The sequence below is a fragment of the Saccharopolyspora sp. NPDC050642 genome, assembly GCF_040654735.1.
Taxonomy (GTDB): Bacteria; Actinomycetota; Actinomycetes; order Mycobacteriales; family Pseudonocardiaceae; genus Saccharopolyspora; species Saccharopolyspora elongata.
This window is the reverse complement of sequence record NZ_JBFAIN010000036.1, coordinates 1-57,496: the sequence shown is the minus strand read 5'-3', so window position 1 is coordinate 57,496 and position 57,496 is coordinate 1. Positions and strand designations below refer to the sequence as shown.

Annotated in this window: 50 protein-coding genes and 1 other RNA gene (1 of these 51 cut by a window edge); 17 read left to right on the top strand and 34 right to left on the bottom strand. The window is 71.6% G+C overall.

From position 1 onward, the window contains the following. The 3 genes from AB0H93_RS35550 to AB0H93_RS35540 all read left to right on the top strand — a co-directional run. On the top strand, positions 1-1,195 hold the 3' portion of the coding sequence (locus AB0H93_RS35550) for an FtsK/SpoIIIE domain-containing protein (protein ID WP_358579192.1). The gene continues 131 nt to the left of window position 1, outside the view; 1,195 of the gene's 1,326 nt are visible here — the last part of the coding sequence; its start codon lies beyond the left edge, outside the window; its stop codon occupies positions 1,193-1,195. Positions 1,196-1,480: 285 nt separating this feature from the next. Beyond that, positions 1,481-1,963: a hypothetical protein gene (locus AB0H93_RS35545; protein WP_358579190.1), complete on the top strand. Its 483-nt coding sequence runs from the start codon at positions 1,481-1,483 to the stop codon at positions 1,961-1,963. Positions 1,964-2,030: 67 nt separating this feature from the next. After that, positions 2,031-3,791, top strand: coding sequence for a replication initiator (locus AB0H93_RS35540; protein ID WP_358579187.1), 1,761 nt, complete (start codon positions 2,031-2,033; stop codon positions 3,789-3,791). A 187-nt stretch (positions 3,792-3,978) separates the two neighbouring features. Here AB0H93_RS35540 and AB0H93_RS35535 read toward each other — a convergent pair whose 3' ends face one another. From AB0H93_RS35535 to AB0H93_RS35520, 4 genes are all read right to left on the bottom strand, one after another. Then, positions 3,979-5,484, bottom strand: a complete 1,506-nt coding sequence (locus AB0H93_RS35535; RefSeq protein ID WP_358579184.1) for a recombinase family protein — start codon at positions 5,482-5,484, stop codon at positions 3,979-3,981. A gap of 137 nt (positions 5,485-5,621) precedes the next feature. After that, positions 5,622-5,828 carry a hypothetical protein gene (locus AB0H93_RS35530; RefSeq protein WP_358579181.1) on the bottom strand — a complete coding sequence of 69 codons (207 nt, stop codon included), beginning with the start codon at positions 5,826-5,828 and terminating at the stop codon, positions 5,622-5,624. A 134-nt stretch (positions 5,829-5,962) separates the two neighbouring features. Beyond that, positions 5,963-6,412: a VOC family protein gene (locus tag AB0H93_RS35525; RefSeq protein WP_358579178.1), complete on the bottom strand. Its 450-nt coding sequence runs from the start codon at positions 6,410-6,412 to the stop codon at positions 5,963-5,965. Positions 6,413-6,696: 284 nt separating this feature from the next. Beyond that, positions 6,697-6,966, bottom strand: a complete 270-nt coding sequence (locus AB0H93_RS35520) for a DUF1905 domain-containing protein (RefSeq protein ID WP_358579176.1) — start codon at positions 6,964-6,966, stop codon at positions 6,697-6,699. 124 nt (positions 6,967-7,090) lie between these two features. On the opposite strand from AB0H93_RS35520, the gene AB0H93_RS35515 reads away from it, so the two are divergent. Together AB0H93_RS35515 and panB are read left to right on the top strand one after the other, a co-directional pair. Then, entirely contained in the window at positions 7,091-7,891 is an 801-nt protein-coding gene (locus tag AB0H93_RS35515; RefSeq protein ID WP_358579174.1) for a transporter substrate-binding domain-containing protein, read from the top strand. A 122-nt stretch (positions 7,892-8,013) separates the two neighbouring features. After that, positions 8,014-8,868 (top strand): 3-methyl-2-oxobutanoate hydroxymethyltransferase, encoded by an 855-nt coding sequence (panB, locus tag AB0H93_RS35510; protein WP_358579171.1) that lies wholly within the window; start codon positions 8,014-8,016, stop codon positions 8,866-8,868. A 39-nt stretch (positions 8,869-8,907) separates the two neighbouring features. Here the strand turns inward: panB and AB0H93_RS35505 are convergent, their stop codons facing one another. Continuing rightward, entirely contained in the window at positions 8,908-9,861 is a 954-nt protein-coding gene (locus AB0H93_RS35505; protein WP_358579168.1) for a YafY family protein, read from the bottom strand. Between the two features lie 64 nt (positions 9,862-9,925). On the opposite strand from AB0H93_RS35505, the gene AB0H93_RS35500 reads away from it, so the two are divergent. Next, the gene (locus AB0H93_RS35500; RefSeq protein ID WP_358579166.1) at positions 9,926-10,810 is read left to right on the top strand and encodes an NAD(P)H-binding protein; all 885 of its coding nucleotides are present in this window, start codon (positions 9,926-9,928) and stop codon (positions 10,808-10,810) included. Between the two features lie 49 nt (positions 10,811-10,859). Here the strand turns inward: AB0H93_RS35500 and AB0H93_RS35495 are convergent, their stop codons facing one another. Next, on the bottom strand, positions 10,860-11,837 hold the full coding sequence (locus tag AB0H93_RS35495) for a glutathione S-transferase family protein (protein ID WP_358579164.1): 978 nt from the start codon (positions 11,835-11,837) through the stop codon (positions 10,860-10,862). A gap of 173 nt (positions 11,838-12,010) precedes the next feature. On the opposite strand from AB0H93_RS35495, the gene AB0H93_RS35490 reads away from it, so the two are divergent. Then, complete coding sequence (locus AB0H93_RS35490) at positions 12,011-12,757, top strand: SDR family oxidoreductase (protein WP_358579162.1); 747 nt, start codon at positions 12,011-12,013, stop codon at positions 12,755-12,757. Positions 12,758-12,853: 96 nt separating this feature from the next. Here AB0H93_RS35490 and AB0H93_RS35485 read toward each other — a convergent pair whose 3' ends face one another. From AB0H93_RS35485 to AB0H93_RS35430, 12 genes are all read right to left on the bottom strand, one after another. After that, on the bottom strand, positions 12,854-13,240 hold the full coding sequence (locus AB0H93_RS35485; RefSeq protein ID WP_132488204.1) for a DUF4326 domain-containing protein: 387 nt from the start codon (positions 13,238-13,240) through the stop codon (positions 12,854-12,856). A 166-nt stretch (positions 13,241-13,406) separates the two neighbouring features. Continuing rightward, positions 13,407-14,072 carry an NADPH-dependent F420 reductase gene (npdG, locus tag AB0H93_RS35480; RefSeq protein WP_358579160.1) on the bottom strand — a complete coding sequence of 222 codons (666 nt, stop codon included), beginning with the start codon at positions 14,070-14,072 and terminating at the stop codon, positions 13,407-13,409. Positions 14,073-14,150: 78 nt separating this feature from the next. After that, on the bottom strand, positions 14,151-15,614 hold the full coding sequence (locus tag AB0H93_RS35475) for an RNB domain-containing ribonuclease (protein WP_358579158.1): 1,464 nt from the start codon (positions 15,612-15,614) through the stop codon (positions 14,151-14,153). 4 nt (positions 15,615-15,618) lie between these two features. Beyond that, on the bottom strand, positions 15,619-15,777 hold the full coding sequence (locus AB0H93_RS35470) for a hypothetical protein (RefSeq protein ID WP_358579156.1): 159 nt from the start codon (positions 15,775-15,777) through the stop codon (positions 15,619-15,621). A 97-nt stretch (positions 15,778-15,874) separates the two neighbouring features. Continuing rightward, positions 15,875-16,333, bottom strand: coding sequence for a hypothetical protein (locus AB0H93_RS35465; RefSeq protein ID WP_358579153.1), 459 nt, complete (start codon positions 16,331-16,333; stop codon positions 15,875-15,877). A 43-nt stretch (positions 16,334-16,376) separates the two neighbouring features. Beyond that, positions 16,377-17,471, bottom strand: coding sequence for a C40 family peptidase (locus AB0H93_RS35460; protein ID WP_358579151.1), 1,095 nt, complete (start codon positions 17,469-17,471; stop codon positions 16,377-16,379). A gap of 1 nt (position 17,472) precedes the next feature. Beyond that, entirely contained in the window at positions 17,473-18,051 is a 579-nt protein-coding gene (locus tag AB0H93_RS35455; RefSeq protein ID WP_358579148.1) for a hypothetical protein, read from the bottom strand. Between the two features lie 103 nt (positions 18,052-18,154). Next, positions 18,155-20,086, bottom strand: coding sequence for a hypothetical protein (locus tag AB0H93_RS35450; protein WP_358579145.1), 1,932 nt, complete (start codon positions 20,084-20,086; stop codon positions 18,155-18,157). Continuing rightward, positions 20,083-22,968, bottom strand: coding sequence for an ATP-binding protein (locus AB0H93_RS35445; protein WP_358579142.1), 2,886 nt, complete (start codon positions 22,966-22,968; stop codon positions 20,083-20,085). Before AB0H93_RS35445 ends, AB0H93_RS35450 begins: the two co-directional genes overlap by 4 nt. After that, a complete protein-coding gene (locus tag AB0H93_RS35440) occupies positions 22,943-23,449 on the bottom strand; it encodes a hypothetical protein (protein ID WP_358579139.1) in 507 nt (168 codons plus the stop codon). Before AB0H93_RS35440 ends, AB0H93_RS35445 begins: the two co-directional genes overlap by 26 nt. A 6-nt stretch (positions 23,450-23,455) precedes the next feature. Then, positions 23,456-23,749: a hypothetical protein gene (locus AB0H93_RS35435; RefSeq protein WP_132488124.1), complete on the bottom strand. Its 294-nt coding sequence runs from the start codon at positions 23,747-23,749 to the stop codon at positions 23,456-23,458. Between the two features lie 548 nt (positions 23,750-24,297). Continuing rightward, positions 24,298-26,514 (bottom strand): hypothetical protein, encoded by a 2,217-nt coding sequence (locus tag AB0H93_RS35430; protein WP_358579136.1) that lies wholly within the window; start codon positions 26,512-26,514, stop codon positions 24,298-24,300. A 342-nt stretch (positions 26,515-26,856) separates the two neighbouring features. Between AB0H93_RS35430 and rnpB the strand changes: the two genes are divergently transcribed. Continuing rightward, positions 26,857-27,251: RNase P RNA component class A (rnpB, locus tag AB0H93_RS35425), an RNA gene on the top strand. An 80-nt stretch (positions 27,252-27,331) separates the two neighbouring features. Here rnpB and AB0H93_RS35420 read toward each other — a convergent pair. From AB0H93_RS35420 to cobC, 10 genes are all read right to left on the bottom strand, one after another. Beyond that, complete coding sequence (locus AB0H93_RS35420; protein WP_358579246.1) at positions 27,332-28,327, bottom strand: BadF/BadG/BcrA/BcrD ATPase family protein; 996 nt, start codon at positions 28,325-28,327, stop codon at positions 27,332-27,334. Continuing rightward, positions 28,324-29,577 carry a 6-phospho-beta-glucosidase gene (locus AB0H93_RS35415; RefSeq protein ID WP_358579134.1) on the bottom strand — a complete coding sequence of 418 codons (1,254 nt, stop codon included), beginning with the start codon at positions 29,575-29,577 and terminating at the stop codon, positions 28,324-28,326. Before AB0H93_RS35415 ends, AB0H93_RS35420 begins: the two co-directional genes overlap by 4 nt. Positions 29,578-29,583: 6 nt before the next feature. Next, the gene (locus AB0H93_RS35410) at positions 29,584-30,408 is read right to left on the bottom strand and encodes a carbohydrate ABC transporter permease (protein ID WP_093272933.1); all 825 of its coding nucleotides are present in this window, start codon (positions 30,406-30,408) and stop codon (positions 29,584-29,586) included. Further along, entirely contained in the window at positions 30,408-31,295 is an 888-nt protein-coding gene (locus AB0H93_RS35405; protein ID WP_245761528.1) for a sugar ABC transporter permease, read from the bottom strand. Before AB0H93_RS35405 ends, AB0H93_RS35410 begins: the two co-directional genes overlap by 1 nt. 94 nt (positions 31,296-31,389) lie before the next feature. After that, a complete protein-coding gene (locus tag AB0H93_RS35400; RefSeq protein ID WP_358579132.1) occupies positions 31,390-32,763 on the bottom strand; it encodes an ABC transporter substrate-binding protein in 1,374 nt (457 codons plus the stop codon). Next, positions 32,760-33,995 carry an ROK family transcriptional regulator gene (locus AB0H93_RS35395; protein WP_358579130.1) on the bottom strand — a complete coding sequence of 412 codons (1,236 nt, stop codon included), beginning with the start codon at positions 33,993-33,995 and terminating at the stop codon, positions 32,760-32,762. Before AB0H93_RS35395 ends, AB0H93_RS35400 begins: the two co-directional genes overlap by 4 nt. 359 nt (positions 33,996-34,354) lie before the next feature. Continuing rightward, positions 34,355-35,488, bottom strand: coding sequence for a bifunctional RNase H/acid phosphatase (locus AB0H93_RS35390; RefSeq protein ID WP_358579127.1), 1,134 nt, complete (start codon positions 35,486-35,488; stop codon positions 34,355-34,357). Next, entirely contained in the window at positions 35,485-36,216 is a 732-nt protein-coding gene (locus AB0H93_RS35385; protein ID WP_358579125.1) for a C4-type zinc ribbon domain-containing protein, read from the bottom strand. Before AB0H93_RS35385 ends, AB0H93_RS35390 begins: the two co-directional genes overlap by 4 nt. After that, positions 36,213-37,067, bottom strand: a complete 855-nt coding sequence (locus AB0H93_RS35380) for a Nif3-like dinuclear metal center hexameric protein (protein ID WP_358579123.1) — start codon at positions 37,065-37,067, stop codon at positions 36,213-36,215. Before AB0H93_RS35380 ends, AB0H93_RS35385 begins: the two co-directional genes overlap by 4 nt. Positions 37,068-37,074: 7 nt before the next feature. Beyond that, positions 37,075-38,124, bottom strand: a complete 1,050-nt coding sequence (gene cobC, locus AB0H93_RS35375) for an Rv2231c family pyridoxal phosphate-dependent protein CobC (RefSeq protein ID WP_358579121.1) — start codon at positions 38,122-38,124, stop codon at positions 37,075-37,077. A gap of 219 nt (positions 38,125-38,343) precedes the next feature. Between cobC and AB0H93_RS35370 the strand changes: the two genes are divergently transcribed. The 3 genes from AB0H93_RS35370 (at position 38,344) to AB0H93_RS35360 (ending at position 40,831) form a co-directional block, all read left to right on the top strand. Further along, positions 38,344-38,802, top strand: coding sequence for a low molecular weight protein-tyrosine-phosphatase (locus AB0H93_RS35370; RefSeq protein ID WP_358579118.1), 459 nt, complete (start codon positions 38,344-38,346; stop codon positions 38,800-38,802). A 5-nt stretch (positions 38,803-38,807) separates the two neighbouring features. Then, positions 38,808-39,677 carry a fructosamine kinase family protein gene (locus tag AB0H93_RS35365; protein WP_358579115.1) on the top strand — a complete coding sequence of 290 codons (870 nt, stop codon included), beginning with the start codon at positions 38,808-38,810 and terminating at the stop codon, positions 39,675-39,677. Between the two features lie 221 nt (positions 39,678-39,898). Further along, a complete protein-coding gene (locus tag AB0H93_RS35360; RefSeq protein WP_358579113.1) occupies positions 39,899-40,831 on the top strand; it encodes an SURF1 family cytochrome oxidase biogenesis protein in 933 nt (310 codons plus the stop codon). 27 nt (positions 40,832-40,858) lie between these two features. Here the strand turns inward: AB0H93_RS35360 and AB0H93_RS35355 are convergent, their stop codons facing one another. Then, the gene (locus AB0H93_RS35355) at positions 40,859-41,815 is read right to left on the bottom strand and encodes a cobalamin biosynthesis protein (RefSeq protein ID WP_358579110.1); all 957 of its coding nucleotides are present in this window, start codon (positions 41,813-41,815) and stop codon (positions 40,859-40,861) included. Between the two features lie 277 nt (positions 41,816-42,092). Here AB0H93_RS35355 and AB0H93_RS35350 point away from each other — a divergent pair, with 277 nt between their 5' ends. The 4 genes from AB0H93_RS35350 (at position 42,093) to AB0H93_RS35335 (ending at position 50,606) form a co-directional block, all read left to right on the top strand. Then, positions 42,093-43,745, top strand: coding sequence for a TIGR02677 family protein (locus AB0H93_RS35350; RefSeq protein ID WP_358579107.1), 1,653 nt, complete (start codon positions 42,093-42,095; stop codon positions 43,743-43,745). Next, complete coding sequence (locus AB0H93_RS35345; protein ID WP_358579105.1) at positions 43,742-44,959, top strand: TIGR02678 family protein; 1,218 nt, start codon at positions 43,742-43,744, stop codon at positions 44,957-44,959. The genes AB0H93_RS35350 and AB0H93_RS35345 overlap by 4 nt, the downstream gene beginning before the upstream one ends. 20 nt (positions 44,960-44,979) lie before the next feature. Beyond that, a complete protein-coding gene (locus AB0H93_RS35340) occupies positions 44,980-49,059 on the top strand; it encodes a TIGR02680 family protein (protein ID WP_358579103.1) in 4,080 nt (1,359 codons plus the stop codon). Positions 49,060-49,337: 278 nt separating this feature from the next. After that, positions 49,338-50,606, top strand: a complete 1,269-nt coding sequence (locus AB0H93_RS35335) for a TIGR02679 family protein (protein ID WP_358579100.1) — start codon at positions 49,338-49,340, stop codon at positions 50,604-50,606. A 102-nt stretch (positions 50,607-50,708) separates the two neighbouring features. Here the strand turns inward: AB0H93_RS35335 and AB0H93_RS35330 are convergent, their stop codons facing one another. Next, positions 50,709-51,194, bottom strand: a complete 486-nt coding sequence (locus tag AB0H93_RS35330) for a GNAT family N-acetyltransferase (RefSeq protein WP_358579098.1) — start codon at positions 51,192-51,194, stop codon at positions 50,709-50,711. 96 nt (positions 51,195-51,290) lie between these two features. Between AB0H93_RS35330 and AB0H93_RS35325 the strand changes: the two genes are divergently transcribed. Then, positions 51,291-51,851: a VOC family protein gene (locus tag AB0H93_RS35325; RefSeq protein WP_358579095.1), complete on the top strand. Its 561-nt coding sequence runs from the start codon at positions 51,291-51,293 to the stop codon at positions 51,849-51,851. Between the two features lie 30 nt (positions 51,852-51,881). On the opposite strand, the gene AB0H93_RS35320 is transcribed toward AB0H93_RS35325, so the two are convergent. Next, positions 51,882-52,955, bottom strand: coding sequence for a saccharopine dehydrogenase NADP-binding domain-containing protein (locus AB0H93_RS35320; protein WP_358579093.1), 1,074 nt, complete (start codon positions 52,953-52,955; stop codon positions 51,882-51,884). A gap of 91 nt (positions 52,956-53,046) precedes the next feature. Further along, complete coding sequence (locus tag AB0H93_RS35315) at positions 53,047-53,793, bottom strand: IclR family transcriptional regulator (protein ID WP_358579090.1); 747 nt, start codon at positions 53,791-53,793, stop codon at positions 53,047-53,049. A 329-nt stretch (positions 53,794-54,122) separates the two neighbouring features. On the opposite strand from AB0H93_RS35315, the gene AB0H93_RS35310 reads away from it, so the two are divergent. Next, positions 54,123-54,509, top strand: a complete 387-nt coding sequence (locus tag AB0H93_RS35310) for a hypothetical protein (RefSeq protein ID WP_358579087.1) — start codon at positions 54,123-54,125, stop codon at positions 54,507-54,509. 362 nt (positions 54,510-54,871) lie between these two features. Here AB0H93_RS35310 and AB0H93_RS35305 read toward each other — a convergent pair whose 3' ends face one another. Together AB0H93_RS35305 and AB0H93_RS35300 are read right to left on the bottom strand one after the other, a co-directional pair. Beyond that, positions 54,872-55,339, bottom strand: coding sequence for a hypothetical protein (locus AB0H93_RS35305; RefSeq protein WP_358579085.1), 468 nt, complete (start codon positions 55,337-55,339; stop codon positions 54,872-54,874). Between the two features lie 336 nt (positions 55,340-55,675). After that, positions 55,676-57,175, bottom strand: a complete 1,500-nt coding sequence (locus AB0H93_RS35300) for an alpha/beta hydrolase (protein ID WP_358579082.1) — start codon at positions 57,173-57,175, stop codon at positions 55,676-55,678. Positions 57,176-57,496: the final 321 nt, after the last annotated feature.

The following is a 57,496-nucleotide window of genomic DNA, read 5'->3' as shown; positions in this document are numbered from 1 at the left end:
GGCCGGCGGTGTGGTGGCGGCTGGTGTGGTGTGGCGGCTGGTGCACGCAGCGAGTTTCGAGCGCCGTTGTTGGCGGCATCTGCGTGCCGGTGCGCTGCGGATGTGGGTGTATGAACTGCGGTGGCCTCGGTGGGCGCGGGCCTCGCACCTGGTGTTCCACGATGAGGACTTCGCGGAACCGGTCGTGCCTCGGCTGCGGTCGGTGACCTCGGGCCGGTGGTGGGATGAAGTGCACGTGCGGATGCTGCCGGGCCAACGCCAGCGGGACTACGAGCTGGCGGCCGAAAGCCTGGCGAACGCCCGCAAGGTGCAACGCTGCTCGATCCGGGAAGTCTCCCCCGGCGTCGTCAGCGTGAACTTTCTGCGCCGGGATCCGCTGGAGCGGCCCGTTGCGCTACCGGAGATCACGTCGTTGCCTGGGGAAACGATGCCGTTGGATGACGTCCACATTGGGGAAGGTGAGTCCGGGCAGCCGTGGCGGGTGCCGCTGCTGGGCTCGCACGTGTTCGGGGCCGGGATGACCGGGGCCGGGAAAGGGTCGCTGCTGTGGGGTGTGGTTCGGCAAGTTGCTCCCGCGATCGCCTGCGGCCGGGTGCGGCTGTCGATGATCGACCCGAAAGGCGGCATGGAAGCCGAACCGGGGAAACCGCTGTATGCGCACTACGCGCGGGAAGAACCCGAAGAGATCATCGAAGTCCTGACCGGGTTCGTGGATCGCATGTCACAGCGCAAGCGGGACCTTCGGGGCCTCACCCGCAAAGTCGCGCCCTCGATCGAGCATCCGCTAGAGCTGCTGATTGTCGATGAACTGGCGGCAGTGACGAAGTACCTGGCGGATCGGAAGCTCCGGGCCGAGGCGGAACGGCTGCTCGGGTTGGCGCTGACGCAGGGACGAGCGCTGGGGCATGCCGTGATGTGTTTCGCGCAGGAACCGACGAAGGACATCAACCCCTTGCGTGGCTTGTTCCCGTACCGGGTCGCGCTGCGGCTGGATAGTCCGAGCCAGGCGGACATGGTGCTCGGTGACGGCGCTTGGCAACTGGGCGCGTGGGCGGATCGCATCAAGCGCTCCACCCCGGGGCTGGGCTACGTGGTGGCCGAAGGGGTACGGGAACCGCTGCGGGTCCGTGCCGGATACACCGACGATCACGAAATCCGCCGGATCGCGCGCGAGTACGCCGCACCCGGCAACTGACGGAACCTGGCTGGGGTTTCGTCTCTCAAGCGGGGAACGTGCGGGCTGCCGTCATCCTGTCCATCAGGTGTTCGTGGGTTGGTACCTCACCAGGCAGACCCGCACGTTCCCCACCCATGCCGGCCGCCTCGCTGGCCTGGAAAAAGTAGCGGCGAAAGCCGTCCGCTGATCACTACTTCTCCCCTTGATTCCGCCTTACCGTGGTGATCAAGGGGATTTTTCTTTGTACCGGGTCCGCTGGGGTGGATTCGGGAATTCGTGTTGCGCAGAAGGGGGATAGTGTTGGTGCTGAAGAACCGCGACGTTCTGGGGTTGCTGCCTGCTCTGTGGTTGGTTCATTTCGCGTCGAGCGGCCAGGCGGTGATTTACGGTGGCCGGGCGGATCACCATGCGGATGTCACGCTGTTTGTTGAGGGTTTCCTGTGGGCTGGTAGGGATTTCCGTGCGGGGCTGGCGTGGTTGTTGGGTGAGCGGCTGGCGGCGTGGACTGTTGGGGAGTTGCACGTCACGGATGAATTGCGGGCGGCGTCAGAGCAATTGCCCTGGTCTCGTGTGTCGTCGCTTCCGGCCGTGCTTCCGCAGGTGTGGCGCGCTGTCGACATCGACGGGCCGTGCGTGATCGGGGGCACCGAATTACACGATCCCCGGGCGCGCATCGACATCGTGCGAGCTGAGCATGACAACGGTGAGTTCCGCGACAACATGGCACTTCTGGTGGCCGAACTGCTCGACCTGATGGCGAATTCCCCCGCTCCGGAACGTGAATAGTCCGCAGGCGCGGAAACCGGTCTTCTACAACGACGGATTACGGCCTGGGGGCATCGTGAGTGGTGGTGTGGCACGAGACAACGGTGGCGCTGTCGTGGATGACAACGGCGGCGAGTCGGCGGGAACCGCGCTGCGGCGATTGCGGGGGCCGCGTGGGTTGGATGTCGCGGTGGCGGTCGCGGAAGCCGAGGGTGTGTGTGGGCATCCGGTGGTGTTACGGCGGACGAACCTGGACACCGGGGAGTCACGGTTGGTCGGGATCGCGTGCGGGAGTCGCCGAGGCTCGGTATGTGGCCCATGCGCGATGCGGAACAAGCGGCTACGGGAAACACAACTGGCCGAAGGCTGGCACCTGAACGAAGAGCCCGATATCGGCCCCCGTGAGCCGGATGAGGGTGCGCAGTCGGTGATGGCGTTTCGCGCGGATCTGTTGGGGATGGGGCTGGAAGCGAAAGCGTCCGGCAACCTGGAGGAGTTGGAAGAGATCCGGGCGGATCTGGCCGATGTGGATCGGCAATTGCGCGAGGATCACGACGTGCGGGGCAAGCTGCCCGGTCTGGACGATGAGGATCAGGACGAGACGAAGCCTCGGCGGGTGCGATCCACGCGGCGGCGGCAGGACGCGCCGGATCTACCGCGCAAGCCGGTGCAGAACCGCACGATCGGCCGGGAGTACGCGGGGAAATACCGGCCGTCGATGATGGTCACGACCACGCTGGATTCCTATGGGGCGGTGCACTCGGCGTACGTGCGTGATGGGCGGGTGCAGCGCTGCGCCTGCGGCAAGACACACAAGCAGGATGCGGCGTTTCTGGGTACGCCGGTGGACCCGAAGGCCTACGACTACCGGCGGCACGCGCGGGATGCGGTGCATTTCGCCGCGCAGATGGACCGGTTCTTTCAGAACCTCCGGCGCGCGGTCGGGTGGAAGGTGCAGTATTTCGCCGCGATTGAGTCGCAGCGTCGGCTGGCTCCGCATGCGCACATCGCGCTTCGGGGCAGTATTCCGCGGGACGTGATCAAGCAGGTGGCGGCGGCGACGTATCACCAAGTGTGGTGGCCTGAGCATGGTGATCCGGTCTACGGCGGACGGCGGGTGCCGGTGTGGGTGCCGGAACGCTCGGCGTGGTGTGATCCCGACACCCGTGAACCGTTGCGCAGCTTCGAGGATGCGTTACCGGGTGAGGATGATGACCCGGCGCATGTGGTTCGTTTCGGCAATCAGGTGGACATCCGGGGTGTGCTGGGTGGCACGGAGGAAGCCAACCGGCACATCAAGTATCTGACCAAGTACGTCACCAAGTCGGTCGGGGAAACCTACGCCGACGCCAGCGAGGCGCACCGGCAGCACGCAGACTGGCTGCTAGCCGAACTTGCGGTGACGCCTTGTTCGCCACGCTGTCCGGTGTGGCTGCTGCACGGCATCCAGCCCCAGGGCGCGCATTCCCGGATGAATCCGGGGCAGTGCAAAGGCAACGCCCACAAGCGGGAAACCCTGGGTGTCGCGGGGCGTCGGGTGCTGGTATCGCGGGCCTGGACCGGCAAGCGCTTGTCCGATCACCAAACGGACCGGCAGGAGCACGTACGCGGAGTACTCAATGCGGCGGGGCTGCCGGTCGTCGCCACCGACGCAGAGCAGAAGGCACGCGTTGCTTGGGAGCCGGTCTCGCCGACTGATCCGGACGCGCCCTCCCGCGCCCTGCTGATCCTGCAAGCCGTCGCCGAACGACGACGGTGGAAGGCCCAATACCAGCAGGCACAAACGCTGCTGGCGGGACCACGCGCCGCGCCGGGTGGGCGGGCGGGGGATGGTGGAGGTCCCGCGTGACCGGCCACCCCGATGCCGGCCGACCCCCGGAAGGGGATCACGATGAGGCGTGTCGGCGGGCACGTTGGCGGGCTGTGGTGCGGTCCATGCCTCCGATGACGGGTGAGGATCTGGCGGCGGTGGCGGGAATCCTGCGCCGGATCGGTGATCGCCGAACCGGGCAGGATCACACCCCTGAATGAAAGGCTCAGGCGGCCGGTTGGGTTGCGTTCTTGGGGTGCACCCGGGCGGGATCAAAGGTGCGGCGCCCGTTCTTGGGGGCTGGGTCGATCACCATCCGTTCGCCACTCAACGCACGGGTGAGCATGCCCCGCTGGTCGGCAACCGTGCCGTTGTCCCATTTCACCGCGATGGTCTCGGCGGCCTCGGCCTCGGTCGGCCCACTTGGCGTAGCCGGGCTTCGCAGGGTGTCACGCTCAGCGGTCAGACGGGCGAGGTCCTTCACCAAAGGTTCGTTCGCGCGGTCGAAGTTGTCCAGGGTGAGTTCCCGCCGCCCCAGCCGTTCCGACAAGCCACGCTGCAACGCCTCGCACTCGGTAATCTCGGCAAGCACCTCCTCCAGCCGTGCCGTCGTACGGGACCGGGTATCGGAGATCGCTTGCGCGTGGCGGGGATCGGAAAGCCGTTCGATCACGAACGCCCGCAACTCACGATCGACCGCGCGCACATCCGCCGCGACCTTCCCGCACCCACGCCGGGACGGGTTGCACCGGTATTGGCGGCGCTTGACCCCGTCCGGGTAGGTGCCCTGGTGCGGCTTCCCGGACACCGGTGTACCGCAGACACCGCACTCGACGATCCCGGACGCGACGTAGGTGTTTCCGGCAACCCGGCCCCGGCGGCGGCCCGCATACAGTGCTTGCAACCGCTCGAAGGTCTCTTCGGAGATGACCGGCTCATCCTGGGAGCGGCCGACGATCACCCCGTCGTGCTCGACGAAACCGGCGTTACGGGCACGCAGCAACACGCCCCGCACCGCCACCGGGGTCCACGTGTTGCCGGTGGCGGTCAGCAACCCGGCGGCGTTCCACTCCCGCGCGATATCCGATTGCGTGACCTCCCGCGACAACACCCGCTGGCTGGCGTCACGCAACGCGGCCCGCTCCCGTTCCACCACGTCGGCGGGAACCTCCTGGCGGTGGCCGCGCGGCTGGGTGCGGTCCTTACCCGGGAAACCGAACGCACGCCCGGCGACGTGCGCAACTCCCTTCTCCCGCAACACCGCAAACCTCCGCTTGGTACGCCGCTGCGTGTCGTCACTGGACTTAGCGGCCTGGGCAACCTGAATCCGCAGGATAAACCGGTCATCGGAGCTAGCCAGATCATGCTGCCCATGAGCAGAGGCGACCAGGAACCCTTCATCGCCCAGATCGATCAGCGTTTCCAGGTCACGCGGCTGGCGAAACAACCGATCTGTGTGCCACACCACGATGCCGTCCGACTCGCCGGTACGCACCCGCTCTAGCAGCGTTTCCCAATCCGGCCGCCGCACCCCCTTCTTCCATGCCGATAAGCCGTCGTCCAGCTCCTCACCCAATACCCCACCGAGACGCTCAATCACCGTGCGGTTGTCGGCGTGCTGCGTCTCGATCTTCTCCAGCTCCCCCGTCTCCGGCACCCGCGACAACCGCGCGTAGGAATCGAAAACCGGCCGCCGCTGCCCCTGACCTGCACCAACCCCGAGATCACCCATACACTCAATATAGGGACACAAATGATTGCCCGCCATAGCAACCAAAAGCACTCACGGGCACTCATCAGGCCGAACGTCTGTCCACATGGGACCGGCTTTCAACCCTTCTGGCCGGAAGGCAGCCGTCTCCAGCGCTGTCAACACGAGACCTGGAATGCGGTGGCATCGAGCTCGGTCACCGCGAGGAGCGGAAGCACGATGTGATTGACCCGCGTGCCGAGCTCGCTGATCGAATGAGCGACCCAGAGGCGCCGGAAATCGCGGTGGCGCAACAGGTTGCCACCGCGAGGCATGCCCCCAGCCGACACCATCCCACTATGCGCGATCTTGAGGGTGTTCGACAAGCACGCATCGGGCGGTTTCGAATGGGCCGGAAACCGTACCGGCACGTCGGCGCTCCTCAGCACTGTTCATGCTGGCCAGGGCACATCCGCCCGCGTTGTTTCAGGCGCCCGGCACAAAGGGCGCCTTCCTCTCGTCAGGGACGTTCGTCGATGACGGGCATCGGTGCACCGGCCGGGTTCCACGCCTGCAGGAACTGCGGCTGGCGAGATGCGTCGACGAGCTCGATGCGGGCCCCGATCGAGTCCATCCGGTGGTACGCGAAGGCCCTGCCGTACGGGCAACCGGAGAACTCCTCCGGCAAGCCCTGGTCGGCGAGCCGGCGCGCGCCGGTCTCCAGCGAACTCGTCCAGTAGCCGAGGTGGTCGAACCTGGCGCCCGCGGACGCGTCCCACGGGCTGCCCGGCGGGCCCTCGATCAGCTCGATGAACGGCGCCCCGCCCTTGGTGAAGACGATCCGGTAGTCCCAGTTCCCGAGCCGGGCGGCCTGCGGTTCGTTCCACTCGACGCCCGCGGACGACTCGAAGTCGCGCATCGCCTTCTCGGCGTCGGGCACGACGAAGCACACGTGGTAGAAGGCGGTCACCGGGGCAGTATCCCCTCGAGGAGCTCGGCCGGCGGGAGGGAGGCACCCCCAGTTGCCTCCCTCCCGCGCTCCCACGCGCTCCCGGTCTTTAGACGCCTGGAAGGCCGTTTGGTTGCATCGTTGTTTTTCCCGTTATTGCCGGAAGTGAGACCCTCGATGCGAGCACCGTCGCCGCCAACCCCGCCCAGGCCCAGGCCGACTTGATCTCCACCGGTTCCCTCTGCTCCATTGCGGTCACGTCCGTGGGACGCGCGAGCCGAGGAGTGGTTGTGGGCGAACCGGACTCAGTCCGCGATCCGCTCCAGCAGGCGGACGGTCACCTCGGCGCCGGCCTCCTTCCCTATCGCCTTGCGGACCTCGGCCTTCACCGGAAGCTTGTGCGTGCCATCGCCCAGCGCCATGAACGAGCTCCGGAACGGCTGGCCGTCGATCGTGCCCCGGACCTTCACGAGGCCGCGGGTGCCGAAGTACTCGGCCGACCGCGGCCAGACGACGTAGGTCCAGCCGCCCCGGTTCGGGCTCTTCTGCAGCGTCGCGGTGAACTGCTCGTCCATCGTGTGCTCCTCTCGCGAACCGCTCCTGGAGGTGCAGACCTCGCGGTGCCGCGGAACTCATCGCTCTGGCCTTCCCGGGTCCGAGCGGTTATGCATGTTCCGCGAAGATCGAAAGGCGGGCGTCATGCAGTGGAAGAAGTTCGGTTCCGGATTGGCCGCGGCGGCCGTCGTCGCCCTGAGCACGGCGTGCTCCGCGACGCCGGTCGAGCCGGCGAAGCCCGCGGCGAGCCGGCTGGACGACGTCGTCCAGCGCGGTGAGCTGCGGGTGTGCAGCACCGGGGACTACCGGCCGTTCACCTACCGGGACGCGGCGGGCGCCTGGAGCGGCATCGACATCGACATGGCGCACGACCTAGCGGGCAGGCTCGGCATCAAGGCGACGATCGTGCCCACCACCTGGAAGACGCTGGTCGCCGACTTCAACGCGCAGTGCGACATCGCCGTCGGCGGCGTGTCGATCACCTTGGACCGCGCGAAGCAGGCCTTCTTCAGCACCGCCTACGTGGTCGACGGCAAGACGCCGATCACCCGCTGCGAGAACGCCGCGCGGTTCCAGACGTTGCAGCAGATCGACCAGCCCGGCGTCCGCGCCGTCGTCAACCCCGGCGGCACCAACGAGCAGTTCGCCAAGCAGAACCTCAAGCAGGCCACCATCGTCGAGCACCCGGACAACAACACGATCTTCCAGCAGATCCTCGACGGCAAGGCCGACCTGATGATGACCGACGCCGCCGAGACCAAGTGGCAGGCCAGGCAGCACCCGGAGCTGTGCTCGGTGCACCCCGACCAGCCGTTCACCTTCAGCGAGAAGGCGTACCTGCTGCCGAAGGGCGACGTCGTGTTCCAGCAGTACGTGGACCAGTGGCTCAACCTCGCGCTGCGCGACGGCACCTACGCGCGCATCGCGGAGCCCTGGATCGGCTGAACTGTGATGTTGGCCCTCGGGATGTGTCGGCGGGGTTGAGCGCGTGCGACGCTTTCCCCCGCAACCATCCGCAACTACCCGGGGACCCGCGATGTGGGCCTCGAGGAAAAGGACGGTCAACGATGACTGCTGCCCAGAACCAGGGTGAGACGGCGGCGCCGTACGGATCCACGCCGGCCAAGCGGCGCGTGCGCATCCACCACCTCCAGCAGCTGAAGGAGCGCGGCGAACCCTGGCCGATGCTCACCTCCTACGACATGTACACCGCGCGGATCTTCGACCAGGCCGGCATCCCGGTGCTGCTGGTCGGCGACTCGGCCGCCAACAACGTCTACGGCTACGAGTCGTCGCTACCGGTGACCGTGGACGAGCTGCTGCCGCTGGTCCGCGCCGTGACCCGGTCGGCGGAGCGGGCCCTGGTGGTGGCAGACCTGCCGTTCGGCTCCTACCAGGCGTCGCCGGAGCAGGCGCTGGCCACCGCGACGCGGTTCATGAAGGAAGGCCGCGCGCACGCGGTCAAGCTCGAAGGCGGCCGCCGCTACGCCCCGCAGATCGAGGCGCTGGTATCGGCGGGCATCCCGGTGATGGCCCACATCGGCTTCACGCCGCAGAGCGAGCACGGCCTCGGCGGCTACCGGGTGCAGGGCCGCGGCGACAAGGCCGACGAGCTGCTCGCGGACGCGCTCGCGGTGCAGGAGGCCGGCGCGTTCTCCGTGGTGCTGGAGATGGTGTCGGCGGACGCGGCGAAGCGGGTGACCGGGCAGCTGCGCATCCCGACGGTCGGCATCGGGGCCGGGCCCGACTGCGACGCCCAGGTGTTGGTCTGGACGGACATGTCGGGCATGAACACCGGCCGCACGGCGAAGTTCGTGAAGCGCTACGCCGACGTGGGCGGGATCCTGGCCGACGCCGCCAGCCGCTTCGCGGACGACGTCCGCGGCCACGCCTTCCCCGCCGCGGAGCACTCCTTCCACTGAGGTGCGCCGGGGTGCGCGGCGGCGGCCGCGCACCCCGGATCAGCCGCCGGCGGCCCGGGCGATGCGATCGGCCAGCTCCCGCGAGTAGCCGATGAGCTCGGGCGGGGACTCGATCGTGTAGGGCACGCCGACCGTGGCGAGGGCGACCGACAACCACTCCCAGGACTCGACGCTGGTGACGTAGCGGCAGCTGGTGTCGTCGATGGCTTCGAGCGACCCGGCTTCGGCGATCAGCCGATCGGAGACCACCGAGACCGGCGCCGCGAAGCGCACCACGCCGCGCCGCCCGCGGGGGAACCGGGCGCTGTCCTGGACGAAGCTCACCGGATCGTCGGCGGGCAGCTCGCGGGGCGCGAAGGTGGTGCCCGGAACGCCGAGCTCGCCGATCCGGTCGATGCGGTAGGTGCGCCAGTCGGCGCGGTCGCGGTCCCAGCCCAGCAGGTACCAGCGGCGGTCGAACAGCACCTGGCGGTAGGGCTCGACGCGGCGTTCGGTGTGCTCCCCGCTGCGGCTCGTGTAGTCGAAGCGCACGTCCTGGTGCATGTGCGCTGCGGTCGCGAGCAGCTGCACGGTTCGCAGATCCAGCGCCTGGGTGGCGCGGGAGGTCGTCTCGGTTGCCGAGGTGAGCGCCTGGATCCGAGCGCGCAGCCGGGTCGGCACGACGCGTTCGAGCTTGCGCAGGGCACCTTCGGCAGCATCGCCGGCCCCGCCCATCTGGGTGAGCGCGGCGATCCGCAGGCCGACGACGGTGGCGACCGCCTCGTCGTCGGTGAGCAGCAGCGGCGGCATGGCCCGACCGGCGACGAGCTGGTAGTTGCCGCCCGGTCCGCGCGTCGAGGAGACCGGGTAGCCGAGCTCGCGCAGGCGGTCGAGGTCGCGCCGCAGGGTGCGCGGTGACGCGCCCAGCCTCGCGGCCAGTTCAGCCCCGGGCCAGCTCCGGCCGCTTTGCAGCAGCGAGAGCAACTCCAACAGCCGTGTGCTCGGATCCGTCATCGCACTCGAACCTAACCGGAATTGTGGCCAGGATTCGACCACAACCGACCGTAGCGTCCGGGGCATGGCACATGAACCCGAGAAGATCGTCGTCACCACACCCACCGGACACGTGGGATCCCGAGTCTTGCGACTGCTCTTGCAGGCGGGCGTGCGCCCGACGTTGCTGATGCGCGAACCCGCCAAGCTCGACGCGGCGACGCGTGACCGGGTCGACGTCGTGCAGGGTGACCAGGGGGATGCCGATTTCGTCCTCCGGGCGACGAAGGGCGCTGACCGCCTCTTCTGGGTGGACCCGCCCACGCCGGACGACGACCCGGCCGCCGGCTACGCCCGCATGGGCGCCAACGCGGCGCGCGCGGTGCGGGAGAACGGCATCGCCCGCACCGTGTTCCTCAGCAGCGTCGGCGCGGAGAAGCGCCACGGAGCCGGCGAGATCGATGGCCTGGCCCGCACCGAGGAACAGCTGGACGCCACCGGCGCCGACGTGCTGCACCTGCGCTGCGGGTACTTCTTCACCAACCTGCTCATGGAGCTCGAAGGCCTGCGCGAGGGCGTGCTCCGCACCCCGTGGCCCCTGGACTTCTCGATGTCCTGGGTCGATCCCCGCGACATCGGCGATGTCGTGGCCGCGCGACTGCTCTCGGACGGTTGGTCGGGACGCCGCGTGCAGGCCGTGCACGGCCCCGAAGACCTGACGTTCCAGCAGGTGGCCGAAATCCTGAGCAACGCAGTGGGGCGCGAGGTGCGCGCCGAGCGGATCTCCGATGACGAGTTCCGCGCCTCGCTGCGATCGGCCGGTTTGAGCAGCGGACAGGTCGAGGGCATCGTCGGCATGTCGACCGGGCTGCGCGAGAACTTCGTCCCCGAGGACAAGCGCAGCATCCTCACCACGACGCCCACCGCTCTCGGCGCCTGGGCCCACGCGCACCTCCGGCCCTTGCTCTGATCCGCGCGTGCAGGGGGCTGTGCGCACAGCCCCCTGCACTCCTGAGGCTCTAGGCTGGCGGAGTGCCGGTGCCGAAGGGCTTGCCGCCCAAGGCTTCCCGGCCGTGCGGCGTGTCCCAGCCGGACAGGTCCGGGCCCGCCGGGACGATGCCGGTCGGGTTGATCTGGTGGTGCGTCGCGTAGTAGTGGCGCTTGATGTGGTCGAAGTCGACCGTGTCGCCGAATCCCGGCGTCTGGAACAGATCCCGGGCGTACGCCCACAGGACCGGCATCTCGGCGAGCTTCTGGCGGTTGCACTTGAAATGCCCGTGGTAGACGGCGTCGAAGCGCACCAGCGTGGTGAACAGCCGGACGTCGGCCTCGGTGATCGCGTCGCCGACCAGGTAGCGGCGATCCGCCAGGCGCTCGGAAAGCCGGTCCAGGCGCGCGAAAAGCCGCTCGAAGGCCTGCTCGTAAGCCTGCTGCGAGGTGGCGAAGCCGCAGCGGTAGACGCCGTTGTTCACGTCGGCGTAGACCCCCGCGTTGACCTCGTCGATCTCCGCGCGCAGGTGCTCCGGGTACAGCTGCGGCGCGCCCTCGCGGTGGTGCGCGGCCCATTCCGTGGACAGGTCGAGCGTCAGCTGCGGGTAGTCGTTGGTGACCACCTCGCGCTCCGCGACGTCCAGGACCGCGGGGACCGTGTAGCGGCCGGCGAACTGGGGATCGGCGGCCAGGTACGCCTCGGAGAGGAAGGCGATCCCGGTCGCCGGGTCCTTCTCCCCCGGATCGAGGGTGAAGCGCCAGCCGCGCTCGTCGCGGATCGGGTCGACGATCCCCAGCGACAGCACGTCCTCCAGCCCGAGCAGGCGGCGCACGATCACCGACCGGTGCGCCCACGGGCACGCCAGGCTCACCACCAGCCGGTACCGGCCCGGCTCCACCGGCCACCGGGACGAGCCGTCCGCGGTGATCCGCTCGGTGAACCGGTTCGCCTGCCGCACCCACTCGCCCCGAGTCGAGGTCTCCGCCGCGAACTGCGCTTCGGCCATGCACCCACCCTAGGCCCGGCGAGGCCCCGGTTTCGGTTGAAACCGGGGTTTCCCAGCAAGTGGACGTGCCCGGCGGGTTCCGGCGCAGTTTCAATTGAAACCGCGGGTCGCCGAACCCGGTTCCGGATGGTGGAAGATTTCGGGTTCCGCCGGTGCGGATTAGGGTTCCGGGCATGGATCTCGATCTCTCCGGCCGCTGCTTCCTCGTCACCGGCGCCAGCAAGGGGCTCGGCTTCGCCACCGCCCGCGCGCTCGTCGACGAGGGCGCCGACGTCGTCGTGTCGTCCTCGTCCGAGGACAACACCGCTGCCGCAGTCGACGCGCTCGGCGACCGCGCTCGCGGGCTCGCCGCCGACCTCACCGACCCCGCCGCTCCGCGCCGCCTGATCGACTACGCGCGGGAGCAGTTCGGACGGCTGGACGGCCTGTTCGTCAGCCACGGCGGCCCGCCCGCCGGGCTGCCCAGCGGGCTCGACGACGACACGCTGCGCCGCGGCCTGGAGATCGCCACCATCGCCCCGATCCGGATCGCCCGCGAGGTCGCCGCCGAACTCGGCGACGGCGGTTCGATCGTGGTCCTGACCTCCACCTCCGGCGCGGAGCCGCTGACCGGGCTGGCCAGCTCGAACGTCGCCCGGCCCGCGACGCAGGGCTTCGTGAAGGACCTCGCCAACGAGGTCGGGCCGCGCGGGGTCCGGGTCAACGCGCTGCTGCCCGGCCGCTTCGAGACCGAACGAGCCCGCGAGCTGGCCGCGCAGAACCCGAAGGCCCAGGAGCAGGCCGAGCAGGCGGCGGCGCTGCGCCGGTCCGGCGACCCGGCGGAACTGGCCGCGGTCGCCGCATTCCTGTTGTCCCCCAAGGCTTCCTACGTCACCGGCGCGGCTTGGACGGTGGACGGCGGGCGACGCGCCGAGATGTGATCAGACGACGCTGTGCTCGTCGGCGGCGCTGCGGGCCTGCTCCACGCAGGCCCGCAAACTGCTATACCGATCCAAAACGCTCACGAAGGTGCGCGGTCAGCCCGCGCGCTTGGCGAGCACGTCGGCGTGGCACGGCTTGGGCGCGCACCAGCAGCCCAGCGCACGGCCGTTCAGCACGCCCTCGCGGAGCTCCGCGAGCAGGTTGGGCTGCTCGTCCAGCCACTGCTCGTAGTGCCGGACCATCGCCTCGCGATCGATCTTCGCCTCCTTGAGGAACGGGCTGGCGAACTCCGACTCCGGCCAGTGGTGCCGCGGTCCGGCGTGCCCCACGTAGGTCAGCAGGCCCTGCTCCTCCAGCCACGGCACCAGGTGCTTGTGCGGGCCGTCCTTGCGCACGTTGACCACGATGGTGTGCCCGTCGAGCAGGGCGTCCGCCCGCTCCCGCTCGTCGTCGTTCCAACTGCTCGCCTCGTCCGGCAGCACCACGAACCACCTCCGTCGCTCAGGGTGCCGTGCCCGGCGGCGGGGGACAATTTCGCGCCGCACGACGCCGATCACCCGGAGCCCGCGCAACTCCCCGGGGGGGAATCGCGCCGGCTCCGGGTGATCGAGGCCGATGGTGGTGACGCGCCGTGGGCGCGTCACCCGATCAGACGTCGGTGATGCGGAGGCCCGCGTGCGCCTTGTAGCGGCGGTTGATCGCGATCAGGTTCGCCGTGAGCGCCTCCACCTGGTGGGCGTTGCGCAGGCGCCCGCCGTAGATGCCGCGCACGCCCGGGATCACGTCGGCCAGCTCGCGGACCACGTCGGTGGCCTCGCGGTCGTCGCCGAGCACCAGGACGTCCAGGTCCACGTGGGTCACCGCGAGATCGGCCAAGGTCACCGCGGAGACGTGGTGGAACGCCGCCGTCACCCGGGACTCCGGCAGCAGCTGCTCGGCCTGCTGCGCCGCGCTGCCCTCCGGCACCGGCAGCGCGTACGGCCCCTGCTTGTCGAAGCCGAGCGGGTTGACGCAGTCGATCACGATCTTGCCGGCGAGCTCCGCCTGCAACGACTTCAGCGTCTCCGCGTGGCCCTCCCACGGCAGCGCGGCCAGCACGATGTCCGATGCCGCCGCACAACCCGCGTTGTCCTGGCCGGAGACGTCACCGCCCGCGATCTCGACGATCTCGGCCGCCGCCTGCTGGGCACGCTCGGCGTTGCGCGAGCCGATCACGACCTTCAGGCCCGCCTTCGCCCACCGGATCGCCAGCCCCCGGCCCTGCGCACCGGTGCCGCCCAGCACTCCGACCGTCATCTCCCGCACCTCAGCCACCCTCGGCCCCTTTCGTCGCCATCGACCGTGCGCAATCCACGATCGACCCGAGGAGAGCAATTCGCCACGGGGTGTGGGTCAAGCCACTTCGAACGCGACGTCGCGGCGCACCGGATCGGCCTCCACGAGCCGCACCCGGACCTGCTGGCCCTCGCCGAGGCCGGTGCCGCTGCACCGCGCGATGACCGGCGGATCGGCCACGAACACCTCGCCGGCCGTGCCGTTGGGCACCCGCAGCACCGTCGCGGCGAACTCCTCGCCGACCCGCGACGCCAGCGACCAGGCCTGCGCCTGCGCGATGCAGGCCCGCTCCACCTGCCCGGCCACCCGGTCGGAGCTGCCCATCGCCGAAGGCAGCCCGGCCAGCGCCTCGTGCACCCACTCCGGTACTTCCCGGTCCGATGCCACCGCCAGGCAGACCTCGGCGCTGTAGCGGTCGACCAGTCGCCGCAGCGGGGCCGTGACGTGCGCGTACGAGGCTCCGATGCCCGCGTGGTTGGCCTTGGCCGGCGCCCCGTCGCCGAAGGCGGTGTAGCCGGCGCCGCGAAGCAGGCGGGTCGCCGCCACGTGCACGGCCAGCGCCTCCGGGCGGATCGGGTCGAGCCCGGCGAGCGCGGCCGCGGGCGGCGTGTCCACCGGCCAGTGCACGCCGAGCCGGGTCGCCGACCGGCGCAGCCCGGCCACCGTTTCCGGCTCCGGATCGGGCACCGTGCGCAGCACGCCTATCCCGGCCGACAGCATCATCTCCGCCGCGCACATGCCGGTGAGCAGCGAGATCTCGGCGTTCCACGCCTCGACCACGAGCCGCGGCCGCAACACCAGCCGCCACCCGCCGCCCCCGTCGGATTCCACCTGCTGCTCGGGCAGGCCGAGTTCGATCGCGCCGCGCAGCACCGCCTGCTCCCGGCGCAGCCGCCCGACCTCCGGCAGCAGCTCGATGGACGGATGCGGGACGCCGAGCCGCAGCGAGCGCTGCACCCCGTCGTAGTCCAGCTGCGCGACCGACCGCACCAGCGCCCGCCGGACGTCCACGCGCACCGGCAGACCGTCGGAATCCAGGTCGATCGTCCACAGCACCGCCGCTCGCACCTGATCCGGCAGCAGGCTCGCGGCGTCTTCGGACAGCCGCGTCGGGTGCAGCGGGATGTTGCCGTCCGGCAGGTAGAGCGTCTGCCCGCGCCGCCGCGCCTCCACGTCCAGCGCGCCGCCGGGCACCACGAACGCGGCCACGTCGGCGATCGCGTAGTGGATCCGGTAGCCGCCGTGCCGCCGCCGGACCAGCACCGCCTGGTCGAGGTCCTTCGCGCCGGGCGGATCGACGGTCACCAGCGGGAGGTCGGTGGCGTCCACCCGCGCGCCGGTCGGCACCTGCTGCGCGACGGTCTGCTCCACCTCGGCCAGCGCGGCGGTCGGGTAGTCGACGGGCAACCCCAGTTCGGCGCGGATCGCCGAGAAGTCCGAGCCCAGATCCGGCCTACTTCGGCCGGTCGGTAAGGCGGCGGCAACTCCGGTGCCACCCGGTGAGGTCCCCGCCGCCGCCACGAGCTCAGTCCTCGCTGTTCCAGCGCTGGTCGGCCTCGTCGGCCTCCTTGGTCCGCTCTTCGGCTATCTCGAGCGCGCGAGCCGCGGTCTCCCGGTCCGGGTACGGCCCCAGGCGCTCCGCAGCCCGGCAACCCGCCTTCGGCTCGACCTGCCGATGCGTCAAACAGAAGTACCAACTTCCGCGCCCCATGCATCGAGCCTCGCACGACGGCGCGCACCTGTCACGCGCCAGGCGGCGACACGACCGGTATGTCCCAACCTCACCAGGCCGGCGGGGGCGGCGCCGCCGGAGTCGGCTGCGAGCCGCCGGGAGTCTGCCGCGGGATCGGGTCCAGGCAAGACACCAGCACCTGGTGCGTCTCCGGGTTGTTGATGCGGCGCCCGTCCCGCATCCGGTACTCCAGCTCGCCGTTGTCGTCGACCTCGACGGTGCACCCGACCTCGGCGAGCTGGTCGTCGTCGAGGTCCACCAGCCGCTCGTAGCGGGACGGGACCACCCGGTACACCGGCCACTGCAGGTGCCCGAACGCCTGGTGGAACTCCGCCAGCAGGTTGCTCATCTGGTGCTGCCACGGCAGCGGCATCGCCTCGGCCAGCGATCGCGGCAGCACCGCGTACCCGGCGTCCACGCCGGGCAGGGGCCGGGCCAGGTAGTCCCCGAGCGGAGTGCTCGACGCGGGCGGACCGGACGGCCGCGGAATCGGGTCTGGTGTGAACATGGTCAACCCTTTCCGAAGGTCAGCAGGCCGCCGCCATTCTTACCTACCGCGCACCCCCGGCGGCAGGAGCTTGCACGCCCGTCGACGGCGTGTCGGCAGGCGGTGCAGGCGCGTCGGCAGGCGGAACCGGCGCGGTCGACGGCGGCGCGGTCTGGGCCGCCGGCGGTGGATCGGTGGCCGGGCGCACCACCGTGGGCAGCAGCTGACCGCCGTCCCACAGCTTCGTCACCTCGACCGATTCGCCGGGCTGCGGCGCGTGCAGGACCTCGTTGTCGCCCAGGTAGAGCGCCACGTGGTGGATGCCCTTCGGGTCCCGGCCGTAGCCCCAGAACACCAGGTCACCGGGCTGCGCCTGGGCCAGCGGCACGTGCACGCCGCCCTGGAAGTACTGCGTCTGCGAGTACTTCGGGATCTCCACCCCGGCCGCCTTCCACGCCTGCTGCGTCAGGCCCGAGCAGTCGAAGGAGTTCGGCCCCGCCGCGCCCCACACGTACGGCTTGCCGAGCTGGGTCTGGGCGTACTTGATGGCCTGATCGGCGAGCACTCCCGCGCTGGGCAGGTCGTCGCAGGCGCTGATGCCCTCGACGTCGCCCTCCACGCTCACCAGGTGCGCCGCCATCGGCTCCCACTTGTGGTAGCGCAGCGGGAACGCCGAGCGCTCCACCCGCTGAGCGGCCTCGCCGGGCCGCATCTCCTCCCAGCCGGGCACCTCGAGCAGCACGTCGTAGAACTTGTTGATCTGGTAGTCCACGTCGGTGACCTGCTGCACCGTGCCCCAGCCCATGGACGGCCGCATCTGGAAGATGCCCAGCGAGTCCCGGTCGCCGTGGAACAGGTTCGCCAGGTTCGACTCGGTCTTGCCCGCCTGGATGGCGATCTGCCAGGCCCGCGGCGGCAGGCCGCGCTGCTTGCCGATCTCGATGATGCGCTGGGCGATGCCGACCGACTCGTCGGTGAGCGTCGAGGCGTCCCGCTCCCCGCGCCCCTGACCGTCGCCCCACGGCCCCAGGTCGGCGCTGCAATTCGACCAGCCGGCGCCGCGACCGCCGCTGCCGACCAGCAGTGCGGTCACCGCGCCGACGCCGATCAGACCTGCGAAACCCGCGAGCACGACGACCGCAACCACGAGCTTCCGCATGTCAGCCTTCCTTGTCGTACTGGGCGACTCGCCAACCGGCCGGGGTCTTGTTCACGGTCACCGCCAGCGCGCCGATGTCGGTCGGCAGCCGCACCACCATCGAGCCCGAGGTGGAGCTGACCGCACTGGCCGCGCCGGTGATCACGTTGCCCGCGTTGCTCGGGTCCACCGACGACATCTCGGTGAGGAACTCGTCGGTGGTGTACGGGCGGAGCTTGGCCAGCCACTGCTGGCGGTCGGCGCCGACGGGGTGGTCCACCCACGCCTTGCCCCACTGCTCCACGACGACCAGCCCGGCCGGGTCCGGGGCGACGGGCGTCGGGGCGGCCTGCGGCACCGAGATCGTCGGCGGCGCCTTCGTCCGGGTCGGCGGCGGCACCACCGCCGAGTGCTCGGCGGCCCTGGTGCGGGAGGCGGCCATGTTCGTGCTCGGCGCCGGCTCGGGCAGCAGGTAGCCGACGACCGTGGCCACCGCGGCGAGCGCGACCACCGCGCCCACCAGGTGCTTCGGGGAGCGCAGCGGCCAGCCCCACAACCTGCGGTATACCGCGGCCCGCCCGCGGTGCGTGCGGATCGGCATCAGCTCCCCCTCTTGCGCCAGGTGCCACCTTCGAAGCGGCGAAGCCGCTCGGCCCGCCTACGCAACTCGCACCGCCACGGAAGACGAGCCCGTCGACAATTCCTCAGCCATCTGCGACCTCCAGGCCTCGGGACGGCCGGTAGACCACGTAGACCGGACGTCCGGCCACGACCTCCATCTCCGCTCGGCGCGGTCCCGGCGGCTCCGCCGCTGGGCCGGGCACCGGGGAGCCCGCCGTGCGCGACGGGATCAGCACCGGATCTTCGTCGATCCCATCCCATTTGGCATCCGCCACCGGGTTGGTATCGACGACTCGGCTCGTGCTCCGGGCCTCCGGCAGCGCCGCCGCACCACCCGGTCGGCGCACCGCGCCTCCGATGGGCAGAGCGGCGCTCGCGCCCGACGCGACTGCCGCCGGCGCGTCGCGGTCCAACCGCTGCGCGGTCGCGACCGACATGTGCTGCGCCTCCGGCCGGCTCCGCCAGCGGCCGCGCTGCGGCGTCCCGGATTCCTCGTCGGGATCCATGTCGCGGACCTGGTCCCAGAAGTTGCCGCCCTCTTCGTCCTGCTTGGGGCGCCCGCGGAATCGCGAGAACAAGCCCTGCGGGGCGCGCGGCACGGCGCGGCTGACGGTGCCCACCGACAGCTGGACCATCTGGCCGATCCGCCGCACGGGCTTGGCGACCAGCAGGAACACGATCGTCACCAGTGCGGCCAGCAGGATCTGGGTCAGCGCCGAGAAGTTGCGCAGCGGGTCGAAAACCCAGGTCAGGACGAGGGTGTGCAACCCGGCCAGCGCGGAGATCATCACCACGTTGAGCAATGCCGCGCCGGCGACGCGGCCGATGGTGCGCAACACCTGGTGGTAGATCAACGCCACCAGGCCGATCAGCGGCCCGGCCAGGATCAGCACCCGCAACAGCACTTGGGCGAGCAGGATCGTCGCCTTGGCCAGCAGCTGGAACGCCGCGTAGGAGAAGCCCTGCACCAGCGCCAGCACCCCGGCGCCGACCCGGCTGCCGTCAACGCCCTGGAAGTAGCCGTAGGAGCTGCCCATCTTCCCGGCGACGTCCTTGAACGCCTGCTTCTTCGGCTCCGGAGAGCCTTCATCGGCTCCGGCGTCGGCCTCCTGCCTGCTCCACGCCTGGGCCCGCAGCAGTTCCCGGCCGAGTTCCTTGGCCTGAGGCGAATCGGGCGAGCCGAATTCTCCGCGCAGCCAGTTGCGGTAGACGACCTGGTCGTGCAGCAGGGTGGGCAGCGCATGCCGCTCATCGACACCGACTTCCCGGAGGAACCCGGCCTGCACCGCCGACGTCCCCTTGATCACCACGTCGTCCAGCGCGTGCGTGTAGACCAGCGGGGTCAAGTAGGTCGCGGAGGCGAACCAGAGCCCGGCCAGCGCCCACATGCCGCGCTTGCCGATGGAGGCCAGGTCGCCCGACCAGATGTAGCGGAACAGCACTATCGCCAGCACCAGCGCGACCAGCCCGAACCACGGGGTGAACACGCTGTCGTAGAGCGCGACGGTGCCGGTGGCGATGACGTCGTCCAGCGGGGTCATCAGGTCGCGGTCGAGCAGCGCGTAGTGCAGGCCGTTGGTGGCGCCGACGAGGTTCTTGGCGATGTTGAACATCTCGTTGCCGAGCCACGTGTCGACCAGCGCGTTCGGGTTCGTCACGCCCTGCGGGCCGCAGCCGAGGTCGTAGGTGTGCCAGACCAGCCCTGCGTAGCCGACCTCGTTGTAGGCACTGCCCGGATACCCGGTGCCAAGTGAGCCCGGGTCCAGCGCGCCGACCATGCCCGAGCCGGGGCGCTCCGGGTTCGGCGCTTCCTTGCAGTCCAGGCCCTGACCCCAGGCCGGGGCCCCGATCAGCGCCTGGATGGCGATCAGCCCGGCGACGAGCGCGAACGCGCGGCGCTTCGAAACTCCCGCGGCGAGCCGCTCACGCCGCTTCCGGTGGCGGCGGAACAGCACCGCGACCACCAGCGCGAACAGCGCGGTCGCGAGCGCAGCGCCGCTGATCTGGCCGTTCACCGCGCGTCTTCCCCACCCCGCTCGCCCGGGCGGCCGGTCGAGCGCTCGCTGCCGTCCTCGGCGTAGCCGATGCCGACCGTTTCGAGCTCGAACTCGTCGAACGATTCGTAGTCGTCCGGGTATTCGTCGCCCGACCCCAGCGCGGGGACGCCGGAGTCGGAGTTCGCCCCGTCGGCGGCGGGCGCCAGGGACCGGTGCTCGGCGTAGTCCTCGGCGGCCGGCGTGGTGTCCAGCGCGTCGCGCAGGTGCTCCAGGTGGGGGCCGGAGAAGTCGATGCGGATCTTCTCCACGCCGCCGGCGCCGTCGCCGAAGATGAACTGGCGCGGCGAGCGGTCGCGCTCGGTGGCGTTGCGGGCCGGGCCAGGCCGGCGGCCGAGCGCCGCCACCACCTGCTCGTACCCGGCGCCGACCGGCACCTTGAGCAGCCGCAGCGCGTCGGCCTGCGCCTGCTCGTCGTCCAGCCGGCCGATGAACACCGAGTCCAGCAGCGACACGAAGCCCTGGATGCGCAGGAAGTCGGCCGGGATCTGGCTGGACAGCAGGACCCGGACGTTCCACTTCCGGGAGTCGCGGGCGAACCGGTTCATCAGCACGCGGCCGGTCGGCACCTCGGAGAGGAAGAACGCCTCGTCGATCCACACGCCCTTGCGCTCGTTCTTGGGCCGCTCGTAGATCGACCGCTGCGTCAGCCAGGCGGCCAGGTTGAGCATCTCGACGCCGAGCGCCTCCGCGTCGGTCCAGTGCTCCCGGCCGACGCCGTCCTTCGGCAGCGTCAGGCCGGCCATGGTCAGCACCGTGAGCCGGTCCTCGCGCCGCTCCGAGTACGGGTCGGCGTTGACCTCGGGGATCAGCAGCGACATCCGTTCCCGGATCTCGTCGAGGAAGTCGGCCACCACCACCGCGTGCTCGTGGTGCTCGCTCGCGTCGCGGCGCAGCGCCTCGAAGACCATGCCCGGGTGGGCGTCCGGCCGCCCGCCGACGGCGCGGACCGCGCGCAGCAGCACGATCCGGGTCTGCGGCAGCCTCGCCACCTCGTACGGCAGCAGGCCGGTCAGCACGTCGAGCACCAGGCGGCGCCGGGTGGCCGCGGCCAGCGCGCGTTCGCGGCGCCAGCTGCGTTCCGGATCCTCCTCGTCGACGAAGTGCTCCAGGTCCGGTTCGGCCACCACCCGGTACGGGTTGAGGATGCCGGGCTGGGCGTTGAGCAGGTTGATCGGCCGGGCGTAGGGCCGCAGCTCGGGCAGCGTGCACAGCTCCGCGAGCGGGCCGGACGGGTCCAGCAGCGTCCAGTGCGCGCCGGAGCGCAGCGTCTTGTAGACGATTCCGCCGCCCAGGAAGGACTTCCCGCCGCCGAGCCCGGCGACCATCGCGGTCAGGCCGGAGGCGTCGCGGATCTCCTGCGCCATCCACGGGTCCCAGGCCACCGGGCGCCGGGTCGCGGTGCAGGTCTCGCCGAGCAGGGCGCCGCGCCGGTCGCCGACCTCCGCGGTCGCCTGCGGCACCGCGGACGCCGCCCAGACCACCGAGCCGCGGCGCAGGTAGGCGCTGTTGGCCAGTGGCTCGCCCGGGATGAACTCGCGCGCCATCGCGTACTGCGCTTCGGGGTGCTCTATGCCGATCTTGGGCTTGTAGAGGTCGAGGATCTGCTGCGCCAGCCGCAGCGCGTCCCGCTCGGTGGGACCGGACACCGCCAGCCGCCACCAGGACTTGACGCGGGTGGCCAGCGCGGTGAAGCCGGAGGTCATCTCGTCGTCGACCTCGAGCACCCGGCCCGCCTGCCGGGCCAGCGAGGTCGGCGGCTCCAGGCCGTGCTCCTCGGTGTAGTGCCGGACCTGGGAGCGCACCTTGTTCATCTGCCGCTGCAGCTCGCCGCCGACGTCCTCGGGGCGGCGCACGTAGATCCGCGCGGACCACTCGACCGGCGCGGGCAGCCGGTCGGAGTGCTGCACCCACGGGTCGTCGATCTCCGGGATCTGCAGGCCGTGCGTCTGCCCGACGGTGAGCACCGCGAGGTGGCGGGTGACGCCCGCGTTCGAGCCGGTGCGGCCGCGCACGGTCACCGTCGGCGCGTACGGGTCCTGGTGCATGTCGGAGGCGTCGGTGAAGGACGCGAGGTCTTCGGGTTCCCACGGCGCGCCGGGCACCGCGGGCAGGTTGCGGGGCGCGGGCAGTCCCAGCGAGCACGAGCGGTGCATCAGCCAGGAGATCTCCTCGGCGGTCACCGGGCGCCCGTCCAGCCCGGCCGAGCCGATCACCTGGTCCAGGTGCTCGACCTCGCTGTCCAGCGCGACGAGTTCGGCGTCCACCGCCTCCGGGAACACCCGGCGCAGCAGCGGCGCGGCGCGCTCCACGGCACGGTCCACCACGTTGCGGGTCTGCACCTGGACTCCCAGGTAGACCTCTTTCTCCGCCATCGAGCGGCCCATCAGCTGCTGCTGCTCGCCGACCATGTAGTCGTCGAAGGACAGCGCGCCGGGCGTGTCCGGCAGCGGGTAGCGCGAGTTGTGCACGTGCGCCTCGGCCCACATCCGGATCGGGTACGGCCGGTTGGTCACGCGCAGGTGCATCCAGCGGCCCTGCAGCTCGGCGTACTGACCGGCGATCGCCGCGATCAGGTCCTGGCGCTGCGAGTCGGAGCGGAAGGACCAGCGCTGCGGCGAGAGCCGGTACCAGGCGAACACGTCCTGACCGGTGCGCAGCAGGTGGCCGTCGATGGACCGCGCGGCGATCGACGGCGTGTAGTTCGGGATCGACTGCTCGTCGCCGGGCCCGCGGCCGCGTTTGCCCGGCTTGCCCTTCGCGCTGCGGACCTTGCCGTTCGAGCCGCGGGGACCCGGAACCTGGTGCGTGTTGCGCTCACGGCCTGGCCGGCGACCGAACACCGCGAACCTCCTTGCTACGCGTGCGCCTGCTGGGAACCGTGCTGCGGGCGGCCGGCTGCTGCCTGGGCCGGGCGGGCCGCTGCTGCGGCACCGGGCGTCCCCGCTTGGACTTCTTGGGCCGAGGCCGCTGCGTCCGCACCTTGATCCGGGCGGCGCTGGCGGCTCCGCCCGTGCCGGACGTCTTCTCCCGGGGTGCGGTGAGTTCGCGCAGCCACATCACCAGCACCGCGCCCAGCGGTCGTTCGTGCCCGATCCGGGAGCAGATGATCCGGGTCATGACGATCGTGATGATCACGGCCCACGCGGTGGAGAAGAAGTCGAAGCCGATGTTCATCCGGCGTTCCACGGCGAGCACGAGCAGGAACACCACGAGGCCCACGCCCCAGGCGACGTAGCGGGCGCGCCACGGGAAGGTCGCCTTGGGCGGGCCGAGCCAGACCGCGTCGACCCGGTAGATCTCGTCGTCGGTCCGTATTCGCACGCCGGATCACCCGCCGGTGGTGCTGAACAGGCCCGCGATGAACGTGCCGATGTTCACGCCCGCCCCGTTCACCGCCAGGCCGATGATCGCGAGCGCGACGATCACCCCGCCGACGCGGCGCATGACGCCCGCGTTGTCGCCCTTGCCGCCGCCCAGCCAAAGCAGCAGGACCGCGACGGTGAGCAGCAGGAGCGGCAGCAGGTTCTCGAGGATCCAGCTCTGAATGCCTCCGGTGCCCACCTGCGTCTGCTGTGCCAGTACGTCCAGTTGCGCCAGTGTTTCCAGCGGCATGGCGGTCATCTCTTTACCCCTGATTGCGCGGAGTGTCGTCGGGTCGGTACCTCAGCCCGCCGGGCCCGGCCCGGCACGCAGGTACGAGTAGAACATGACATGGTCACCAGAAGTAGTGGTTGCGAGTTCTGGTGTGGCGGAAACGGTGTCGCGGAGCCCTCGCCGTCACGCCGCGAATAGGCCGTTCGGGCAGGCCGCTTTCGGCAGATCACCGGGAAAAGGACGCCCACCAGGCCGGTTCTGGTCTGGATTCGTGTGGCTGTTCACCCGCTTGCGAGCCCCTTCGTAACACACCGTGCATGACTTCGGTGAGCCAGTGGATTTCCGCACATCGCGTCATGATGCACCCGACCGGATCACGCGAATGTGAAGCCGCGGAGCCGGATCGAAACAAGGTGATCTTGACGCGCCAACTCAGGGTAGCGGTTCGGGTACAGCGCCCGACGGGCAGGGCGGCCGCTGCGACCCGGCAGGATTGTGCACTGTGGACGCTCCACCGGCCGGAATGCCGAAACGCCCCGGCCACGACGGCCGGGGCGTTGGCATCCGCGAGTCCGCTACTGGCTCACCCAGTAGGCGTAGGACTGGTAATCCGGGTACGGGCCGAGGAAATCCTGCAACGGGCCCAGTTCGACGGTCAGCGTCGAGTCGGTGACCAGTGCGGCCGGGATCGCGAAGGTGCTCTCGACCCAGCCGCGCGGGTCCGCATCGAAGTTCCAGACGCCCGCGACCTCCCCGTTCACCGAGACCTGGACGGCGCGGGAACCGGTCGGTTCGGCCCCGAGCGGCTCGGTCGCGTCGACGCGGCCGGTGATCGTCACCGCGCGGCCGGGGATCAGGTCGTGGAAGGCGAAGGTCTCGCCGCCGACGACGTGCCGGCCGCTGTCGACGACGTCGCCGCCGTCGGGCCCGGTGACCGTCTTGACGTGGGTGCGCGGCTGGAAGCCCTGGTGCGCCGGGACGACCTGGTAGTCGTGCCGCTCCTCGTCGCGCAGGTCGGCGACGTTGAGCCGGTCGCGGATCTGCCCGTCGGCGGCCAGCAGCGGCTGGTCGCCGGAGCCCAGCGCGTTCCAGTCGGCCTGGTAGATGGTCACCTTGGTGCAGGTCCGCGCGGCCTGGCAGGCCGACATCCCGCCGAGCGTGGTGTGCGAGAACGTCGGCGACTTCAGCTCGAAGGTGATCAGCTCGCGGCCGAACAGGCCGGCCTCGCCGAGGCCGTGCACGCCCCACGAGTCGAAGATGGCGAAGTAGTCCGGCCGCCGGTCTTCCGGCAGGTACCGCAGTTCCTCGTAGAGGCTGCCGGCGCCGTGCAGGTTCGGGGTGGCGAACCCGGTGGTGGCCAGCCCGATCAGGTCGACCACGTAGCGGTCCGAGAGGTAGGTGATGGCGCCGACGTCGTTGACCGCGACGTTCGCCCCGCGCGGCAGGTGCCCCTTGATCCAGTGGGCGATGCTCACCTGCTGGTCCCGGATGCCGGCCGCCTGCTGGGCCTGCCGCAGGCTCCACGCGGGCAGCTGGGAGACCGTGAACAGCAGCGCCAGCACGACACCGCCGGCCAGCACGGAGCGCCGCGCGCCGCCGGTGAACAGCTGGGCCGCGGCGTGGATGCCGACGACGGCGAACAGCAGCAGGATCGGCATCAGCGGCTGCACGTAGCGCATGTGGTGGACGTCGGCGAATTCCAGCGTCGACACCGAGGCCAGCACCAGCACGACGCCGATCCCGGCGGCCAGCGCCAGGCCGCGCCACTGCGGGGACCGCCGGAACAGGCCGATCACGCCGATCACCGCGAGCAGCAGCGCACCCGGGAAGACGTAGTCCTGAGTGGACAGTCCCGAGAAGGCGGTCAGGAAGGTGCGGAAGTTGCTGAGCACCTTGTCCGCGACTTCCAGCGGGTACACCGCGGGCATGTGCAGCAACGACTTGGCGAGCACGCCGTTCTGCTCCGCCGAACCCGTCACCGCCCAGTAGAACGCGTAGAGCCCGGCGGCGGCGTAGACCGGCAGGCCGATCCAGGCGATCCGCCCGATCACGCGCGGCCAGGCGGCGCGGGTGCCGCGGGCGTGCGCGATCACGTGCCAGATCATCGCCAGGCTGAGCACGCCGGCGAACAGCAGCGCCTCGGTCCGGGTCAGCGCGGCCACCACCGCGACCAGCGGCGTCCACAGGAACCGGTTCGTCGCGCGCTCGGCGGTGAACACCAGCAGCAGCGCGACGAGCAGGAGGGCGACGAACGCGATCTCCATGCCGCTGGTGGCGCCCCAGGCGAGCGGGCCGCTCAGCGCGACGAGCAGCCCGGCCCAGATCCCGACCTGGCGGCCGGCCAGCCGGGTGCCGAGCCGGTAGGTGAGCGCGGCGGTCAGCGCCATGCACAACGCGCCGAACAGCATCGCGAACGGCAGGAAGGCCCCGCCCTGCAAGCCCAGCGCGTAGGCACCGCCGAGGATCAGCACGTAGAGCAGGCTGCTCGCGCCGGTGCTGATCGGGTCGCCGGTGTTGTACTGCAGGAAGTGCCCGGTGCCGATCTGCCGCGCGTACTGCAGGTGGATGTACGCGTCGTCGACGGGCGGGATGAAGTGCCACTGGTTGTAGGCCAGGTTGACCACCAGGAACAGCACGGTGACGAGTAACGACAGCCCGCCGATGAGCCACGCGGCGGCGTCCCGCAAGGGCCGACCGGCCGGTCGGGTGGTCGTCCCGGCCGCGGCTTCGGCGGGTGACTCGGCTGGTATCTCGTCGTGTTCGTCGGCGCTGGGCGCCACGAATCTCGTCATGCTCGCTCCGAACGGTGGATCAGCGCGTTCCGATTTCGACGCGCGAGAAGAAAGGAGGACGCCGGCTGGCGGCGCGAAGCGGGGCGCGGCGACTGCGGACTCCCGAGAAACCGATGCCGGACCGGCACCGGTCGCCCCGACCTCAAGAACCCAACGCCGTCACCCTCCGCAACTGAACGCACACGCTGGGAAACTTCGCAAAACGCCCATCGCGTGCACGCAGAGGTTAGCCCTCCCGGGGGATCCGCCGATTTCCGGGTCGATCTTGTGCCGCGGCGTCCGGCTCCGCGTCGACCACCTGCGCGGAAAGCCCTCCGGACCCTCTAGACTCGAACGCGCGGATGAGTCGGCCGGGTGACCGCGGCGGGAGCGATCTCGTCGAGGAAAGTCCGGACTCCACAGAGCAGGGTGGTTGCTAACGGCAACCCGGGGCGACCCGCGGGACAGTGCCACAGAGAACAGACCGCCCGGCGTTTTCGCCGGGTAAGGGTGAAACGGTGGTGTAAGAGACCACCAGCACCCCGGGTGACCGGGGTGGCTCGGTAAACCCCACCCGGAGCAAGGTCAAGAGGACGCCTTCGCGGCGTCTGCGCGGACGTTCGAGGGCTGCTCGCCCCATGTTCGCGGGTAGACCGCACCGAGCTTGCCGGCGACGGCAGGCCCAGATGGATGGTCACCGACCGGGCCGGCCGCAAGGCTCCCGAGAACAGAATCCGGCTTACAGGCCGGCTCATCCGCCACAGCCCGTCCGAGGGCCCGTCTTCCGCGGCATCCGGTGGGTCCGCAGTTTCAATTGAAACTGCGGACCCACTGGTGCTCAGGCACCTTCGCCGACTGGCCGGGGCTCGGCCCGGGCCAGCCTGCGCAGGGCGGCCGGGTCCGCGCCGATCCGGTCGAGGCCGAGCAATCCCGCGCCGATCACCGGCGGCGCCTCGACGACGCGGACCTCCACCTCCGGCGAGACCTTCGCGCAGCGCCGCGTGATGTCCGGCAGCAGCCGCCGCCCGGCCCCGGCGAGCACCCCGCCGCCGAGGACCACCGCCGCGGGCCCGTCGAGCAGTCCGAGGCGGCGCAGCGTCACGGTGGCGAGCAGCCCGATCTCCTCGGCGAGCCGGTCGAGCAGCTCGCAGGCGATCGCGTCGCCGCCCTCGGCGACCTCGAAAAGCACCGGGCACAGCCCGTGCAGCGCGGTCGCGGGCAGTTCGTCGAAGTGCAGCGCCTCGACGACCTCCGCCGCGGTGCGCGCCCCGAAGTGGGCCAGCACCGCGGGCAGCAGCTCGGTCGGTGCGCCGCGACCGTCTTCGGCGCGCACCGCCCACCACAGCGCCTCCTGCCCGAGGAACGCACCGCCGCCCCAGTCGCCGGAGATCCGGCCGATCGCCGGGAACCGGGAGGTCCGGCCGTCGGGCGCGACCCCGACGGCGTTGATCCCGGCACCGCAGACGACCGCGACGCCGACGCCGTCGTCGGTGCCGGCGCGCAGCAGCGCGAAGGTGTCGTTGTCCACCGTCGCCGAGTCGGACCAGCCGCGTTCTTCGATCGCCCGGCGGAGTTCGAGCTCCTCCCGGGGCAGATCGGCCCCGGCCAGGCACGCCGCGGTGTGCACCGCGAAGGGCTCTGCGGTCGGCAACCCGGCCAGGGCGGCGGCCCGTCGCGCCAGGTCCGCGAGGCTGTCCAGGCACCGCCGCACGCCGACGTGCTGGGGCGATGCGCCGGGCCCGCGCACGGCGGCCAGCACCGAACCGTCGGCGGCGACGAGCAGCACGTCGGTCTTGCTGTTGCCGCCGTCGATGGCCAGCACCGCGGGCTTCATCGGGCCCACGGCAGGAACGGTGCGTTGCGCCGGACGAGTTCGTCCGCCAGCTCGTCGGCGACGGCGTGCTGGCCGATCAGCGGGTGCGCGAGCAGCGCGTCGGCGACCCGGTCGCGGCCGCCGCGCAACGCGGCGTCCAAGGCCAGCTGCTCGTACCCGGCGACGTGGCCGATCAGCCCCGCCAGCGCGGGCTCCACCGGCCGCACCGGCAGCGGCCCGGCCCCCCTGGAGTCCACAGTGGAGTTCGTTTCGACGACCATGTCGTCCGGCAGGAACGGAAGCGCGCCGTCGTTGCGCACGTTCACCACGTGTTCCGCCGGGCCGCCCGCGGTCAGGGCGTGCACCAGCTGCACCGCGGCCTCCGAGTAGTAGGCCCCGCCGCGCTTCGTCAGCTCCTCCGGCTTCCGCGTCACCGACGGGTCCGCGTACCGCTTGAGGAGATCGCGTTCGACGTCGGCGACCACTGCCGCGCGGGGCGGGGATTTGCGTTGCTGCGCCAGCACTTCGTCGTGGGCGTAGAAGTACTTCAGGTAGTAGGACGGCACCATGCCGAGCCGTCGCATCAGGCCGGGTGGCAGGCCGATGTGCCCGGCCAGCGCGTCGGCGTGCTCGGCCAGCAGCTCAGGCAGGACGTCGCGGCCGTCGACGCGGACCCCGCGCACCCAGGTGAGGTGGTTCAGGCCGGTGTGCTCCAGCCGGACGGCGTCGGGCGTGACGTCGAGCAGCTGCGCGATCCAGCGGCTGAAGGTGATCGCCACGTTGCACAGCCCGACCGCGCGATGCCCCTCCGCCAGCAGGGCGCGGGTGACGATGCCGACCGGGTTGGTGAAGTTGACGATCCAGGCGTCCGGCGCGACGGCCCGCACGTGCTCGGCGATGTCCAGCACCACCGGGACGGTCCGCAGCGCCTTCGCGAGGCCGCCGGCCCCGGTGGTCTCCTGCCCGATGCAGCCGCAGTCCAGCGGGAACGTCTCGTCCCCGAAGCGCGCCTCCTGGCCGCCGACGCGCAGCTGCAACAGCACGGCCGACGCCCCGCTGGCGGCTTCCACGACGTCCGGCGTGGTGCGCAGCCGCGCCGGGTGGCCCGCCTCCTGCAGCAGCCGGCGGCAGAACGCGGCGACGACCTCCAGCCGCTCCGCGTCCGGATCGACCAGCACGATCTCGTCGATGGCCGGCTCCCGCCGGACCGCGAGACCGTCGATGAGTTCGGGCGTGTAGGTGGAACCGCCGCCCACCACGGTCAGTTTCATCGCTGGCTACCCCTTGACTCCGGTGAAGGTGATACCGCGGACGAAGGCTCGTTGTGCGAACAGGAAGAGCACGATGACCGGCAGCATCACCAGCACGGTCGCGGCCATCGTCAGGTTCCACTCCACCCGGTGCATGCCGCGGAACGACGCCAGCCCCACCGACAGCGTCCAGGACTGCTGGCTCTCGCCGGCGTAGAGCAGCGGGCCGAAGAAGTCGTTCCAGGTGTAGAGGAAGCAGAACAGCGCCGCCGCGGCGATGCCGGGCCGCGCCATCGGCAGCACGACCCGCAGCATCGCGGTGAACTCGGAACAGCCGTCCACCTTCGCGGCGTCCACATAGGACTGCGGGATGGTCAGGAAGAACTGGCGCAGCAGGAAGATGCTGAACGCGTCGCCGAACAGGTACGGGATGATCAGCGGCCAGATCGTGCCGGTGAGCTCGAAGCGGGTCCACACGATGTACAGCGGCACCGCGGTGACCTGCGGCGGCAGCATCATGGCCGCGATCACCAGCACGAACGCGGCGTTGCGGCCCCGCCAGCGCAGCTTCGCCAGCGCATAGGCCACCGGGATGCTGGAGATCAGCATGAAAGCCGTGGCCAGCACCGAGTAGAGCAGGCTGTTGGCCAGGTACTGCAGCATCGGCGCCTTGGTGAAGACCTCGCCGAAGTTCTCCCAGTGCCACTCCCTCGGCCACAGGTCGGCGGTGAGCGCCTGCTGATCGGACATCGCCGCGGTGAGGAACACGAAGACCAGCGGCAGCAAGAACATCAGCCCGAGCGCGATCCCAACGCTGTGCACCGCAACCCAGTACAACCGCCCGTGCGACATCAGCCCACCTCCTCGGCGTTGGTGCCGCCGCGCATCCGGCGGATGAGCAACGCGGTGAAACCGAGGGAGAACACGAACAGCACGACCGCCATCGCCGCCGCGTAACCCATGTTGTAGTAGTGGAATCCCTGCTGGTAGAGCCAGGCCGGGAAGGTCAGCGTCGCGTTGTCCGGGTAGCCCAGGACCTTGCTGCTGCCCACCACCTCCGCCTGCCCGGACGCCACCGAACCGGCGACCACGGCCTGGGTGAAGTACTGCAGCGCGAAGATGATCGAGTTGACCACGCCGAACAGCAGCACCGGCGCGATCGACGGCAGCGTGATGTGCCAGAACCGGCGGGCCGGGCCCGCGCCGTCCAGCGCCGCCGCCTCGTGCAGCTCCTGCGGCACGTCCAGCAGCGCGGCCAGCATGATGATCATCAGCTCGCCGCTGCCCCACAGCGTGAGCAGCGTCAGGGCGGGCTTGGCCCACGCCGGGTCGTTGAACCACAGCGGTCCGTCGATGCCCAGCAGCCCCAGCAACCCGTTCACCGGCCCGGTGCCGGGGTTGAACAGGAAGGTGAAGGCCAGCGTGGCCGCCACCGGCGGCGCGAGCGCGGGCAGGTAGCAGAGGGTGCGCAGCAGCCCGACGCCGCTGCGCACCCGGGCGAGAACGGCGGCGACGCCGAGCGCGAACACCACGCGCAGCACCGTGAGGACCACGACCAGCCAGATCGTGTTCACCGCGGCGATGCGCACCACCGGGTCTCCGAAGAGCAGGTACGCGTAGTTGCGCAGCCCTACCCATTCCGGCGGGGTCAGCAGGTCGTAGCCGGTGAACGAGAAGAACACCGTGGCCAGCAGCGGATACGCGAAGAAGCAGCTGAACCCGATGATCCACGGAGCCATGAAGCCCAGCACCCGCAGGCGGTTGCGCGCCGTGCGGGCGCGGGCCGGGGCAGCCCGCCCCGGCCGCGTCCGTTCCAACGTCGCCACCATGCCGTCAGCCGCCGCCCAGCGCCTTGGCCGCGTCGATCTGGGCGTCCAGTTCCCGCAACGCCCCGCCGAGATCGGCGACCTGGCCGCTCTGCCACTTCACCGAGAAGTCCTCGGTGGACTTCATGTAGGCGCTGCCGTTCGGGCTGGGCGGGCTGGCCACCAGGTGCGGGTTGTCGAACAGGTCCAGGAAGGTCTTGTACTGCTCGCTGCTCTCCAGCCGGGGATCGTGCAGCGCCGCGGTGGTGGTCGGCACGTTCTTCAGGCCGTTGGCCAGGTCCACCAGCGCCGTCGTGTCGGTGGTCAGGTAGCGGATGAGTTCCCAGGCCGCGCCGGCGTTCTCCGCGCCGCGCGGGATGCCGATGATCGTGCCGGTCACGAAGCCGGTGCCGTAGAGCTCGGGCTTGCTGTCCGAGACGGGGAACGGCGCGGTGCCGAAGCGCAGGTTCGGCGCGTCGTCCTCGATGAACCCGGTGCGGTACTCGCCGTCGATCATCATCGCGATCTTGCCCTGCTGGAAGGCGTTGTCCGCGGCGTACTGCTGGCCGAGACCGGCGGTGAACTGCACCAGCTTGTCCCAGCCGTAGAAGTCGACGAGTTCCTTCTGCCAGCGGTACATCTCCTGCCAGGCCGGGTCCTGGCCCAGCACCGACTTGCCCTGCGCGTCCATCCACCTCGCGCCGAAGTGCGGCGCCCAGTTCCACGGGTGGTTGGCCTGCGAGGTCAGCACCGGCAGGAAGCCGGCGACCTTGATCGAGCCGTCCGGGTTGAACTCGGTGAGCCGCTTGGCGAGATCGGTCAGCTCGGACGTGGTCTTCGGCGGCGCGGTGATGCCCGCCTTGGCGAACAGGTCGGCGTTGTAGTACATGCCGTAGACGTCGGCCAGCAGCGGCATCGCGCAGCGCTTGCCCTGGAACTGCGTGTACTCCTGGACGACCTTCGGGATCTGGTTCAGGTCGACCTGGTCGCGCTGCAGGTAGGGGCCGAGGTCCTGCCAGGCGCCGCTGGAGCAGAACTGGCCGAGGTTGATCGTCTCCGCCGAGAGCGCCACGTCCGGCGGGTTGCCGCCGCGGATGGCCTGGGTGATCTTGTCGTCGTCCTGGTTGCCCTGGCTGTTGATGGTGATGTTCGGGTGCTTGGCGTGGAACCCGTCGAGCACCCGGTTGAGCACGTCGAGCTCGCGATCGGTGAACTGGCTGGACACCGTGATGGTGACCTGCTGGTCCGGTCCCGGCGCGGGCTGCGGACCGTCCGATGTGGAGCCCGCCGTGCAGGACGCGGCGACCAGCGCCGCCACCGCCGTTCCCGCCGCGGCTAATGCTCGTGAGCGATAATTCCGGCTCTCACCGGAACGGCCGCTCACGACCGTTGACCGTCTCATCGCGCCTCCTCCAACTGGACTTCCGGGTCGGATCGGATTCCCACCGCCGTGGCGGGCAGGCCGAAGACCTGCTCCCGGGCGAGGCCGAGGGCTACTTGCAGGGCGCCCGCACGCACCGCGCGCTCGGTGCACTCCGCCGGTTCCACGGGGGTGCGCGGCACGACGAGGCGGTGCAGCTCGGCGGCGACCAGGTCGGCGAACTGCCGACCGCCGACCTGCGCGATCTCGGCGGTCAGCAGCACGAGTTCGGGGTCGAGGACGCTGACGACACCGGCGACGCCGGTGGCGACGCGGCGCGCCAGGTCGGCGAGGAACGCCTGCCCGGCGGCGCCCGCGGCGTGCGCCGCCTGCACGGCCGCCGCGCCGTTGCGGGCCTTCAGGCCGTGCGCGCGGGCGAGCTTGTTGATCGACCGGTAGCTCAGCAGGCCGCCCAGCCGCGAGCCGGTGCGGTCCACGCCGGTGTCCAGCCGGGCCCGGTCGGGCGCGCGCATCCAGTCGATCTCGCCCGCGCCGCCGGTGACCCCGCGGTGCAGCACGCGGTCGATCACCACGGCGGCGCCGAGCCCGTCGCTGAGCCAGACCAGCACGAAGTCCCGGACCTGCTGGGCCCGCCCGGCGGTCATCTCCACGAGCGCGACCAGGTTGACGTCGTTGTCGACGATCACGTCGGTGCCCAGTTCGGCGCGCAGCCGGCCAGGCAGGTCGAATCCCTCCCAGCCGGGCAGGTGCGGGGCGAAGCCGAGATGCCCGGTGGCCGGGTCGACCGCGCCCGGCGAGCCGATCACGACCTTGGCGAGCTGGTCGGGGCGCAGCTCGGCGCGGGCGGCGGCCTCGGTCATCGCGGTGGCGAACGCCAGCGGCGCGTCGTTGCCGGACGGCAGCGCGCTGCGGTGCTCCACGCGGATCTCGCCGGTGATGTCGGCGATCACGATGTCGACCTCGTCGGGGGTCAGGCTCACGCCCGCGACGTGCGCGAGGGCGCCGTTCACCGACCACATCTGGGCGGCGGGCCCGCGATTCCCGCCGCGCAGCTTGCCTCGGCGCACCATGCCGGCCTTCTCCAGCCGGGCGAGCAGCGCGACGGTCGCGGGCTTGGACAGGCCGATGACGGCTTCGAGCTCGGCCCGGGTCAGCGCGCCCCGGCGCAGCATCGCCTCGATCGCGGCCCGATCGTTGATCGCCCGCAGCAGCCGCGGGCTCCCGTCCCGCGCCGCCCCTGCTTCCCGCGCCACCGAAACCCCTATCCGTTAACTTCCTATACGGTTTCAGGGCACGCTAGTAACCCACCTCACACATGTCAATGGTCTGAACCAGGGACGCTGCGGGACGGCTCAGCTGCGCCGGGTGATCACGCGGCGAGCGCACGCCCGCCCCTTCGGCGCCGCACCACCACGAGGAGACGCTGGAGCCGGCCAAGTGCCCGTGTGCATTTTGTGTTGCTACGGCGACGCAAAATGCGCGCGGGAGCGCCGCCTTCCACACCGGTGCCGGTGCCGGGACGCCGCAATTTCAATGGAAATCGAACCTCTGATTTCCATTGAAATTGCGGGACGAACACCGGCACCCGCGGGGTGCGGCGGTGGGGATGTCGTTACGACCAGTGGGAGATGTCGTTGACCAGGCGGACCGATGCGTTGCCGTCCGGGTAGAACTCCACGATCGACAGCGACGCCAGGTCGAGGTGCAGCCGGTAGAACATCGACGGGCCGACGTCCAGGGCGAGACGCAGCAGCGCCTTGATCGGCGTCACGTGGCTGACCACGATGATCGTCTGCCCCGCGTACCGGGCCAGGAGGTCGTCGCGGGCCGCCGTGACCCGCTCGAAGACCGCGTCGAGGCTTTCGCCGCCCGGCGGCACGATGCTCGGGTCGCCGAGCCACTTCCGGTGCAGCTGCGGGAACTGGTCGGAGGCCTCCGCGAAGGTGAGGCCCTCCCAGTCGCCGAAGTCGGTTTCCAGCAGGCCGTCGTGGAAGTGCAGTTCGCCGCCGGTCGCGTCGACCACGGCCTGCGCGGACTGCCGGGTCCTGGTCAGCGGCGAGGCGATCACCGGCGCGATGCCGTCGGGCGTGATCACGCCGTCCATCGCGGCCAGGCGCTTGCCCGCCGCGCGCACCTGCCGCTCCCCCAGCGGGGTCAGCGCGACGTCGCCCCGGCCGGAGTAGCGCCGGTCCACCGACATCGGCGTCTGCCCGTGGCGCAGCAGCAGCATCTTCGTCGGCGTGCCATCGGCGCCGAGCCATCCGGACGGCCGGATGCGCGCGGAGCTCGTGCTCACCTCACCCGACGTCGACGTGCCGCTCGACCGCTCGGTACCGTCGGCCTGCCGGTCCATCGCCTCGTTGGCCAGCCGGTCGGCGTGCGCGTTCTGGGCGCGCGGCACCCACTGCAGGTCCACGCGGCCGAACCCGGCGATCAGCTGCCGCGCCTCGGCGGCCAGCGGCTGCAGGTTGACGTGCTTGACCTTCCAGCGCCCCGCCAGCTGCTCGATGACCAGCTTGGAGTCCATCCGCACCTCGAGCTCGGCGGCACCGAGCTCGGCGGCGGCCCGCAGGCCCGCGATCACGCCCTGGTACTCGGCGACGTTGTTGGTCGCCACGCCCAGCCCGATGGAGCGCTCGGCGAGCACCTCGCCGGACTCGGCGTCGCGAACCACCGCGCCGCATCCGGCCGGGCCCGGATTGCCGCGCGATCCGCCGTCGGCCTCGACGACGACCCGCGAGCTCACCGGTTCTCCCCGGTCCGCACCAGGATCGCGCCGCACTCCTCGCAGCGGACCACGTCGTCGGCCGCGGCCTCGCGCACCCCGGTCAGCGCGTGCCGGTCGAGCTCGATCCGGCACGCGCCGCACCGGGCGCCCTGCAGCAGCCCGGCCGCGACGCCGCGCTGCGCGCGGATGCGCTCGTAGAGCGCGAGGAGGTCCGCCGGCATCGCCTTGGTGATCAGGTCCCGCTCAGTCTTGCGGCGCGTCTCCGCCACCTCCAGGTCGGCGAGCGCCTCGTCGCGGCGCGACTGGATGTCCGCGAGCCGCTCCTCGGCGGCGGCGACGGCCTCGCGCGACTTCGTCACGTTCGTTTCGAGGGCCTCGCGCTGCTCCATGACCTCGAGCTGCTCGTCCTCGAGGATGCCCTGGCGGCGGGCGAGCGTCTGCAGCTCGTGCTCCAGGTCTTCGAGCTGCTTGGCGGACGCCCCGGCCGCCATCAGGTCGCGGTCCCGCCGCTCCCGGGCGCGCACCTGGTCGACCTCGTTCTCCAGCCGCTTGACCTCGCGGTCCAGGTCGCTGAACGCGGTCTGGGCGACCACCAGCTCATCGCGCTTGGCGCGCACCTCGCCCTCGGCCTGGCCGATCTGCTCCAGCTCCGGCAGCGTGCGCCTGCGGTGCTCGACGCGGTTGAGTTCCGCGTCCGCCTCCGCGAGATCGAGCAGCCGTCGCTGAACGGCGGGGTCGGCTTTCACGCGAGCGCCCTCCCTGGGTCGGATGCCGCGCCGGCGTGAACGGTCCACGGGTCGGTGCGGCGGGTGGAAACGAGGACTTCGACTGTATCCGGCAGCGCGGCGGCGACGATGTCCGCGGCCTGTTGGCACCACGGCCACTCGCTCGCCCAGTGCGCCACGTCCACCAGGGCGGGCACCTCCGCACCGGGCACGTCGGCCCGGGCCAGGTGCTCGCCGGCCGGGTGGTGCCGCAGGTCGGCGGTCACGTAGGCGTCGACGCCCGCCGCAGCCGCGGTCGCCAGGTAGGAATCGCCCGCGCCGCCGCACACCGCGACGGTGCGGATCGGCCGCTCCGGGTCGCCCGCACCGCGCACGCCCCAGGCCGTGGTGGGCAGGTTCTGCGCGACGCGGTTCACGAAGTCGCGGAACGGCTCGGCCTCGGGCAGCTCGCCGATGCGCCCGAGCCCGGTCTCGGCGCCCTCCGCGTGCGGCACCAGCGGCCGGCGCACGGTCAGGCCGATCGCCGCGGCCAGCGCATCCGACACGCCCTGCACCGCGCTGTCGGCGTTGGTGTGCGCGCAGTACAGGCCGATGCCGGAGCGGATCAGCCGGTGCACGATCCGCCCCTTGGGGTCGTCCGCGGGCACCCCGTGCACGCCGCGCAGCAGCAGCGGGTGGTGCGAAACCACCAGCTGCGCACCGAAATCCACCGCCTCGTCCACAGTGGCCTCCACCGGGTCCACGCAGAACAGCACCCGCTGCACGACCGCGTCCGGGTCGCCGCACGCCAGGCCGACCGCGTCCCAGCTCTCCGCCAGCTCGGTCGGATACGCCTCCTCCAGCGCGCCGATCACCTCTCGAAGCCGCACCACCACCGGCTCACCCCCGTCCCAAGATGTCGCGTAATGCCTTCACCAGCAAAGCGTTCTGCGCCGGGTCGCGAACCGCGACCCGCAGGTGATCGGGTCCGAGACCGGGGAACGTGTCGCCCCGGCGGACCGCGATTCCGTGCTGCCGCAACGCTTCCCGCACCTCCGCCCCGCCGGCCACCTGCAGCAGCAGGAACGGGGCGCGGGCGGGCAGCGCGATCCGCAGCCCCGGGATGCCGTCGAGCTCGGCGACCAGCCCGGCGCGGTGCTCGTCGAACTCGGCCGCCGCCTGCTCCGATTCGGCCAGCGCCGCCGGCTGGCAGCAGGCGATCATCGCCTCCAACACCAGCGCGTTGACCGGCCAATGTGGACGATAGCGGGACAGCCGCCGCAGCAGCTCCGGATCCCCCAAGGCATACCCCGCGCGCAGCCCCGGCAGCCCCCACATCTTCGTCAGGCTGCGGAACACCAGCAGCCCCGGCTCCCGGCAGCCCGCGAGCGACTCCGGCTCGCCCGGCACGGTGTCGGCGAACGCCTCGTCGACGAGCACCACCCGGCCCGGCCGCAGCAGCCGCCGGATCTCCGCCGCCGGATGCAGCACGGACGTCGGGTTGGTCGGGTTGCCCAGCACCACGAGATCCGCCTGCTCCGGCACCGCGGCCGCGTCCAGGCGGTAGCCGTCCGCCGGATCCAGCTGGACCCGCGCCACCTCGACACCGGCGGTGCGCAGCGCCAGCTCGGGTTCGGTGAACGAGGGGTGCACCAGCGCGGCGAGGCGGGGGCGCAGCGACGGCAGGAGCGCGAACCCCTCCGCGGCCCCGGCCAGCGGCAGGATCTCGTCGGCGGTGCGGCCGTGGCGGGCGGCGGCAGCCGACCGAGCGGCCAGGTCGTCGGCGGCCGACGGGTAGCGGCCGAGGCGGTCCAGCGCCGCCGCGAGGCGGTGGCGGAGCCACGCCGGGGGGCGGTCGAGGCGGACGTTCACCGCGAAGTCGAGCAGGCCGTGCTCGGCGTCGACGTCGCCGTGGTGGCGCAACGAATCCCGGTCGTCCCCGCTGTTCATCCCAGGCAGTCTAACCAGGACCGAATCCGGGCCGTGAGCCGCGAAGGCGGCGGTGATCCCCTCGTGATCCGACCGTCCCACCGGAGGCGCGACCTGCCCGATCAGGCAACGCCGCCCGAGCCACGGTCCGAGGTGAACGGCCCACCCGTCCCGGTGGCCGAGGCCGTCCGCTCCCCACGGCCGGAATCGGCCGGCGAGCGATCCGTACCCTCGGGAAACGTGCACATCTCCTTCATCTGTACCGGCAACATCTGCCGTTCCCCGATGGCCGCCCTGGTGTTCCGCGAGCAGCTGCGGCGGGCCGGGCTGGACGGGCAGGTCGAGGTCACCAGTGCCGGGACCGGACCGTGGCACGTCGGCGAGCCGGCCGATCCGCGCACCGCGAAGGTGCTCGCCGACCACGGCTACCCCACCGAGCACGTCGCGGCCCAGGTCGACGACCACCACCTGGACGCCGACCTGCTCGTCGCGATGGACGCCGGACACCTGCGCGCGGTGCGCCGCCTCGTCGACGGCTCGACCGAGGTGCGGCTGCTGCGCTCCTTCGACCCGGACTCCGCCGACGACGCGGAGGTCCCGGACCCGTACTACGGCGGGCCGAACGGGTTCGACGACGTGCTGGCGATGATCGAGGCCGCGACGCCGGGCCTGCTGGCCTGGGCCCACGAACGGCTGTGACGGCGATGCGCGACCAAGCCCGGGCGGCGGTGGCGAAGATCACCGGGCGGACACCGGCCGACGTGCGCCAGCTCGGCGGCGGCGACACCGCGGCCGCGTTCGCGGTCCGCCTCGACGACGGCACGACGGTCTTCGCCAAGACCGCACCGATGCCCGGCGCCATCACGGCCGAAGCGGCATCGCTGGCCTGGCTCGCCGAGCCCGACACCATCGCCGTCCCCGAGGTGCACGGCCACGACGAGAACTGGCTGGTCACCGAGCACATCCCGGCGGCGGCGCCGAACGAGCTCGCCGCCGAGCGCCTCGGCCGCGAACTCGCCGCGCTGCACGCGGCCGGTGCGCCCGCCTTCGGCGCAGCGCCGCCGGGTGGCCCGGCGAACGCGTGGATCGGCCTCGCCCGGATGCGCAACGAACCGGACGAGCAGTGGCCCGCGTTCTACGCCCGGCACCGGGTCGAGCCGTACCTGCGCCGCGCCGTCGACGCGGGCACGCTCAGCGCCGAGGGCAGCGCGGTGATCTCGCTGGTGTGCGCGCAGGTCGACGAACTCGCCGGGCCCGCCGAGCCGCCGGCGCGGCTGCACGGCGACCTGTGGAGCGGCAACGTGCACTGGGGTGCGCAGCGGGCGTGGCTGATCGATCCGGCCGCGCACGGCGGGCACCGCGAGACCGACCTCGCCATGCTGCGCCTGTTCGGCTGCCCCCACCTGGACCGCGTCGTGGCGACGTACCAGGAGGTCAGCCCGCTGGCCGAGGGCTGGGAGCACCGGATCGGACTGCACCAGCTGTTCCCGCTGCTGGTGCACGCGGTGCTCTTCGGCGGCAGCTACGCGGGCCAGGCCGTCGCCGCCGCCCGCTCCGCCCTCCGCGCCAGGTAGGCGGCCAGCGGCACCTGAAGACGAGGTCGATCGCCGCCGCGATGACCGGCCATCGCGACGTCCGCGCGGCGGCGTGTCGACGACTTCGTCACACCGGCAGATCCTGGCGCCGGGCGGCGCGCCGTCATTCGCGTGTCCCGGGCAAACGGGCGCTGACCTGCCACGATCCCGCTCCCACGGCCCAAAACCGCAGGTCAGGGTGCTTCGGTTACCGTGTAGGAGTGCGCCTGAAGTTCTTGCTACGACCCGGTTGGCTCGGCCTGATCGCACTGGTCGTGGTGTTCGCGGCGCTGTGCTTCACGCTCCTCGCCCCCTGGCAGTTCAGCCGCAGCGACGAAGCGCAGACGCGCAACAACGCCATCGCCGAGTCGTTCCACGCGCCGCCGAAGCCGCTCGCGGAGGTGCTGCCCGCCGGGCAGGCGCCGGACCAGCGGACCGAGTGGTCGCAGGTCGTGCTGCGCGGGCAGTACGTGCCGGAGGGCGAAACGCTGGCCTGGCAGCGCACGGTGCTCGGCGAGCCCGCGTTCGAGGTGCTGACCCCGTTCCGGCTCGACGACGGCACGACGGTGCTGGTCGACCGGGGCTTCATCCGCCCGGTCGACGGCACCCGGGCACCGGACTACGCGGCCGCGCCGACCGGCGACATCTCGGTGACAGCCCGCGTCCGGACCGACGAGCAGGACAGCAAGCAGCGCCCGCTGTTCGAGCACGACGGGCGCCGCTGGGCCTACGCGGTGAACGCGGAGACCATCTCGAACGGCACCGGCCTCGCCCTGCGGCCGGGCTACGTGGTGCTCAACGAGGGCCAGCCGGGCGTGCTGGGCGCCATGCCGCTGCCGCGCCTGGAATCGGGGCCGTACTTCTCCTACGCCCTGCAGTGGATCGCCTTCGGCATCATGGCGATCATCGCCATCGGCTACCTGGTGTACTCGGAACTGCGCACCGACGCCCGCCCGCCCTGGCGGAACGCACCGGCCGCGGAGACGTCCGCCGGCGGGCCGGAGCCCAGCGCGAAGGGCGGCCGCCGCCGGAAGATGTCGGTGGCCGAGGCGATCGCCGAGGAAGAGCGCCGGGAACGCGAAGAAGAGGCCCGCCGCAAGGCCGAACCCCAGGCCCCGGCCGACGACGCGGCCCACCAGACCAACCACGCCTGACGACGCCACGCCTGAGCAGGCGGAACGTCAGCGGTTGCGGCGGTCCCGGCGGATGCCCCGGGTCAGGGCGAACGCCGCCGTCAAGACTCCCGTGACCGTGCCAATCACCCGCGAGAGCTCGACGCTGCGCGTCACGTCGCCCGCGTCCGCCGTCCGGCCCTCGCCCAGCACCGGGCGCTGCTCCACCACGTGGCCGTACACCGTCCGGCCACCGAGCCGGATCTGGAGGGCACCGGCGAACGCCGCCTCCACCTGCCCCGCGTTCGGGCTCGGGTGCGCCGAGGCGTCCTGCCGCCAGGTCCGCCACGCGCCGCCCGCCGAGCCACCGACCACCGGCGCGCACGCCGAGGTCAGCACGGCCGCCAGGCGGGACGGCACCAGGTTCAGCACGTCGTCCAGGCGCGCCGACGCCCAGCCGAAGTTGCGGTAGCGCGGCGAGCGGTGGCCGACCATGGCGTCGAGCGTGTTGGCCGCGCGGTAGCCGATCAGCCCCGGCACCCCGGCGATCGCTCCCCACACCAGCGGCGCCACGACCGCGTCGGAGGTGTTCTCGGCGACCGACTCGACCGTGGCCCTGGCCAGGCCCTGCCCGTCCAGCACCGCCGAGTCCCGCCCGCACAGGTTGCGCAGCCGCTCCCGGGCCGCGTCGATCTCGCCCGCGTCGAGCATCCGGGCCATCGCGGTGCCCTCGTCGGCCAGCGACGAGCCGCCGAGCACCACCCAGGTGGCCAGCCCGGTGACGGCGGCCTCCAGCACCGGGCTGCGCCGGGACAGCCGCTGCGCCAGGACCCCGACGCCGACCGTGCCGCCGACCAGCAGACCGGTGTAGGCGATGCCGGCCAGGCGCCGGTCCCGGTGCAGCGCCCGCTCGGCGGCCTGGGCGGCCTTGCCGAAGAGCGCGACCGGATGCCCGCTCTTCGGGTCGCCGATCGCCGCGTCCGCGGCCACTCCGAGTAGCAGTCCGACCGCACGTCCCGCGCTCACCGGTGCCGTTCCTCCAAATCGATCCGATGCCCACCAACAAGCCCGGAAACCCGGCGTTCGCGCTGGTGATCGGCCATGAGCGCGGCTGGTCGCCAGGACGGCCAAAGGCGCTCACGAGCCCCCGCGCACCGCGGGTTCCCGGCATTGCGAGTGGCCCGGTCACGGGCACCCCCGACCTCGCAAAGCTCCCCGGAACGCTACCGCTGGGGCTGGTGGTGCCGGTCACCGCATGCCAGGTGACCAGCCGTGTCGGCCGGACGGGATATCGTGGCGGACCGTGACGGCCCCGGACCACGAAGCCGATGTGCTGCGCGCGGGCGTCGCGGGAACCACCGCGACGGACGCGCCGGCCACGCAGGCTCCCGAGCAGACCCGCGACGGCGGGCAGCGCCTGCAGCTCTTCGCCTACCTGCAGGCGCCCGAGCACCGCACCTACCTGGCGATCATGCGGCTGTTCACCTCGACGCTGCTGGCCGACCTGTCCGCCGGCGAGGTGGGCGCGGCGCTGGCCGCCGCCGAGCGGGAGGGCCGGGTGGCCGCCGGTGAGTCCGATGTGGACACCGTGATCGACCGGCTCAAGCAGCTGGTCAAGTGGGGCAACCTGGTGGTGGGCCGCCGCGAGACGATCGCGTCGAGCATCGCCGAGTTCCAGCACGGCAGCGTGCGCTACCAGGTCAGCAAGCTCGCGGTCCGGGTGCAGCGGGACGTCGACGCGCTGCTGCGGGTTCCCGAGGGCGCCCGCGAGGTGTCGCGCGAGCTGCTGTCCGCCATCGACCGCGGCCTGTCCGGGATCGGCGAGGCGCTTTCCGCGGCCCTGGCCGCCGAGAGCCGCGATCCGCGGGCGAAACCCGCGCGGCAGGCGCGGGAACGGCTCGCCGAGCAGGTCACCACGGTGTTCCTGCAGCACGCCGAGCTCGCCGCCACGGTGCGCGACTTCTACGCCTACCTCGGCCAGGTCGTCACCCGCCACCAGCTGGCACCCGACGAGATCTCCGGGTTCCGGAACCTGCTGGTCGAGTACATCCAGATGGTCGTCGAGGACGTGCTGCGGCACACCGGGACGATCGCGGGTTCGCTGGCCGGGCTGGCCGGCGTCCGCGGCGAGCTGCTCCGGCTGCTGGGCCCGGCCGACCAGCTGGGCATCGACGTGGAGCGGGCGCGGGGCCGCACCGCCGCGGACTGGCAGGAGCTGACCGACTGGTTCGTCGACTCGCCGGGCCGGCCGAGCCAGGTCGCGGCGCTGCGCGAGGCCACCGCCCGCGCGATCGGCTCGCTGCTGGCCAGCGTCAAGCGCGCCACCTCCGGCGGCGGGCTGGTGCCGGGGCGGCGCGGCGAGCTGCTGAAGCTGGCGAAGTGGTTCGACGGCGCCGACGAAACCACCGCCCACCAGGTGTATTCGGCCGCGTTCGGCCTGCACTCGGCGCGGCACCTGCTGCCCGCGCCGGACTACGACAGCGACAACGACAAGGTGTCGTGGCGCGACGGCCCGGTGCTCGACGTGACGGTGAGCGTGCGCAGCCGCGGAGATCGCGGGGCGCGCGGCCGGACCTCGCGGGTGCTCGACGACCCGATGACCGAGGAAACCCTGCTGGCGCAGGCCCGGCAGGCCGACGAGCGGCGCTCCGCCGCGGTCGCCGAGCTCGCCGCGGCGAGCTCTCGGCTGGACGAACAGCGGTTGTCGGCCGATGCTCTCGGCGTGCTGTGCGAACTGCTGACGCTGGCGATGGCGCAGCGCGACGGCTCTGACGACGCGGGCACGGCGCTCGACCCGGTGCACCGGCTGCGCGTCACGGTCCGCCCCGAAGCGGGCCAGGAGACTCGGATCTCCAGCGCCGCAGGCACTTTGACGCTCCGGGACACGGTGCTCGAAGTCTCCGGCGACGGCGCCATCCCGGACACCTCGGAGCCACTGCCCGGAGCCGCCCGATGATCAAGACCTTCGACGAACTCCCGGACATCGACGCGGCGAACGCGGTCCGCTGCGCGCGCGTGCTGCTGCGCCGACCGCTGCTGCGCCCCGGTGGACCGGACGGCGACCTGCTGCCGATGATCTACCGGCAGCGCGTGGTGCTCCAAGAGATCTTCTCGTCGCTGCTGGGTTATCGCCTGGTGGTGGAGCGGCGCTTCGCGCGGCTGTACAAGTCCGGGCCGGGCGTGGACGCCACCCGCGGCGAGGCCTCGTTGTCGCCGCGCGGCTACGCGTACCTGGCGCTGACGCTGGCGGCGCTGACCGGAATCGGCCGCCAGGTGCTGCTGTCGCGCCTGGTCAGCGATGTCCGCGCGGCCGCGGCCGAGGCCGAGATCCAGGTGGTCGACGACCCGGCGGACCGGCGCGCCCTCACCGCGGCGCTGCGGCACCTGGTGGCGCTCGGCGTGATCACCGAAACCGAGGGCTCGGTGGCCGCAGAGGCCACCGCCGAGGCGCTGATCACCATCGACACCGACCTGCTCGGCCAGCTCATCTCCGGGCCGCTCGCCGAGGCGGAAAGTCCCGAGCAGCTGGTCGAGCTGGCCTCCGCCGCCGGGCCCCGGAACCTGGAGCACGCGGTGCGGCGCCGGCTGGTCGAGGACCCGGTCGTGCTCTACTCCGACCTGCCGGCCGAGCACTCCTCCTGGCTGCGCGAGCACGCGACCGGTGAATCCCGCCTGCTGGAGCGGTTCTTCGGCCTGGTCAGCGAGTGCCGCGCGGAGGGCGTGGTGGTCTGCGACCCGGAGGACTACCTCACCGACCTGGTCTTCCCCGGCCCCGGCACGGTCGCGCGCATCGCGCTGCTGGCGCTGCCGGAGCTGCTGTGCCGCGCGGAGCCGGACGCGGCGGGCAAGCACCCGGTGACCTGGCAGGACTTCGTCGACGTCTGCCAGGAACTGGTCGACTCCTACCCGGCCGCCTGGTCCCGGCAGGCCACCGAGGACCACCAGGCGCTGGTGCACTCGGTGGTCGCGCTGCTGCGCCGGCTCGGCCTGCTGCAGGAGCTCGACGGCCGATGGCTGCTCAGCCCGGCGGCGCACCGCTGGCTGCCGCAGCCGGACGCCACCCCGGCCCCGGGCCGGGAGCCGGAACCGGCGGCCCCGGAGCCACCGGGCTGGTCGCTGTTCGACGAGATGACGGTGTTCGACGAGATGCAAGGGGACGGTCAACGGTGAGCGCGGACAGCACGGAATCGGTGCCAACTGCCAACCGCTGGCGGCTGCACCGCGGCGGGATCGTCAACATCTGGCAGTACGCCGAGACGACCTTCGACCTGGGCGGCGGCCGGGCGATCTTCCAGGGCACCAACGGCTCCGGCAAGTCCCGCACCCTGGAGCTGCTGCTGCCGCTGTGCCTGGACGGCGACCTCCGACAGCTGGGTTCGAAGGGCTTCGACACGGTCAGCATCCGGCGCCTGATGCTCGACGAGTACCCGGGCGGGCCGAACCGGATCGGCTACGCGTGGATCGAGCTGCACCGCGAAACCCCGGGCGGCGGCGAGGAATTCCTCACCTGCGGCATCGGTGTGAAGGCGTCGAAGACCTCGCAGTCGATCAGCGACTCGTGGCGGTTCATCACCAGCCGCCGGGTCGGCATCAACCTCTACCTGGTCGGCGCGGACCGGGTGCCGCTGGGTTCGGCGCAGCTGCGCGAGCTGCTCGGCGCCGACTGCGTCCTCGACGACCAGGCGTTCCGCGCGAAGGTCGCCGCCTCGGTCTACGGCGTGCCCGCCGCGCGCTACGGCGACCTGCTGCACCTGCAGCGCACGCTGCGCAACCCCGACGTCGGCCTGAAGGTCCTGGAGGGGCAGCTGGAGCAGATCCTGTCGGACGCGCTGCCGCCGCTGGACCCGGGCCTGATCGAGCGGCTGGCGACGTCGTTCGACGACCTGGAGTCGATCCGGGAGAACATCGTCCGGCTGACCGGCGCGGACAAGGCGCTGACCGCGTTCTTGTCCACCTATTCCGGCTACGCCTTCGGCGCCCTGCGCGACCGCGCCGATGCGATGCGCACCGCGCAGGACAGGCTGCGTGCGCTGCGCAAGGAGCTGACCGGCCTGGAGAAGCAGGTGTCGGGCAAGCAGCAGGACCGGGAGAGCGCGCAGGAGACGATCGCCGAACTCGAACGGCGCGAGGCAGAGCTGGAATCCAGCATCGACGCGTTGCGCTCCCACCCGGCGTATTCCGAGCTGCAGAACCTGCGCGACCGCGAGCGGCTGGTGGAAAGCGCCCGCGCCGCAGCGGTTTCCGCGCTCGACACGGCGAGCAAGCACCGCGCGCAGGAGCACCGCTCGGCGGAGTCGGTGGTCGGCATGCTGCGCCGGTTGACCGGCGATTCGGAGGCGGCCGGGCAGGCCGCGGCCCGCGCCGCGCAGCAGCTTTCGACGGCGGGGCTGGACGGGGCGCTGGTGCCGCGGCCACCGGCCATTCCGGCCGCCGAGGTGCGGTCCGAGCAGGCGCGGGTGCGCACCTCGCCGGAGCCCGACGCCGAGCCGCTGCCCGTCGACCGCTACGCCGCGCCGCAGCTGGACACCGATGCGCTGGCCGCGGAATTCCGCGCCGCCATGGGAACTTCCGAGGAGGTCTCGGCGGTCGCCCGGCAGCGTTCGGCGCTGACGCTCGCGCTGCACCAGCAGGCCCAGGAGCTGGACGGGGAGCAGGACAAGGTCGTCGAGCTCCAGCGGCAGGCGCGGCAGGCGCAGCTGACCTCGACCGAGGCGGCCGGCCGGCGCAACCAGGCACAGCAGGAACTCGCCGACGCCGCGGCGGTGTGGGTCGAGCGCGCGCAGAAGTGGGCCGTCGCCTGGCCATCCACAGTGGACGACCAGCTGCCGGAGCCGCCGTCGGCGGAGGACCTCGTCGCGGACCGGTCGGCGACGCGGCAAGCCCGCGAGCAGGCGCGCCGCTGGGCCAAGCCGCAGCTGCACGAGGCCCGCCGCCAGGTTGCCGAGGTGGAGCAGGAGATCACCGAGCTCCACGCGGAATCCCGGTCCCGCGAACAGGAACTCGCCGAGCTCCGCGCCGGGCACGAGCAGACGCCGAACCGCCCCACCTGGGCCGACGCCGGACGCGACACCGCCCGGGGCCGGGCCTTCTACGAACTCGTGGACTTCCAGTCGTCGCTGGACGAATCCGACCGGGCCGGGCTGGAGGCGGCGCTGCAGTCCAGCGGGCTGCTCAACGCCTGGGTCACCGCCGAAGGCGAGGTCCCCGGCCTCGCCGACCTGCTCGCCGCCCCGGCCGAGCCCGGCTCCGGCGGCACGCTGGCCGAGCTGCTGTCGCCCGCCGCCGAGGCCGACTGCCCGGTGCCGCCGGAGCGGGTCGCGGCCCTGCTGGCCTCGGTGTCGATCGACGGCGGAGCCGGGCTTTCGGTGTCGGTCACCGGCGCCTGGCGCGCGGGGGTGCTGTCCGGCTCCTGGCGCAAGGAAGCCGCGGAGTACGTCGGCGCGGGCGCTCGCGAAGCGGCCCGGGCCCGGCGCATCGCGGAGCTGGAGGAAGATCTCGCGCGGCTGCGCGCGGAGACCGGCGAAGCCGAGCGGCGGCACCGCGAGGCGAGCGAGGACACCGCGGAGCTGGAGCAGCACCTCGAGTCCTACCCGGACGACAGCGACCTCCTGACTGCGCACGCCAAGCTGACCACTGCGATCGAGTCCGCGGAGGACGCCGACCAGAAGGCCGTGCAGCTGCGCGAGCAGCACGAGAGCGCCGATCAGCGCTGGCAGGCGGCGCAAGCCGAGCTGGTGCGGTCGGCAGGCGAAGCCGACCTGCCCGCCGACACGCAGGCGCTCGACGCCGCCCACCGCGCCGCCCTCGACGCCCGCGCGGGCATCGACGCGCTCCGCGAGGCGATCGAGTCGCGCTGCCTGCCGACGCTCACCGACCTGCGGGACCTCTCGCTGCACCACGACGCGGCGGTGGCCGACCGGATGGAGGCCGAGTCGCAGGCCGAGCAGCGCTGCGCCGAGTACGCGGAGCAGGCCACCGGCCTCGCGGAACTCACCTCCGCCGTCGGCGGCGAGGCGCAGCAGATCGCCGACAAGGTCGGCGCGTTCGAGCGGGAGCGGGCCGAGCTGCGCACGCAGCTGCCGCAGGCGCGGGAGAAGATCAGCTCGCTGCGGGAGTCCTCGGCGCGGTTGGAAACCCAGCTGGAGCACAAGCAGTCCCAGCTCGCGGGCCGCGAGCAGGACGCTTCGGCGGCGACCGAAGCCTTCAAGCAGGCGCTGCGGATCCCGGGCCTGTGGTCGGCCGCGGACGTCGACGAGACCGCGCCGGACGACCCGGCCGATGCGGCGCGGGTGCTCGCCGAGGCGGACCGCCGGGGCTCGTCGGAAGCCACGGTGCTCAACCGGCTGCAAACCCTGCAGCACTCGCTGAGCGGCAACTACGACATCACGGCCGCCGACCAGCACGGCCTGCTCACCGTGACCGTCACCGGCGAGGAGGGCCCGCAGCCGGTGGCCGACGCCGCGCGGCGGGTCGGCGAACGGCTCGCCGAACAGCGCGGCTACCTCAACGAGCGCTACCAGTCGATCTTCGCCGACTACCTGATCCGCGACCTCGCGGAGCGGCTGCGCGGTCAGGTCGGCATCGCCGAAGACCTGTGCAAGCGGATGAACGAGGTGCTCGACGGCGCCCGCTCCAGCCAGGGCGTGCACGTCCAGCTGGAATGGCAGCCGTCGGCGGCGCTCGGCGACGACATCAAGCAGGCCATCGACCTGGTCCGCACCCCGTTCGCCAGCCGCAGCGACGACCAGGACGCGCTGCTGCGCCGGGTGTTCACCGACCTCATCGAGTCCGAGCGGGACAGCACGTCGGGCGGCTACGCGGAAATCCTGGCGCGGGCGCTGGACTACCGGTCGTGGTTCGCGTTCACGGTGCGGGTCCGCGACATCGGCCCGGACAGCAAGCCGCGCGTCCGGCGGCTGCGGCAGCTGTCCTCCGGCGAGACGCGGCTGATCTCCTACGTGACGCTGTTCGCTGCTGCGGCGGCGTTCTACGACGCGGTCAGCGTGTCCTCGGACGGGCGCGGGCCGCTGCGGCTGGTGCTGCTGGACGAGGCGTTCGAACGGCTGGACGACCCGACGATCGCGCGGATGCTCGGCCTGCTGGTGGACCTGGACATGGACTGGCTGATCACCTGGCCGAGCGGCTGGGGCGTGTCCCCGAAGATCCCGAAGATGCACATCTACGACGTGCTGCGCCCGCGCAGCGGCCACGGCATCGCCTGCACCCACACCACCTGGGACGGCGCCGCCCTCGACCGCACCGACGGATGATCTTGGCACGGCGAGGCTCGGCGCCGGGCCGGTGATACGGCGGCACCTTCCGGAGGGTTCCGGCAAGGCCGACGGGCGCGAGATTGGCACCACCTGCGCAAACAGAGCGGGTGATCACGGACGTCGTCACCCGGCATGGGCGCATGTTCTCGCGAAATTGCGCCCATGCCGGGTGCCGGTGGACCTCCCGGAGTCCGGCCTCGGGGTCTGGCGACGGTGGGGTTGTCAGCGGATGTCCTTGACGCCGCATACTTCCGAACGAACGGGGGCGAATTGACGTGAGTGTCGAGGACGACATCCGCGCGGCGTGGGGCGTCGAGCCGCTGCGCGGGCTGTGGGAGAAAGCCCGGGAAGCGCTGGAGGCGGCGAGCCCGCCGGCGACGTTCCGGCTGGAGCTGCCCGACGCCGAAGCCCAGCGAGCCGTCGGCGAGCTGTACGGCCGCCCGATGTGGGGTCAGGGCACCCGGATCAGCCTGTCCAAATTGGACGAAGCGACCCGACGGAGCCGGTTCGCGTTGGGGCTGGCGGAAGTCCTGGAGATCCTGCACGAGCGGCCGTTGGGGCGGCGTGAGGCCGCGGAGCGGGACGAACGGCGCGAGCGGACCGCGGAGACCGTGCGAGCGGCGCTCGCGGAGCGAGGGCTCGCGACGGCCGCATGGGCGGAGCCGTGGACGCAGTGGCTCCAGCAGTACGGGCGAGTCGGCGACGACGAGCTACCCGCCGTCGCGCGGAGCGCGGCCAAGGCGTTGGGCGCGTTAGCGCTGGCGGAGCCGCCGGAGGCGTGGACGTCGCGCAGCGAGCTAGCGGCGAGCGTTGGCGGAGCGCATGCGCTCGACAACGGCACGGCGTTGAGCCGGGTCGTGCTCAAGGCGGCTGCGCTGGCGCACGGCGTGGAGACGCCGGGCAACGAGCGCGAGCGCCGGGCTTTGTGGGAGCGCTGCGGGGTCACGCTCGATGCCGTGTCCGCGACCGTGCTGTGCTGGGCCTTGCCGCTGGCCGGCTCCGACGACTGGTCGCAGGGCGTCCGGCAGCGGACCGCGCTGGGCCTGCCGACCCACCTGACCCACCTCGACCTGCGCGCCGCCCCGGCCCGTCTCGTCGAACCCGGCACTGCGATCGCGGTGTGCGAGAACCCGCGAGTCCTCGAATCGGCTGTGGAAGAGGGCATCGCGCATCCCGTGGTCTGCGTGTCGGGCCGCCCTTCGACCGTCACCCGGGCACTGTTGCAGCGCCTCGCGGACTGCGGTGCCGTTCTGCACTACCATGGCGACTTCGACTGGCCGGGCGTCAGCATCACCAGCTCGCTCCTGGCGCACCACGGCGCGCGCCCCTGGCGGATGTCCGCGGCCGACTACCGCGAAGCCCTCGACCAGGCCGCCGCGACCCGCACCGACCTGCCCAACCTCGTCGGCGCCCCGCTCGAAACCCCCTGGGATCCGCAGCTGTCCGAGCTGATGAGCACGGCGGCCCGGGCGATCGAAGAGGAAGCGGTGCTGCCCACCCTCCTCGCCGACCTCCGGCGCGGGCTGAGCACGTCGCGCACCTGACCCCGCCCACCTGCCAGGATCGACGGTTTCCTCTGGTCAGGGAACCGTGAATGGTTCGGAGTGCGATGGCACCCCGAACCATTCACGGGCACTTACCGCGCCTCAGAGCAGCTGGTACATGACGTGCAGGCCGACGTAGCCGTGGGCCGGGTGCTGGAACGCCTCCGGCAGGGTCGCCACGATCCGCATGCCGAGCGACCGCCAGAGGGCGACGGCCCGGTCGTTGGTCTCGACGACCGCGTTGAACTGCATCGCGCGGAAGCCGTCCGCTCGCGCCTGGTCCAGGACGTGGCGGCCCAGCGCCCGGCCCGCACCGCGCCCGGCGTGTTCGGGGTCGACCATGAAGCTGGCCGTCGCGACGTGCGCGGCCGGCCCCTCGTGGTTCGGGCCGGACACCGCGGTGCCGACCACTCGGCCGTCGTCGACGGCGACGACCGTCCGGCCCGGCGGCTGCGGGAACCAGCGCTGCCTGGCGCGCTGCTCGTCGATGTCGCGGTCCCAGGAGAACGTCTCCCCCGCCGCCGCGATCTCCCGCATGAACGGCCAGATCGCCGACCAGTCGTCGGGGTGCGCTTCGCGAATCCGCATGGCCCGCAAGCTAAGGCCCCGGGCGGGCCGGTCGCCACCCGTTTTCGGTCCCGGATGAAGTTGTGCGAAGCACGGGAGTGCCCTTACTTTCGCCGCATGGCGTCGGTCGTCGTGGAATTCTCGGCGCGGGAGCCGGAGCGGCTCGCGCGGTGGTGGGCCGACGTGCTCGGCTGGCGGCTCGACACGGCGTGCGGGATCGTCGTCCAGCCGACCGGCCCCGGGGTGCCGTTGCGGTTCGTCGCCAGCGCCCGCGCCAAGAGCCGCAAGAACGGCGTGCACCTTGACCTGCGCAGCGAGACGCACGACGACCAGAACCGGATCGTGGAGCGGCTGTTCAACGCCGGCGCCCGGTTCGCCGACATCGACCAGAGCAGCGAAGTGCCGTGGGTGGTGATGGCCGACCTGGAGGGCAACGAGCTGTGCGTGCTCGAACCGCGCAAGGTCTACGCCAACACCGGCCCGGTCGCCGCGGTCGTGGTCGACACCCAGAACCCGCGCTCGGACGCCCGGACCATGGCGGCGGCGACCGGCATGGAACTGGCGGGCGAGCGCTCCGAGTTCGCATCCCTGCACCCGATCTCGGGCGAAGGGCCCTTCCTGGAGTTCCTGGAGAACGACGACGGCCCGGAGGGCATGCTCCGCGTCCTCGTCGAGTGACCCGAGCACCGCTGGCCGGGTGCGGGCGGTTCAGCGGTGGGCAGGTTCGATGATCTTCACGCCGTGCAGGCGCCGGACGAAGTCCGCGCCGAACGCCGTGGCCGGGGTGTGGGCGCCGGGGGCCGGCGGTTCGGAGCGCAGGGCGCCGACCGCCCGGAGCACCGCGTCCGCCGTGAGGTCGTAGGTGTCCGGGCCGATCAGGGCCGCCGACACGCTCGTGCCGTCCGGCGCCGTCGCCTCCGCGTACACCTCGACCCAGCTGCGCGAGCGGGTCATCCGCCCCGGGCCGCGCACGGCCGCGCCGATCGCCGCCCGGCCCAGCCGCTGCACGATGTGCGCCCCCATCACGACCTGCGACAGCCTGGCCGAGCGCGGGCCGGTCCGGGTGAGCCCGGGCAGGTGCGCGAAGGTGGTGATGTTGCCGATCCCGGTGCTGCGGTAGGCCGTGCTGACGTCGCCCCAGGGCAGCGAGGCGACCCGGCGCGGCCCGGACGGGAACGGGATCTCGCGCCGCCGCCACGCCATCGGCACGGAACGCACCTCGCCGTCGATGCGGGCCCGACCGCCCAGCGCGGCTCCCTCCAGCGCGCTCTTCAGCGTTCCGCCGCTGATCCCGCCGCTGGAGTGGAAGGCGAGATCGAGGTGCGTCGCCGTCGGCAGCTCGGCGGCGACCATCGCGGCCAGGCAGTCGGTGGGCACCACGTCGAAGCCCGAGCCCGGCAGCAGCACCACCCCGGCGCGCCGGGCGTCCTCGTGGCGCGCGAAAACCGCCTCGAACACGTCGATCTCGCCGGTGATGTCGAGGTAGTGCGCGCCGGCGCGCAGGCAGCCCTCGACCATCGGCGCCGACGTCGCGGAGAACGGCCCGGCGCAGTGCGCCACGACGTCGACATCGCGCAGCGCCTCGGCGACCGCGTTCGGGTCTGCGAGGTCGAAGACCCGGTAGGGCAGGCCGCGAGGCGTGGCGAAGGCCGCGACCTTGCCCGGATCGCGTCCGGCCAGCACCGGCCGCTCGCCGCGGTCGAGCGCCAGGTCAGCGACCAGCTGACCGGTGTAGCCGCTCGCTCCGTAGATCATCCAGGTCATCGCAATCCTCCCGGTCACGCCGAACACCCTGGTAACGAACACCCCTGGGAACGGTCACGGGTTGCCCCGAGTTGTTCCGATCACCCCGGATCGCCGCGCGCCCGCGCGATCAGTTCGCCGAGCGGCCGAGGGCGGCGGCGATCGCGCTCGCCGTGTCCCGGACCTCGCCGAGGAGGCGTTCCAGCTCGGGCAGGTCGGCGTCCGCTCGCACCGTCGTCAGCGAGACGGCCGCCGCGAGCTGCCCGGTGGTGTCCGGGATCCCCACGCCGATGCAGTGCACCAGCGGCTCGAACTCCGCCTGGTCGGTGGCGTAGCCGAGCCGCTCGACCTCGGCGAGGTGATCGCGGAACTCGGTCTCGTCGGTGATGGTGCGCTCGGTGTAGCGGGTGAAGGCGTGCGCGGACAGCAGGCGGTCCCGGCGTTCGGCGGGCAGCGCCGCCAGGATCACCTTGCTGGCGGCGGCGGTGTGCAGCGGCACGGCCCGGCCGATCCGCGACCAGGTGCGGATCGACGCCGCGCCGTCGATCTTGTCGACGTAGACGATCTGGCCGTCCACCAGCTGCGCCAGGTGCACCGTCGAGCGCGTGGCGTCCGCGAGCGCGATCAGGTGCGGCCGGGCGACGGCGCGCAGGTCCATCTCCTCCAGCACCTGCTGGCCGAGCTCGACCAGCCGGAACCCGAGGCGGTACCGGCCGTCCGGGCCGCGGGCGATCAGGCCGCCGTCGGCCAGCGGCTGCAGCATGCGCAGCGCGGTCGAGCTGTGCACGCCGAGCTCGCGCGCCAGCTCCGCGATGGTCTTGGGCGCCGCGGCGAGGGTTTCAAGCACGTGGACCGCCTTGGCGACCGTCTTCGACATCGACACCCCCTCGATCGCGCTGCAACATTAACAGAGGAATTGCAAATATTGCAGCGCGAGCCCGAGGCGACGCTCGCCGGCACCCGGCCGAAACCCACTCCGGTAGCCACAAACCGACAAGAATTCACTTTTCATAGCGCCATCCAATCCGATCCATCCCTTCCGCCCGGACGCGCGGGCACGACAAGAGCACGCCAGCACAACTAATTGCGAAACTCGCTCGGGTGAAAGATTGCGCCCGGACAAGCCCCAAATTGACAGCAAACCTGGCGGGTGATCGACTTCGCGTTGCCCCTGTCGGCAATTCGGTACATGAAAGAAGGCCCCGAATGCGACACTCGCCCGTCCTGATCAGCGCCGTGTTGACGGCCGCCGCGTTCGCGATCGTGCCGACCGCCCCGGCGGTCGCGGCGGTCCAGCAAGCCCCGGCTTGCGCGCTGTTCTCCTACCAGCCGACGCGTGACGGCAACACCCTGACCGCCATCGGCGGGCGAACCGGCTGCCTGAACAGCGCGACGGTCACCGTGCGGATCGTCGTCGAGCAGAAGGACGCGACACCGAAGGTGATCGGCGAGTTGGCGCAGAGCGGCACCGAGATCAACCTGACCACGAAGGCACCGTGCAACTCCGGCGCCACCGTCAGGGTGCACACCGAGACGATCAGCTCGACGGGATCGATCGCGCACTCCCCGACGAGCACGTTCGAGAAGTGCTGATCCGGCTCTGAGCGGGTCGCCGGGGTGCGGGCACCCCGGCAACCGGGCCGCGGCGTCAGCCGCAGCCTCCCAAGGCACCGCCTCGCGTGGGCACCCCGACAGCGTGCATCGGGCCCCACCGGGGCGGTGTCTTCGTCATGCCGCCCGGGAATCTTCTTCCCGCGACACGGCGAATCGGCCGAACCGTCAACGCGTCGCCCCCGGAATTGCGGACCACCTCCGCCACACTCCTCGAATCCCACCTCCTTTCTCGCCGAAATTGCGATTCCTGGTCATATCCGGCCGAATAGTCCTCCGATGCACCGGAGGAATTCCCCACCACTCGGCAAACCGCATTCCGCACCGGATTCCGCCGCTGCGACTCAAGCCACGGCGAGCACCCGGCCCGGCACGTCCGGGTCGCAGCCCAGGCGGGGCAGCTGCGCGCGAACGGCGCCGCGGGTCCGGCCGAACTCCTCGCCGAGCTCCCCGATCAACCGGCTCGCGGTTTCGCCGACCGAGCTCAGCCACCGCTCCCGGAGCCGCTCGCCGTCGGCTTCGGTCCACGGTCGACCGGCGTTGGGCGGCCGTGGTCGGCTCCGCCCGCGCCCCGTGGCCCACGGCGAGTGCAGCGCGGCCAGGCCGTCCAAGGTCTGGGCCAGGAACGCGTTCGCGTCGCCGAGGCCGTCGACGGCGATCAGCAGGTTGCCCTCGGCCACGACGCGGCCGTCGGCGTCCGCCCCCGTGAACTCCACCGCGACGGTGGCCGGCTGGTCTTCGCCGGCGGGCTCGCTCTTGGCGGTGACTCCGTAGATGTGCTGTCCGACTCGTACTTCGTTGCGGAAATCCATGCCTCGAAGCTAAGGGCCCCGGCGGGCGGACTCCGGGAGTCAAGCATCGAACCGGCGCGTGTCGGGACGAGATCTCGATCGAGTGAGGGGTGACTCACACCCGGGACCGGAACACCGCTGGGGGTCCGGCCGTTGAACAGTTCGGTCGATGCGCCCGTGTCCCCCGGGCCTCAATGACCGCCTTCGCGGAATACCGTTCGGCTGGAGCCGCGTCGCGCCAATCGCCGCAGAGGCGACCGGCGCATCGGCCACCAAACGAAGAAGACCCCCGCCCTTCTCCTCGGGCGGGGGTCTTTTCGCGTGTTCCCGGCTCGCGCCGTCAGGACACGAACCGCATCAGGCGAACGGCGGCTTGTCCGGCTGGCAGACCTGGCCCGGCTCCGGGACCTTCAGGTCCGTCAGGAAGTCCGCCGCGATCCGGTCGGTGCACGAGCTGTTCCCCAGGATGCAGTGGCCGAACGAGTCGACGCTCACCAGGCGGGCGTTGCCCAGTTCCTGCTCCATGCGGCGGGAGAACTCGTACTGGGTTGCCGGGTCGTAGAAGTTCCCGAACAGCAGCACCGGGTTCGCCGCCTGGTGCTGCCACGGACCGCGGTGCACGTCCGGGTCGATCTCCGGCCAGTTCGAGCACGCGGCCAGGTCGCTGAACGCCTGCGACCGGCCGAAGGTCGGCGATTCCGCCTCCCACTGCGCGGCGATGCCCGGAACCTGCTCGGGCTTCTTGGGAATCGGCTTGTCCGCGCAGTTCACCCCGTAGTAGGTATCGTCCACGTAGCTGCTCTCCGCGGCGTCGGCGGGAGCGTCCAGGCGACCGATCGAGGTCGGCTTGCTCAGCAGGCCGAGCAGCTCCGGGACCAGCCCCGGCTTCGGGTGCAGCTGCCGGTGCAGCGACTGGAGATCGGTGGCGAGCTGCCTGAACTGGTCCGGGGCGTACAGCGCGCTGCTGACGCTGTCGGTGAACTGGTCGAGCGTGATCTCCGAGCCGTCCGGCATGGTGATCGGCTCCTGCCGCAGGTGATCGCGGATCTCGTCGAACTTCGCCCGCGGATCGCCCTCGCCGAACGCGCACCGCTGCGCCTTCTCGCCGCAGAGCTTCAGGAACGAGTCCAGCGCCAGCTCGAAGCCCTGCGCCCGCTCCCGGTCGTACTGGACGCCGTCGGCGGTCCGCAGCTGCGGATCCACGTTGCCGTCCAGGATGATCGCGCGGCTGCGCTCCGGGAACATGTTCACGTAGGTCGCGCCCAGCAGCGTGCCGTAGGAGAAGCCGACGTAGTTGAGCTGCTCGTCGCCCACGCCCTGGCGCATCAGGTCGAGGTCCCGCGCCACGTCCTTGGTGGACATGTGGTGCAGCAGCTCGCCCGCGTTGTCGTCGCAGGCCTCGCCGTAGTCCCGGAACGCGGCCATCGTGGTGCGGATCTGCTTGTCCGTGACCGGCACCGACGAGAGCCGGCCCAGCACCTTCTCGGCCTGCTCGTCGGACTTGAAGCAGCGCAGCCGGGTGCTGCGATCGACCCCGCGCGGGTCGAAACCGACGATGTCGAAGCGGTTCAGCACCTGCGGCTCGAACTTCTTCACCGCGGTCACCGGCCGGTTGAACCCGGCGCCGCCGGGCCCGCCCGGGTTCAGGAACAGCGAGCCGATCTTCGCGTCCGGGTCGGCCGCCGCGCGGCGCATCATCGCCAGTTCGACGGTGCCCTTGCGCGGGTCGTCGTGGTCGATCGGCACCGGGTAGCTGGCGCAGCGGTAGAGGTACCGCTCGGTGATCGGCACCCCGTCCAGCGCGGCGCTGTCGCACTCGCCCCAGGAAACCGGTGCGGCACCAGGAGGTTGTGCCATCGCCGGCGATCCCGCCACCACCGCTGTGCCCGTGACCAGCGCACTAGTCGCGATGGCCAACGCTCGGCCTAATCGGCCGGAAAGCGCCCCCACCCGAACCTCCTTGTGTCGTCTGAGAACTCCGGCTTGGAGTCAACAGTCCGAAAAGGAGGGCGGACACCGCAGAATGCACGAACCTCCAGCGCAGGAGGTGTGCTCTTCGGACTAAGGGTCCGCACGTACGGGTCGTCCCGGATGATGGCGGTTTCGCGCGAAACCGGCGCCCGCCCACCGCGCGGGGGGGCCGGGGCGGGCCCAAACGGGGCAGGGGACCCGAGCGGC

What these genes read in the sequence shown, in the direction of transcription:
- AB0H93_RS35535 (WP_358579184.1), bottom strand. Translation starts at nt 5,484, where the DNA reads ATGGGTGATCTCGGGGTTGGTGCAGGTCAGGGGCAGCGGCGGCCGGTT.
- AB0H93_RS35365 (WP_358579115.1), top strand. Translation starts at nt 38,808, where the DNA reads ATGCGCGACCAAGCCCGGGCGGCGGTGGCGAAGATCACCGGGCGGACA.
- AB0H93_RS35400 (WP_358579132.1), bottom strand. Translation starts at nt 32,763, where the DNA reads ATGAGACGGTCAACGGTCGTGAGCGGCCGTTCCGGTGAGAGCCGGAAT.
- cobC (WP_358579121.1), bottom strand. Translation starts at nt 38,124, where the DNA reads ATGAACAGCGGGGACGACCGGGATTCGTTGCGCCACCACGGCGACGTC.
- AB0H93_RS35325 (WP_358579095.1), top strand. Translation starts at nt 51,291, where the DNA reads ATGGCGTCGGTCGTCGTGGAATTCTCGGCGCGGGAGCCGGAGCGGCTC.
- AB0H93_RS35465 (WP_358579153.1), bottom strand. Translation starts at nt 16,333, where the DNA reads ATGTTCACACCAGACCCGATTCCGCGGCCGTCCGGTCCGCCCGCGTCG.
- AB0H93_RS35435 (WP_132488124.1), bottom strand. Translation starts at nt 23,749, where the DNA reads ATGACCGCCATGCCGCTGGAAACACTGGCGCAACTGGACGTACTGGCA.
- AB0H93_RS35300 (WP_358579082.1), bottom strand. Translation starts at nt 57,175, where the DNA reads ATGGCACAACCTCCTGGTGCCGCACCGGTTTCCTGGGGCGAGTGCGAC.
- AB0H93_RS35430 (WP_358579136.1), bottom strand. Translation starts at nt 26,514, where the DNA reads ATGACGAGATTCGTGGCGCCCAGCGCCGACGAACACGACGAGATACCA.
- AB0H93_RS35330 (WP_358579098.1), bottom strand. Translation starts at nt 51,194, where the DNA reads ATGCGGATTCGCGAAGCGCACCCCGACGACTGGTCGGCGATCTGGCCG.
- AB0H93_RS35455 (WP_358579148.1), bottom strand. Translation starts at nt 18,051, where the DNA reads ATGCCGATCCGCACGCACCGCGGGCGGGCCGCGGTATACCGCAGGTTG.
- AB0H93_RS35410 (WP_093272933.1), bottom strand. Translation starts at nt 30,408, where the DNA reads ATGTCGCACGGGCGGTTGTACTGGGTTGCGGTGCACAGCGTTGGGATC.
- AB0H93_RS35310 (WP_358579087.1), top strand. Translation starts at nt 54,123, where the DNA reads ATGCGACACTCGCCCGTCCTGATCAGCGCCGTGTTGACGGCCGCCGCG.
- AB0H93_RS35420 (WP_358579246.1), bottom strand. Translation starts at nt 28,327, where the DNA reads ATGAAGCCCGCGGTGCTGGCCATCGACGGCGGCAACAGCAAGACCGAC.
- AB0H93_RS35520 (WP_358579176.1), bottom strand. Translation starts at nt 6,966, where the DNA reads ATGGACGAGCAGTTCACCGCGACGCTGCAGAAGAGCCCGAACCGGGGC.
- AB0H93_RS35500 (WP_358579166.1), top strand. Translation starts at nt 9,926, where the DNA reads ATGGCACATGAACCCGAGAAGATCGTCGTCACCACACCCACCGGACAC.
- AB0H93_RS35405 (WP_245761528.1), bottom strand. Translation starts at nt 31,295, where the DNA reads ATGGCTCCGTGGATCATCGGGTTCAGCTGCTTCTTCGCGTATCCGCTG.
- AB0H93_RS35490 (WP_358579162.1), top strand. Translation starts at nt 12,011, where the DNA reads ATGGATCTCGATCTCTCCGGCCGCTGCTTCCTCGTCACCGGCGCCAGC.
- AB0H93_RS35505 (WP_358579168.1), bottom strand. Translation starts at nt 9,861, where the DNA reads ATGACGGATCCGAGCACACGGCTGTTGGAGTTGCTCTCGCTGCTGCAA.
- AB0H93_RS35315 (WP_358579090.1), bottom strand. Translation starts at nt 53,793, where the DNA reads ATGTCGAAGACGGTCGCCAAGGCGGTCCACGTGCTTGAAACCCTCGCC.
- AB0H93_RS35305 (WP_358579085.1), bottom strand. Translation starts at nt 55,339, where the DNA reads ATGGATTTCCGCAACGAAGTACGAGTCGGACAGCACATCTACGGAGTC.
- AB0H93_RS35415 (WP_358579134.1), bottom strand. Translation starts at nt 29,577, where the DNA reads ATGAAACTGACCGTGGTGGGCGGCGGTTCCACCTACACGCCCGAACTC.
- panB (WP_358579171.1), top strand. Translation starts at nt 8,014, where the DNA reads ATGACTGCTGCCCAGAACCAGGGTGAGACGGCGGCGCCGTACGGATCC.
- AB0H93_RS35460 (WP_358579151.1), bottom strand. Translation starts at nt 17,471, where the DNA reads ATGCGGAAGCTCGTGGTTGCGGTCGTCGTGCTCGCGGGTTTCGCAGGT.
- AB0H93_RS35515 (WP_358579174.1), top strand. Translation starts at nt 7,091, where the DNA reads ATGCAGTGGAAGAAGTTCGGTTCCGGATTGGCCGCGGCGGCCGTCGTC.
- AB0H93_RS35345 (WP_358579105.1), top strand. Translation starts at nt 43,742, where the DNA reads ATGATCAAGACCTTCGACGAACTCCCGGACATCGACGCGGCGAACGCG.
- AB0H93_RS35495 (WP_358579164.1), bottom strand. Translation starts at nt 11,837, where the DNA reads ATGGCCGAAGCGCAGTTCGCGGCGGAGACCTCGACTCGGGGCGAGTGG.